Source organism: Streptomyces sp. P6-2-1 (assembly GCF_050613165.1).
Taxonomy (GTDB): domain Bacteria; phylum Actinomycetota; class Actinomycetes; order Streptomycetales; family Streptomycetaceae; genus Streptomyces.
The window spans coordinates 3733991-3791661 of sequence record NZ_CP192513.1 but is presented as its reverse complement, the minus strand read 5'-3'; the positions used below and the strand labels follow the sequence as shown (position 1 = coordinate 3791661).

Annotated in this window: 36 protein-coding genes, 2 tRNA genes, 3 rRNA genes and 1 riboswitch (2 of these 42 running past the window's edge); of the genes, 17 read left to right on the top strand and 24 right to left on the bottom strand. The window is 72.0% G+C overall.

Annotated elements, in window-relative coordinates:
* Both ACQYWQ_RS16305 and ACQYWQ_RS16300 read right to left on the bottom strand, forming a co-directional pair.
* Window positions 1-667 carry the 5' portion of a phosphatase PAP2 family protein gene (locus ACQYWQ_RS16305; protein ID WP_431035409.1) on the bottom strand. The gene continues 62 nt to the left of window position 1, outside the view, so only the first 667 of its 729 coding nucleotides appear in the window; its start codon is at window positions 665-667; its stop codon lies off the left edge, out of view.
* A gap of 461 nt (window positions 668-1128) precedes the next feature.
* On the bottom strand, window positions 1129-2445 hold the full coding sequence (locus ACQYWQ_RS16300) for an NlpC/P60 family protein (protein WP_431035408.1): 1317 nt from the start codon (window positions 2443-2445) through the stop codon (window positions 1129-1131).
* Window positions 2446-2885: 440 nt separating this feature from the next.
* Between ACQYWQ_RS16300 and ACQYWQ_RS16295 the strand changes: the two genes are divergently transcribed.
* From ACQYWQ_RS16295 to ACQYWQ_RS16270, 6 genes are all read left to right on the top strand, one after another.
* Window positions 2886-3194: a hypothetical protein gene (locus ACQYWQ_RS16295; RefSeq protein ID WP_008746622.1), complete on the top strand. Its 309-nt coding sequence runs from the start codon at window positions 2886-2888 to the stop codon at window positions 3192-3194.
* Window positions 3195-3439: 245 nt separating this feature from the next.
* A complete protein-coding gene (locus ACQYWQ_RS16290) occupies window positions 3440-4291 on the top strand; it encodes a hypothetical protein (protein ID WP_431035407.1) in 852 nt (283 codons plus the stop codon).
* Entirely contained in the window at window positions 4281-5561 is a 1281-nt protein-coding gene (locus tag ACQYWQ_RS16285; protein ID WP_431035406.1) for a hypothetical protein, read from the top strand. Before ACQYWQ_RS16290 ends, ACQYWQ_RS16285 begins: the two co-directional genes overlap by 11 nt.
* Entirely contained in the window at window positions 5558-7111 is a 1554-nt protein-coding gene (locus ACQYWQ_RS16280) for an SCO6880 family protein (protein WP_431035405.1), read from the top strand. The genes ACQYWQ_RS16285 and ACQYWQ_RS16280 overlap by 4 nt, the downstream gene beginning before the upstream one ends.
* A gap of 233 nt (window positions 7112-7344) precedes the next feature.
* Window positions 7345-8736 (top strand): ATP-binding protein, encoded by a 1392-nt coding sequence (locus ACQYWQ_RS16275; RefSeq protein WP_431035403.1) that lies wholly within the window; start codon window positions 7345-7347, stop codon window positions 8734-8736.
* 85 nt (window positions 8737-8821) lie between these two features.
* Window positions 8822-10375, top strand: coding sequence for a type VI secretion protein (locus ACQYWQ_RS16270; protein ID WP_431035402.1), 1554 nt, complete (start codon window positions 8822-8824; stop codon window positions 10373-10375).
* Between the two features lie 23 nt (window positions 10376-10398).
* Here ACQYWQ_RS16270 and ACQYWQ_RS16265 read toward each other — a convergent pair whose 3' ends face one another.
* The 5 genes from ACQYWQ_RS16265 to ACQYWQ_RS16245 all read right to left on the bottom strand — a co-directional run bounded on the left by ACQYWQ_RS16265 (window position 10399) and on the right by ACQYWQ_RS16245 (window position 17561).
* On the bottom strand, window positions 10399-10947 hold the full coding sequence (locus tag ACQYWQ_RS16265) for a GNAT family N-acetyltransferase (protein ID WP_431035400.1): 549 nt from the start codon (window positions 10945-10947) through the stop codon (window positions 10399-10401).
* 73 nt (window positions 10948-11020) lie between these two features.
* Window positions 11021-11137 (bottom strand): 5S ribosomal RNA (gene rrf / locus ACQYWQ_RS16260).
* Between the two features lie 132 nt (window positions 11138-11269).
* Window positions 11270-14392: ribosomal RNA gene (locus ACQYWQ_RS16255) — 23S ribosomal RNA — on the bottom strand.
* Window positions 14393-14709: 317 nt separating this feature from the next.
* Window positions 14710-16238, bottom strand: a 16S ribosomal RNA gene (locus tag ACQYWQ_RS16250).
* The 16S, 23S and 5S rRNA genes sit together here, the layout of an rRNA operon.
* A gap of 774 nt (window positions 16239-17012) precedes the next feature.
* Window positions 17013-17561 carry a MarR family winged helix-turn-helix transcriptional regulator gene (locus ACQYWQ_RS16245; protein ID WP_431035399.1) on the bottom strand — a complete coding sequence of 183 codons (549 nt, stop codon included), beginning with the start codon at window positions 17559-17561 and terminating at the stop codon, window positions 17013-17015.
* 116 nt (window positions 17562-17677) lie between these two features.
* On the opposite strand from ACQYWQ_RS16245, the gene ACQYWQ_RS16240 reads away from it, so the two are divergent.
* On the top strand, window positions 17678-19030 hold the full coding sequence (locus ACQYWQ_RS16240) for an MFS transporter (protein ID WP_431039217.1): 1353 nt from the start codon (window positions 17678-17680) through the stop codon (window positions 19028-19030).
* A 73-nt stretch (window positions 19031-19103) separates the two neighbouring features.
* On the opposite strand, the gene ACQYWQ_RS16235 is transcribed toward ACQYWQ_RS16240, so the two are convergent.
* Window positions 19104-20789 carry an ATP-binding SpoIIE family protein phosphatase gene (locus ACQYWQ_RS16235; protein WP_431035397.1) on the bottom strand — a complete coding sequence of 562 codons (1686 nt, stop codon included), beginning with the start codon at window positions 20787-20789 and terminating at the stop codon, window positions 19104-19106.
* A 420-nt stretch (window positions 20790-21209) separates the two neighbouring features.
* The gene (locus ACQYWQ_RS16230) at window positions 21210-22499 is read right to left on the bottom strand and encodes an NAD(P)/FAD-dependent oxidoreductase (RefSeq protein WP_431035396.1); all 1290 of its coding nucleotides are present in this window, start codon (window positions 22497-22499) and stop codon (window positions 21210-21212) included.
* Window positions 22500-22862: 363 nt separating this feature from the next.
* Here ACQYWQ_RS16230 and ACQYWQ_RS16225 point away from each other — a divergent pair, with 363 nt between their 5' ends.
* Complete coding sequence (locus ACQYWQ_RS16225; protein ID WP_431035394.1) at window positions 22863-23681, top strand: TetR/AcrR family transcriptional regulator; 819 nt, start codon at window positions 22863-22865, stop codon at window positions 23679-23681.
* Window positions 23682-23926: 245 nt separating this feature from the next.
* Window positions 23927-25909 (top strand): sigma-70 family RNA polymerase sigma factor, encoded by a 1983-nt coding sequence (locus ACQYWQ_RS16220; protein WP_431035392.1) that lies wholly within the window; start codon window positions 23927-23929, stop codon window positions 25907-25909.
* A gap of 60 nt (window positions 25910-25969) precedes the next feature.
* On the opposite strand, the gene ACQYWQ_RS16215 is transcribed toward ACQYWQ_RS16220, so the two are convergent.
* From ACQYWQ_RS16215 to ACQYWQ_RS16205, 3 genes are all read right to left on the bottom strand, one after another.
* Complete coding sequence (locus ACQYWQ_RS16215; RefSeq protein ID WP_431035391.1) at window positions 25970-29362, bottom strand: ATP-binding protein; 3393 nt, start codon at window positions 29360-29362, stop codon at window positions 25970-25972.
* A gap of 376 nt (window positions 29363-29738) precedes the next feature.
* Window positions 29739-30380, bottom strand: coding sequence for a LysE family translocator (locus ACQYWQ_RS16210; RefSeq protein WP_431035390.1), 642 nt, complete (start codon window positions 30378-30380; stop codon window positions 29739-29741).
* Between the two features lie 62 nt (window positions 30381-30442).
* Window positions 30443-32764 carry an asparagine synthase-related protein gene (locus ACQYWQ_RS16205; RefSeq protein ID WP_431035389.1) on the bottom strand — a complete coding sequence of 774 codons (2322 nt, stop codon included), beginning with the start codon at window positions 32762-32764 and terminating at the stop codon, window positions 30443-30445.
* Window positions 32765-35279: 2515 nt separating this feature from the next.
* On the opposite strand from ACQYWQ_RS16205, the gene ACQYWQ_RS16200 reads away from it, so the two are divergent.
* The 3 genes from ACQYWQ_RS16200 (at window position 35280) to ACQYWQ_RS16190 (ending at window position 39625) form a co-directional block, all read left to right on the top strand.
* The gene (locus ACQYWQ_RS16200) at window positions 35280-36710 is read left to right on the top strand and encodes a hypothetical protein (protein ID WP_037869672.1); all 1431 of its coding nucleotides are present in this window, start codon (window positions 35280-35282) and stop codon (window positions 36708-36710) included.
* 310 nt (window positions 36711-37020) lie between these two features.
* The gene (gene trmB, locus ACQYWQ_RS16195; RefSeq protein ID WP_431035388.1) at window positions 37021-37950 is read left to right on the top strand and encodes a tRNA (guanosine(46)-N7)-methyltransferase TrmB; all 930 of its coding nucleotides are present in this window, start codon (window positions 37021-37023) and stop codon (window positions 37948-37950) included.
* Between the two features lie 220 nt (window positions 37951-38170).
* On the top strand, window positions 38171-39625 hold the full coding sequence (locus tag ACQYWQ_RS16190) for a PrsW family intramembrane metalloprotease (RefSeq protein WP_431039216.1): 1455 nt from the start codon (window positions 38171-38173) through the stop codon (window positions 39623-39625).
* Here the strand turns inward: ACQYWQ_RS16190 and ACQYWQ_RS16185 are convergent.
* The 5 genes from ACQYWQ_RS16185 to ACQYWQ_RS16165 form a co-directional block, all read right to left on the bottom strand.
* The gene (locus tag ACQYWQ_RS16185; protein WP_431035386.1) at window positions 39606-40550 is read right to left on the bottom strand and encodes an aldo/keto reductase; all 945 of its coding nucleotides are present in this window, start codon (window positions 40548-40550) and stop codon (window positions 39606-39608) included. The genes ACQYWQ_RS16190 and ACQYWQ_RS16185 overlap by 20 nt on opposite strands.
* A 188-nt stretch (window positions 40551-40738) precedes the next feature.
* On the bottom strand, window positions 40739-42067 hold the full coding sequence (locus tag ACQYWQ_RS16180) for a M23 family metallopeptidase (RefSeq protein ID WP_431035385.1): 1329 nt from the start codon (window positions 42065-42067) through the stop codon (window positions 40739-40741).
* Window positions 42068-42079: 12 nt separating this feature from the next.
* A riboswitch (cyclic di-AMP (ydaO/yuaA leader) is annotated at window positions 42080-42218 on the bottom strand.
* 185 nt (window positions 42219-42403) lie between these two features.
* Window positions 42404-43609 carry a PP2C family protein-serine/threonine phosphatase gene (locus ACQYWQ_RS16175; RefSeq protein ID WP_431039215.1) on the bottom strand — a complete coding sequence of 402 codons (1206 nt, stop codon included), beginning with the start codon at window positions 43607-43609 and terminating at the stop codon, window positions 42404-42406.
* Window positions 43610-44368: 759 nt separating this feature from the next.
* Window positions 44369-44442 (bottom strand) — tRNA-Met (locus tag ACQYWQ_RS16170).
* A gap of 51 nt (window positions 44443-44493) precedes the next feature.
* A complete protein-coding gene (locus ACQYWQ_RS16165) occupies window positions 44494-46575 on the bottom strand; it encodes an ABC transporter permease (protein WP_431039214.1) in 2082 nt (693 codons plus the stop codon).
* Here ACQYWQ_RS16165 and ACQYWQ_RS16160 point away from each other — a divergent pair.
* On the top strand, window positions 46498-46755 hold the full coding sequence (locus ACQYWQ_RS16160; protein WP_431039418.1) for a hypothetical protein: 258 nt from the start codon (window positions 46498-46500) through the stop codon (window positions 46753-46755). The two genes, ACQYWQ_RS16165 and ACQYWQ_RS16160, sit on opposite strands and share 78 nt — an antisense overlap.
* A gap of 857 nt (window positions 46756-47612) precedes the next feature.
* On the opposite strand, the gene modA is transcribed toward ACQYWQ_RS16160, so the two are convergent.
* The 3 genes from modA to ACQYWQ_RS16145 form a co-directional block, all read right to left on the bottom strand.
* Window positions 47613-48449, bottom strand: coding sequence for a molybdate ABC transporter substrate-binding protein (gene modA / locus ACQYWQ_RS16155; RefSeq protein WP_431035384.1), 837 nt, complete (start codon window positions 48447-48449; stop codon window positions 47613-47615).
* A gap of 141 nt (window positions 48450-48590) precedes the next feature.
* The gene (locus ACQYWQ_RS16150; RefSeq protein ID WP_431035383.1) at window positions 48591-48989 is read right to left on the bottom strand and encodes a TOBE domain-containing protein; all 399 of its coding nucleotides are present in this window, start codon (window positions 48987-48989) and stop codon (window positions 48591-48593) included.
* Between the two features lie 389 nt (window positions 48990-49378).
* On the bottom strand, window positions 49379-50110 hold the full coding sequence (locus tag ACQYWQ_RS16145) for an SDR family oxidoreductase (protein WP_431035381.1): 732 nt from the start codon (window positions 50108-50110) through the stop codon (window positions 49379-49381).
* Window positions 50111-50255: 145 nt separating this feature from the next.
* On the opposite strand from ACQYWQ_RS16145, the gene ACQYWQ_RS16140 reads away from it, so the two are divergent.
* From ACQYWQ_RS16140 to ACQYWQ_RS16125, 4 genes are all read left to right on the top strand, one after another.
* The gene (locus tag ACQYWQ_RS16140; protein WP_431035380.1) at window positions 50256-50885 is read left to right on the top strand and encodes a TetR/AcrR family transcriptional regulator; all 630 of its coding nucleotides are present in this window, start codon (window positions 50256-50258) and stop codon (window positions 50883-50885) included.
* Between the two features lie 419 nt (window positions 50886-51304).
* A complete protein-coding gene (locus ACQYWQ_RS16135) occupies window positions 51305-51889 on the top strand; it encodes a helix-turn-helix domain-containing protein (protein WP_431035378.1) in 585 nt (194 codons plus the stop codon).
* Between the two features lie 394 nt (window positions 51890-52283).
* Window positions 52284-53171, top strand: coding sequence for a class I SAM-dependent methyltransferase (locus ACQYWQ_RS16130; RefSeq protein WP_431035377.1), 888 nt, complete (start codon window positions 52284-52286; stop codon window positions 53169-53171).
* A gap of 101 nt (window positions 53172-53272) precedes the next feature.
* Complete coding sequence (locus tag ACQYWQ_RS16125; RefSeq protein ID WP_431035376.1) at window positions 53273-53638, top strand: hypothetical protein; 366 nt, start codon at window positions 53273-53275, stop codon at window positions 53636-53638.
* Window positions 53639-54365: 727 nt separating this feature from the next.
* On the opposite strand, the gene ACQYWQ_RS16120 is transcribed toward ACQYWQ_RS16125, so the two are convergent.
* The 4 genes from ACQYWQ_RS16120 to ACQYWQ_RS16105 form a co-directional block, all read right to left on the bottom strand.
* Window positions 54366-54731: a hypothetical protein gene (locus ACQYWQ_RS16120; RefSeq protein WP_431035375.1), complete on the bottom strand. Its 366-nt coding sequence runs from the start codon at window positions 54729-54731 to the stop codon at window positions 54366-54368.
* Between the two features lie 325 nt (window positions 54732-55056).
* Window positions 55057-55129, bottom strand: a tRNA-Lys gene (locus ACQYWQ_RS16115).
* Between the two features lie 507 nt (window positions 55130-55636).
* Window positions 55637-57229, bottom strand: a complete 1593-nt coding sequence (locus ACQYWQ_RS16110; protein WP_431035374.1) for an amino acid permease — start codon at window positions 57227-57229, stop codon at window positions 55637-55639.
* A gap of 107 nt (window positions 57230-57336) precedes the next feature.
* On the bottom strand, window positions 57337-57671 hold the final stretch of the coding sequence (locus ACQYWQ_RS16105; RefSeq protein WP_431035373.1) for a DEAD/DEAH box helicase. The gene runs 1930 nt beyond the window's last position; the window shows 335 of its 2265 coding nt (coding positions 1931-2265); the start codon falls outside the window, past its right edge — the gene reads right to left on this strand; the stop codon is at window positions 57337-57339.

The following is a 57671-nucleotide window of genomic DNA, read 5'->3' as shown; positions in this document are numbered from 1 at the left end:
GCGGCTCCCGCTCCCCTGCGGCGCCGCGCCCGTCCCCCGTACCGCCGCCCGCCCACACCAGGCGGCCCGCACGGCTGCGCCCGACCGCGCGCAGCACCGGCGTGAACAGCGCGGTGAAGAGCGGCGAGAGCAGCAGCGCCACGGCGGTGCCGAGCGCGAAGCCACCGACGACGTCCGTCGGGTAGTGCACGCCCATCAGGACCCGGCAGAAGCCCTCCAGCGCCGCGAGCCCGATGCCGACCAGGCCGAGCTTGCGGTGGGCGAGGAAGAGCGAGACGCCGATCGCCATCGTCAGCGTCGAGTGATCACTCACGAAGGAGAAATCGGTCTTGCCCGGCTCCAGGACCTCCAGGCCCTTGTGGTCCACGAAGGGCCGTGGCCGCTCGACGAAACCGCGGATCGGGATGTTCACGCCCACCGCGAGCGCGGCGGCGAGCGGCGCCCAGACCACCGCGGCGACCGAGGAGGCCGCCGCGTCGAGGGAGCCGCGCCGCCTGACACCCCACCAGCACCACAGCACGAGCAGCACGGCGAGCACCGGCAGCCCGTACTCGCCGAGGAAGCGCACGGCCTGATCGCACCAGCCCGGGGTGTGCTCGGTGAGGCCGTTGATGTCGAAGAGCAGGCTGACATCGGGGTTCGACCCGGAAGTGTCGAGTCCAGCCATCGTGCCGCGGCCCCTTGTCTTTCGTACCGGGACGCACACGGCGTACGTCCCTCACCAACCCCCGTGGTCGGCACCGGCCGGCACCGCTCCGCTCGCGCACACACCCGTGGTCCTGAACAGAGAACGCCTGCTCCCTGCCCACGCGTTCCGCGCTCCACCGAATGATCACCCAGACGTTATCGAAGAGAGACGCGTCCACGCAGCTCAGGACCCCCACCGCGAGCGGGCCCGGACCGGGGCGCGCAGGGCGGGGCGGGGCGCGGCAACAGCCGGTCCCGGCGCCGGGACCCCGCCGTCCACGAGTCCACTCCCCGTCAGCCCGTTCCCCTCCAGCCCGCCCCTGTCAGCCCGCCCCTGTCAGCCCGTTCCCGCCAGTCCGTTCCCGCCAGTCCGTTCCCGCCAGTCCGTTCCCGCGAGTCAACCGCCGCCCGCCGCCACGCGCTCCCCGCCAGTCGCTCCCGTCAGTCCGCTCGTCGCGGTCCCTCACCCGCTCCGGCGGCCGGCGCGGAGACCTCGGGCGAGGGGGACGGGCCACCGGTCGGCTCACCGGACACGGCGGCTCCGTCACCCCCCGTCTGGCCTCCCCCCTTCGCCGCGGCGTCCTGCTCCTCGCCCTCGCCCTTGTCCTCGCCTCCGCCCCCGCCCCCGCCTTCGCCCTTCGCGTCAACGGCGGCCTCGTCCGCCGTCCCGCTCCCCGTCTCCGCCTCCCCCGCCCCGCCCGTCTCCTGGGCCTTCTCCGCCGCACGATCCTCGTCGACGGGCCGCAAGGACTTGCTCGCACCCGGTTCGGGGAGCGCGGCAGCGGCGGCCTGCGTGACACGGGTCGCACCGAAGTAGTCGGGGGTGTCGATCGGGTCGAAACGGATGACGGCGCCGGTACGCGGAGCGTCGATCATGTAGCCGCCACCGACGTAGATCCCCACGTGCCGGATGGCGCGCGAATCGCTCAGATCGTCGGAGAAGAAGACGAGATCACCGGGGAGCAGTTCGTCCCGCCCCGGGTGCGGTCCCGCGTTGTACTGATCGTTCGCGACGCGCGGCAGATCGATACCGACATTCTCGTACGCGGCCTGAGTGAGCCCCGAGCAGTCGAAGCGCCCGCGCTGCGCCGCCGTCCCCGTACCGCCCCAGAGGTACGGCGTGCCGAGCTTGCCCTGCGCGTAGGAGATCGCGGCCGCCGCCTGTTCGGAGGGCTGGAGCCGTCCGACCGGCGCGGAGAAACTCTCCTCCAGGCCGCGGATCGTCTTCACGTAGTTCCGCGTCTCGCTGTACGGCGGCACCCCGCCGTAGCGGATGACGGCGTCGGGCCCCGCGTTGTAGGCGGCGAGCATGTTGGCCGACTGATCGCCCGGCACATTCTTGACATACGAGGCGAGTTCGCAGTCGTACGAGGCGGCCGAGGGAATCGCGTCGGCCGGGTTCCACACGTCCCGTACGCCGTCCTTGTCGCCGTCGACGCCGTGCGCGGCCCACGTGCTCGGAATGAACTGCGCGATGCCCTCGGCCGCGGCCGCGCTGCGGGCGCGGGGGTTGAAACCGGACTCCTGGTAGAGCTGCGAGGCGAGCAGCGCGGGGCTGAGGGCGGGGCAGAGGTTCCCCCACTTCTGCACGAGCGCCTGGTACGCGGCGGGCACCGAGCCCTTCGCGAGCCCGGCCGTGCGCCCCGCGCCACCGCCGGTGAGGTTCCCCGCGACGACGAAGACACCGACGACGAGGAGCGCCACGAACCCCGTCCCGAGGGCGGCGAGCAGCGAGCCGATGAGCCAGAACTTGCGCACGCGTCAACTCTCCCCCATGAAGAAGCGCTTCGCCACGGTGTACGGGAGCACGGGGTGCGCGTACCAGCCATATGACCCGTTCATCGGAGCACGCGGGAGCGAACGAATGACCGGGGGCCCCGCGTCCCTGATGTCAGATCAGCTGACTGAGCGTCAAACGATCCGCACCCGCGTTCGCCTCCCCTTCACCCGTTGGGGCGACCCGCCGTGGACACGCCCACTTCGTTGCCCGCAGTCACATCGCATGATACACAGAGTAATCACGCGGGCGGCCGCGTCCCCTTCCACCCCTTCGGTCCGGTTCCGGCGGGTGGAAAGAAGGCAAAACTCGGCCAGGTTTGACGCCAAGTCGACATGCACAAGCGCCGGAGTCAGCGACAATGAGCGAGACCTCTGTGTCGAGCAGAGGACGGAACAACCCGTTAGGGGCGGTGAGTTACATGCTTATGGCGGCCGACAAGGGCGACATCAACACGATCATCGGCGGGATCGCCCCGGACTGGGGCCCCTTCGGGAGCCTCGGCAGCGAGGCCCGCGTCATGATCCAGGTGGTCATGGCCTTCGCGATCATCCTCTGCCTCGCCATCGCGATCTGGGGCGCGGCCAAGCAGCGCATCGGTGCCACGGCGCTGCGCGACACCTTCAGCGCCGAGCAGGGCAAGGGCCTCATCATCGCCGGACTCAGCGGAGTCTTCATCATCGGCTCTCTCGGCACCGTCTTCACGATCGTGTACGGCATGGCCGTCTAGCGACGCACACGGCTGCGCCGTCCAGTCGCGGGGCGGCACGACCGGGGCCACGGGGGTGCCCCGCACGCCACCCGCGTCACCCCTGTCCCCCGTGCCACCGGCTGAGGTTGCGTCCCCCTGATGTCCCTGATGTCCAGTCACCACACCCCGAGCGAACGGCCGTCCACCGGGCTACCTTCGTACTACGCGCACCGCACCGCGGGCCGCGTGAGGGTCCACCCAACGGCCGAGGGGGCGCAGGCGGCATGAGCACGGGCGACGACCACCGGTACGGGGTGCCCCCGCTCCCCGACGACTACGGCGGCACCGGGCAGACCCGCACCCGCCTCCCCGACCGCGCGGGCCCCCCGCACCCGCCCGCACCCCGCCGCCCCTCGCGCGGCCTCGTCGTCATCGGCGCCGTCGTCGCCCTCCTCATCGCGGCGATCGCCTTCGCGAACCAGAACTCCGACGACTCCCCCACCCGCCCCGACACCCCCACCCCCGCCAAGGCCGCCCCGGCCCCGGCCCCCACCACCCCCACCGGCACCAAACCCACCCAATCCCCAGGCCCCACCGGCATCCCAACGGGCTACCCCCGTACCCAGGACGGCGCTCAGAGCGCGGGCGCCAACTACGCCGTGGCACTCGCCTCCGAGGCCATGCTCACCAAGGACGCCCGCGAGCAGCTGCTCGGCCAGCTCCTCGTCGCGGACCAGCTCTCCCCCCTCGAAGAGCGCTTCGACTCCGTCTACTCGGCCGACTTCCTCGCGAAAATCGGTCTCGACCCGAAGGGCAGCCCCGTGGACGGCGGCACCTACGTGTCCCGCGCGATGCCGATCGGCACGAAGGCGACGGCCTACACCGACACCGAGGCCAAGGTCGAGGTCTGGTGCACAGGGCTCTCCGGCACCGCGTCGAAGTCGACCACGCACCCGGTCACGACCACCTGGTACACCACGGTCCTGACCCTGCGCTGGGAGAGAGACGACTGGCGGATCGCCGCCTTCACGCAGAAGGACGGGCCCACCCCCGTCAACGGGGACGGCACCGTGTCGACCTCCGAGGAGATCGAGAAGGCCGTCGAGGAGTACGGAGGGTTCACCTATGCCCGGTAACCGGCGCACGCTCGCCCGGGGTACCGCACTACTGCTCACGGCGACCCCAGCAACGGTCCTGCTGTGGGCCGGCCAGGCTCAGGCCGATCCTGACGAGCCCTGCGACATCGTCCCTGGCCCGGTCAAGTCGGCCTGTGAAGGCGACAGCGGCCCGAGCGGCCCCAAGGTCCCCGACGCCCTCGACCCCCTCGCCTCCCTCGCCAACGGCTGTGCCGACGCCGCCTCCTGGACCGTCGACAAACTCTCCGAGGCCGTCAAAAGCACCGCCAACGTCGACTTCACCAACCCCAAGTTCCTCCAGCAGTACGCCGTCGTCTTCGCCGCCTCCACCATCCTCACCCTCCTCCTCTGGCTCCTCGCCGTAGCCAAACGAGCCGTCCGCGGCGTCCCGATCACCACCGCCATCAGCGAAGCTGTCGGCTTCCTCTGGCTCACCGTCCTCGCCTCCGCCTTCACCCCCCTCATCCTCTACACCGTCGTCTCCGCCACCGACGGCATCACCGCGGTCCTCTCCCGCACCACCGGCAGCCAGACCGACGTCTTCTTCGGCTCCTTCTCCAAAGCCCTCGACAAGGGCGACGACATCGGCGGGGGCCCCATCATGCTCGTCGTCGTCTCCCTCGTCTCGATCCTCGCCGCCGGCGTCCTCTGGCTCGAACTCGTCATCCGCGCCGCCCTCCTCTACGTCGGCGCCCTCCTCGGCACCGTCGTCTACGCCGGACTCGTCGACAAGAACATGTGGGGTCACGTCCGCCGCTGGGCCGGCGTCATGATCGCGGTCATCCTCGTGAAACCCGTCATCGTCATCGTCCTCGGCCTCGCCGGCGCCCTCGCCGGCGACGAAGGCCCCTCCGCCTTCTCCGCCGTCGTCTCCGGCCTCGCGATCATCCTGCTCGCCATCTTCGCGAGCGCCATGATCTACCGCTTCGTCCCCGGCTTCGGCGACGAACTCGTCGCCTCCCGCTCCAACCGCATCCAGCAGGGCGCCGAGTCCCGCGCCGCCGCCGTCCTCTCCTCCCCCGCCTCCTTCGTCGCCCAGGGCATCAAGACCCACAGCACCCGCAACGACGGCGGCGGCAACTCCGGCGGCGGCCAGAACCAGGGCGGCTCCAAGGCCCCCCACTCGGTCGGCGAAGGCATCGCCGCCCACGGCACCCGCGGCGGCGGCGCCCAGCAGGCAGCGGCCCCCGCCCCCCGCTCCGCCACTCAGACCCCGCACGCGTCCAACCGAGGCACGAGCACCAACAGCACGGGAGGTGAAGGGCGTTGACGACCCCGCCACAGACCTACGCGCCCCGCCGCACCTATCTCATCGGCCGCGCACGGCCCAACGCCGTCATCGGCCGCAACCGCGAGAGCGGCGAACTCGCCCTCATCATCGCCGGGGCCTTCCTCGGCATGATGTGCGGCCTCCTCGTCCCCTTCCTCGCCCTGCGCCTCGTCCTCCTCATGGGCTTCCCGCTGATCGCCCTCGCCGCCGTCTACGTCCCGTACAAGCGCCGCACCTTCTACAAGTGGTACGAGATCAACCGCAGCTTCAAGCGGCTCAACCGCAGCGGCCAGGCCGCCTACCGCTCCGGCGCCGCCGAGGCCGGCACCCGTATCGACGGCCGCGAGATCGAAGTGGGCCCGCCCCCCGGCATCGGCCGTATCTCCTGGCTCTCCGCCCCCTTCGGCCCCGATGAGATCGCCGTCCTCCTCCACGCCGACCGCCGCACCGTCACCGCCGCCATCGAGATCGAGGGCCCCGGCGTCGGCCTGCGCGACTCCGAGGACCAGGAAGCCCTCGTCGACCGCTTCGGCACCCTCCTCAAGCACGTCGCCAACGGCGACGGCTTCGTCACCCGCCTGCAAATGCTCGCCCGCACCCTCCCCGCCGACCCCGACGCCCACGCCAAGGACGTCAGCCAGCGCGGCGACCAGCGCGCCCCGCTCTGGCTCCAGGACAGCTACGAGCAGCTCCTGTCGATGGTCTCCACCTCCAGCGAGCAGCACCGCGCCTACCTCGTCGCCTGCATGGACTACGGGCGCGAGCTGGCCGCCGAGGCGAACGCGATGGCCAAGGCCGCGCGCCCCAAGGGCGGCCGCAAACTCGACCGCGACGCGGGCCTCGCCATCGTCATGGCCCGCGAGCTGACGGATATCTGCTCCCGCCTCCAGGAAGCCGACATCCGCGTCCGCCAGCCCCTCGGCCAGGGCCGCCTCGCCTCCCTCATCCACTCCATGTACGACCCCGACCACCCCATCGACCACCTCCAGGCCATGACCCGCCGCAACGCCTGGCCCGCCGAGCTGGACGCCACCGAGCCCACCTACCTCCAGGCCAAGACCCGCGAGTCCGCGACCCGCGAGCCCTGGTGCCACGCCACCGCCTGGGTCAAGGAATGGCCCATGACCCCCGTGGGCGTGAACTTCCTCGCCCCGCTCCTCGTCCACACCCCCGATGTCATCCGCACCGTCGCCGTCACGATGGACCTCGAACCCACCGAGATCGCCATCGAGCGGATGCTCACCGAGAAGACCAACGACGCCGCCGACGCCAGCCGCGCCGCCAAACTCAACCGCACCGTCGACCCCCGCGACATGGCCGCGTCCGGCCGTATCGACCAGCGAGGCGACGACCTCGCGAGCGGCGCCGCCGGAGTCAACCTCGTCGGCTGGATCACCGTCTCGTCCCGCAACCCCGAAGCACTCGCCCGCGACAAGCGCACCATCCGCGCCTCCGCGGGCAAGTCCTACCTCAAGCTCGAATGGTGCGACCGCGAACACCACCGCGCCTTCGTCAACACCCTGCCCTTCGCCACCGGCATCCGCCGCTGACCGCCCCCGCTCGCCGACGACGCCCGCACCTGCACTCGCCGACCACCTGCCGCCCCCGCCCTCATCCGCTGCTGACCATCATCCACCGGCCACCCCCGCCCAGGCGTCCCCCGCCCGACGGATTTCTCTTCCTCCCTCTCACGAACGACGCCACGCCGCACCCTCCGTCCCACGACTGATTCGCCGCTCCAGCGGCATCCATCGCACGACCCGCCACCGCCCGGGAGCCAGAGATGAAGGACCCGCTGACCCTCCTCACCGACGCCTTCGCCGCATTCCTCTTCGGAAAGGTCGAGACCACCCGTCTCCCGGTCCGTACCTCGACAGGGCAGGCCCAGGCCGTCTACCTCCCGACCGCCGCCCCGGGCCTCGGCGACTCCGGTGTCATCATCGGCCGCGAGGTCTACAGCGGGAAGGGCTACATCTACGACCCCTTCCAGCTCTACGGTCAGCAGCTCCCCGCCCCGCACTGGCTCGTCCTCGGTGAGTCCGGCAACGGCAAATCGGCGCTGGAGAAGACGTACGTGATGCGCCAGCTGCGCTTCCGCGACCGCCAGGTCGTCGTCCTCGACGCGCAGGGCGAGGACGGCGTCGGCGAGTGGAACCTCATCGCCTCGCAGCTCGGCATAACCCCCATCCGCCTGGACCCGACCGCGGCCCTCGACATGGGCATCCGCCTCAACCCGCTCGACCCCGCGATCACCACGACGGGCCAGCTCGCCCTGCTCCGCACGATCATCGAAGTGGCGATGGGCCACAGCCTCGACGAGCGCTCCGGCTTCGCCCTCAAGGTCGCGCACTCCTACGTCAACGAGACAGTGACGGGCCGTCAACCCGTCCTGACCGACATCGTCGAACAGCTCCGTCACCCCGAGCAGAAATCCGCCGAGGCGATGAACGTCGCCCTGGAGGACGTCCGCGCCTGGGGCCTCGACGTCGCGCTCGTCCTCGACCGCCTCGTCGACGGCGACCTGCGGGGCATGTTCGACGGCCCCACCACGGTCGGCATCGATCTCGACGCGCCCCTCATCGTCTTCGACCTGTCCCACATCGACCGCAACTCGATCGCGATGCCGATCCTCATGGCAATCGTCGGTGTCTGGCTCGAACACACCTGGATCAGGCCCGATCGCAAAAAGCGCATCTTCCTCGTCGAAGAGGCCTGGCACATCATCAACAGCCCCTTCGTCGCGCAGCTCTTCCAGCGCCTCCTGAAGTTCGGCCGCCGCCTCGGTCTCTCCTTCGTCGCCGTCGTCCACCACCTCTCCGACGTCGTCGACGGCGCCGCGGCGAAGGAAGCCGCCGCGATCCTCAAAATGGCCTCGACACGCACGATCTACGCCCAGAAGGCCGACGAGGCCCGCGCCACGGGGGCCGTCCTCGGCCTCCCCCGCTGGGCCCAGGAGATCATCCCGACACTGACCCCGGGCATCGCCGTATGGGACGTCAACGGCAACGTGCAGGTCGTCAAACACCTCGTCACCGAGGCCGAACGCCCCCTCGTCTTCACCGACCGCGCCATGACGGAATCGTCCGAGCCCTACCCCGAGGAACTCCTCGCCGCGGAGCAGGAGACCGCCGAACGCGCGGCCCTCATGGAACAGCGCCACTCCGGAGTCGCCTGATCATGCGCGAGCGGCACGGAACCGGCCCGTACCCGCGTCAGTGGTACGGGAGACGGAGCGACACCGTACGAGAGGACGAGCCCCGATGAGCCCCCGCAGGCAGCCCACCCCGGGCCGCCCGGGCGGCGTCCCGGACGGCGTGCTCCTCGGCGTCCTCGTCCTGGCCCTCGGCATCACGCTGCTTCTGTGGCTCGCGAGCGGCCTCGCCGCCCTCCTCTCGCACGGCCACTGGCCCGCGGCGGTCAGCCTCCGCCACACGCCGCTCGCCCTGCGCTCGCTGCTCACCGACCCGAAGGACCTGCACGCCGCGTGGCCCGAAGCACCGGCCACGGCGCTCTCCGGCTACGGCCTCTTCTGGGGCCTCTTCTTCGGCCTCGCGATGGTCCTCGTCGCCCTCGTCCTCTTCGCCCTCTCCGCCTTCGCCCGCCGCAGCGCCCTCCGCGCAGCCCGCAAGAACCCGCCCCCGCCCGAGCCGACTCCCGGGCCCGCGCTCCTCCCCGGGGAGGAGTCCGTACGGATAAGGGAAGAAGCCCTGCGCCGCCGCGAGGCCGCCCTCCGCCGCGAGGAGGAGGAACTCGCCCGCCGGGAGGAGGAAGCCCTCAGCCGACGCGAGAAGGCCCTCGAAGACCGCCGCGAAGCCCTCGACCTGAGCAAGCGCGAAGATCCCCGCACGCCCCCGCCGGTCCTGGCCGCTCCGGCTGTCCCCGCCCCGCGCCGTCCCGCGCTCCGCCTCGCCGACGCCCCGGCCCGTCTCACCGAGGCGATCGAGGCGGTACGGGAAGCGGCAGGACCCGTCCTCGTCGTCACCTCCCAGCCCGCGCTGTGGCAGGAGACGAAGGACGCCCGCGCCAAGCTCGGCCCCGTCCTGGTCCACGACCCGCTGCTGCGCTGCGAGACCCCGGACCGCCTCCACTGGTCCCCGACCACCGGCTGCGCCGACCCGAAGACCGCGGCGGTACGTGCCGGAGCGCTCCTCGCCCCGGTCCGTCCCGCGTCCCGGCTCGACGCAGCGACCGCCGACACCGCCGAGACGCTCCTGCGCTGCTTCCTGCACGCCGCCGACACGGACGGCCGTCCGGTCTCCCACGTCCACCGCTGGGCCCAGGGCACGCGCGTCCACGAAGCGGTCCGCATCCTCCGTACCCACCCCACCGCGGCTCCCGGCGCCGCGGGCGAACTGGAGGCAGCACTCACCGCGTATCCGGAACGCCGGGACATGGCCCAGGAGCTGACGGCCCGGGCCCTCTCAGGACTCGCCGAGGTCCACCTGCGCGAGTCCTGCACCCCGCACCGCACCGACACAGCCCGGCTGGATTCCTTCCTCGCGGAGGAGGGAACGCTCTACCTCGTGGGTGTCTCCGTCGAGGACCCCAAGGCGCACCCCGGCGCCCTGCCCTTCACGACGGCGCTCGCCTCCGACGTGGTCGAGCACGGCCGCCGCGAGGCCGCGAGGTCTCCCGCCGGCCGGCTCGACCCACCACTGACGCTCGTCCTGGAGGACGTCGCCGCGGTGGCCCCCCTCCCCGAGCTTCCAGCCCTCCTCGCGACGGGCCAGGCCACCGGCCTGCACCCCTTGGCGCTCCTGCGCTCCCAGGAGCAGGCCCGCACCAGGTGGCCGGACACCGACCTCGTGGGCTGAGCCCCGACCCGTCCGCGGACACGCTACGGCGCCAGGGGCCCGTTCCACACGTATTCCAGTTCCTCACCCGTTCCCGCCTGGTCCGGAACCCGGTGCCCGGTGGCCACGAAGCCGAGCCTCTCGTACGCCGCGACCGCCCGACCGTTCTCGGCGTGCACGAACAGCCGCAGCCGCCCGGCCCCGACCTCACCGGCCCATTCGCGCACCGCCGCGACGAGCGGCCCCAGCACGCGCCCGCCTCCACGCTCTTCGGGCCGTACGTAGACCCCGACGAGCTGGGCCTGCCGCTCGTCGATGGGCAACCCGAAGTGGTCCTGCGCCCCGGGCTCCTCGACGATCCCCGCCGCCGACCCGATCCACCTGCCGTCCGGCGCGACAGCGGCGAACTGCCGACTCCTCACCCCGGCCCCGGAGTTCGCGGCCTGTTCCTTCCACAGCACGTCCGGCTTCCCCACCGCGTTCTCGTACGTGTCCAGAAAGGCCAGGTGCGCCACGGGGTCGCGCAGAGCGGCGAGCCGCAATTCCTTCGCCTGCGGCCAGTCGTCGGCAGTCACCACTCGTATGACGTTCATGCGGTCGAAGATACCTGTGAACGCAGAAAAGCCCCGCACCAAATGAATGGTGCGGGGCAATCCCACAATAATTGTTCGGCGGCGTCCTACTCTCCCACAAGGTCCCCCTTGCAGTACCATCGGCGCTTTGAGGCTTAGCTTCCGGGTTCGGAATGGGACCGGGCGTTTCCCTCACGCTATGACCACCGAAACCCTTTCAGACCCCCCGCACAAAGTACGGAGCTGAACAGGGTCAGCGAACAAGCACACTTTTCAATTAAGTGGTGTTCAAACCGACAACGCTGTTCGTTGTCTGGGAACAACACAGTGGACGCGAGCAACTGAGGACAAGCCCTCGGCCTATTAGTACCGGTCAACTCCACCCCTCACAGGGCTTCCATATCCGGCCTATCAACCCAGTCGTCTACTGGGAGCCTTACCCTCTCAAAGGAGGTGGGAACACTCATCTCGAAGCAGGCTTCCCGCTTAGATGCTTTCAGCGGTTATCCCTCCCGAACGTAGCCAACCAGCCATGCCCTTGGCAGAACAACTGGCACACCAGAGGTTCGTCCGTCCCGGTCCTCTCGTACTAGGGACAGCCCTTCTCAATATTCCTACGCGCACAGCGGATAGGGACCGAACTGTCTCACGACGTTCTAAACCCAGCTCGCGTACCGCTTTAATGGGCGAACAGCCCAACCCTTGGGACCGACTCCAGCCCCAGGATGCGACGAGCCGACATCGAGGTGCCAAACCATCCCGTCGATATGGACTCTTGGGGAAGATCAGCCTGTTATCCCCGGGGTACCTTTTATCCGTTGAGCGACGGCGCTTCCACAAGCCACCGCCGGATCACTAGTCCCGACTTTCGTCCCTGCTCGACCCGTCGGTCTCACAGTCAAGCTCCCTTGTGCACTTACACTCACCACCTGATTACCAACCAGGCTGAGGGAACCTTTGGGCGCCTCCGTTACTCTTTAGGAGGCAACCGCCCCAGTTAAACTACCCATCAGACACTGTCCCCGATCCGGATCACGGACCCGGGTTAGACATCCAGCACGACCAGAGTGGTATTTCAACAACGACTCCACAACCACTGGCGTGGCCGCTTCACAGTCTCCCACCTATCCTACACAAGCCGAACCGAACACCAATATCAAACTGTAGTAAAGGTCCCGGGGTCTTTCCGTCCTGCTGCGCGAAACGAGCATCTTTACTCGTAATGCAATTTCACCGGGCCTATGGTTGAGACAGTCGAGAAGTCGTTACGCCATTCGTGCAGGTCGGAACTTACCCGACAAGGAATTTCGCTACCTTAGGATGGTTATAGTTACCACCGCCGTTTACTGGCGCTTAAGTTCTCAGCTTCGCCAACCCGAAAGTCAGCTAACCGGTCCCCTTAACGTTCCAGCACCGGGCAGGCGTCAGTCCGTATACATCGCCTTACGGCTTCGCACGGACCTGTGTTTTTAGTAAACAGTCGCTTCTCGCTGGTCTCTGCGGCCACCCCCAGCTCACCGAGTAAATCGGATCACCAAGTGTGGCCCCCCTTCTCCCGAAGTTACGGGGGCATTTTGCCGAGTTCCTTAACCATAGTTCACCCGAACGCCTCGGTATTCTCTACCAGACCACCTGAGTCGGTTTAGGGTACGGGCCGCCATGAAACTCGCTAGAGGCTTTTCTCGACAGCATAGGATCATCCACTTCACCACAATCGGCTCGGCATCAGGTCTCAGGCACAAGCTACGCGGATTTACCTACGCAACGCCCTACACCCTTACCCCGGGACAACCACCGCCCGGGATGGACTACCTTCCTGCGTCACCCCATCACTCACCTACTACCAGCCTGGGTCACCGGCTCCACCACTCCCCTCAACTCCGAAGAGATCAGGGCGGCTTCACGGGCTTAGCATCACTGGATTCAATGTTTGACGCTTCACAGCGGGTACCGGAATATCAACCGGTTATCCATCGACTACGCCTGTCGGCCTCGCCTTAGGTCCCGACTTACCCTGGGCAGATCAGCTTGACCCAGGAACCCTTAGTCAATCGGCGCACACGTTTCTCACGTGTGAATCGCTACTCATGCCTGCATTCTCACTCGTGAACCGTCCACCACTCGCTTACACGGCAGCTTCACCCGGCACACGACGCTCCCCTACCCATCACAACACCCGTTAGGGCTTAACGCTGCAATGACACGACTTCGGCGGTACGCTTGAGCCCCGCTACATTGTCGGCGCGGAATCACTAGACCAGTGAGCTATTACGCACTCTTTCAAGGGTGGCTGCTTCTAAGCCAACCTCCTGGTTGTCTCTGCGACTCCACATCCTTTCCCACTTAGCGTACGCTTAGGGGCCTTAGTCGATGCTCTGGGCTGTTTCCCTCTCGACCATGGAGCTTATCCCCCACAGTCTCACTGCCGTGCTCTCACTTACCGGCATTCGGAGTTTGGCTAAGGTCAGTAACCCGGTAAGGCCCATCGCCTATCCAGTGCTCTACCTCCGGCAAGAAACACACGACGCTGCACCTAAATGCATTTCGGGGAGAACCAGCTATCACGGAGTTTGATTGGCCTTTCACCCCTAACCACAGGTCATCCCCCAGGTTTTCAACCCTGGTGGGTTCGGTCCTCCACGACCTCTTACAGCCGCTTCAACCTGCCCATGGCTAGATCACTCCGCTTCGGGTCTTGAGCGTGCTACTCAACCGCCCTATTCGGACTCGCTTTCGCTACGGCTTCCCCACACGGGTTAACCTCGCAACACACCGCAAACTCGCAGGCTCATTCTTCAAAAGGCACGCAGTCACGAGACACCAGCAAGCTGATGTCCGACGCTCCCACGGCTTGTAGGCACACGGTTTCAGGTACTATTTCACTCCGCTCCCGCGGTACTTTTCACCATTCCCTCACGGTACTATCCGCTATCGGTCACCAGGGAATATTTAGGCTTAGCGGGTGGTCCCGCCAGATTCACACAGGATTTCTCGGGCCCCGTGCTACTTGGGAATAATTCAAGTGAGCCGCCAGTGTTTCAGCTACGGGGGTCTTACCCTCTACGCCGGACCTTTCGCATGTCCTTCGCCTACACCAACGGTTTCTGACTCACCTCACGGCCGGCAGACCGCAAAAGAACAATCCCACAACCCCGCACATGCAACCCCTGCCGGGTATCACACACATACGGTTTGGCCTCATCCGGTTTCGCTCGCCACTACTCCCGGAATCACGGTTGTTTTCTCTTCCTGCGGGTACTGAGATGTTTCACTTCCCCGCGTTCCCTCCACACTGCCTATACATTCAGCAGCGGGTGACAGCCCATGACGACTGCCGGGTTTCCCCATTCGGACACCCCCGGATCAAAGCTCGGTTGACAGCTCCCCGGGGCCTATCGCGGCCTCCCACGTCCTTCATCGGTTCCTGGTACCAAGGCATCCACCGTGCGCCCTTAAAAACTTGGCCACAGATGCTCGCGTCCACTGTGCAGTTCTCAAACAACGACCAACCACCCATCACCCCGAGACCAAAAGCCTCAAGTTCACTGGGGTCGGCATGAGGAACAACCAAACGGCCGTACCCTCAGACACCCAACAACGTGCCCGACACCAGACCGGTGAGAAATCCCCGCGTTCCACGCCGAAGCAGTACTAGCAGTCCCTCACACACTCTGGTGCCGAATAGTCAACGTTCCACCCATGAGCAACCAGCATCGAACACTCGCCGATGTACTGGCCCCTTGACCCTCACTCCGAAGAGATCAGGTAAGAAGTGCTCCTTAGAAAGGAGGTGATCCAGCCGCACCTTCCGGTACGGCTACCTTGTTACGACTTCGTCCCAATCGCTGGTCCCACCTTCGACAGCTCCCTCCCACAAGGGGTTGGGCCACCGGCTTCGGGTGTTACCGACTTTCGTGACGTGACGGGCGGTGTGTACAAGGCCCGGGAACGTATTCACCGCAGCAATGCTGATCTGCGATTACTAGCAACTCCGACTTCATGGGGTCGAGTTGCAGACCCCAATCCGAACTGAGACCGGCTTTTTGAGATTCGCTCCACCTCGCGGTATCGCAGCTCATTGTACCGGCCATTGTAGCACGTGTGCAGCCCAAGACATAAGGGGCATGATGACTTGACGTCGTCCCCACCTTCCTCCGAGTTGACCCCGGCGGTCTCCCGTGAGTCCCCAACACCCCGAAGGGCTTGCTGGCAACACGGGACAAGGGTTGCGCTCGTTGCGGGACTTAACCCAACATCTCACGACACGAGCTGACGACAGCCATGCACCACCTGTACACCGACCACAAGGGGGCGACCATCTCTGGCCGTTTCCGGTGTATGTCAAGCCTTGGTAAGGTTCTTCGCGTTGCGTCGAATTAAGCCACATGCTCCGCTGCTTGTGCGGGCCCCCGTCAATTCCTTTGAGTTTTAGCCTTGCGGCCGTACTCCCCAGGCGGGGCACTTAATGCGTTAGCTGCGGCACGGACAACGTGGAATGTTGCCCACACCTAGTGCCCACCGTTTACGGCGTGGACTACCAGGGTATCTAATCCTGTTCGCTCCCCACGCTTTCGCTCCTCAGCGTCAGTATCGGCCCAGAGATCCGCCTTCGCCACCGGTGTTCCTCCTGATATCTGCGCATTTCACCGCTACACCAGGAATTCCGATCTCCCCTACCGAACTCTAGCCTGCCCGTATCGACTGCAGACCCGGGGTTAAGCCCCGGGCTTTCACAACCGACGTGACAAGCCGCCTACGAGCTCTTTACGCCCAATAATTCCGGACAACGCTTGCGCCCTACGTATTACCGCGGCTGCTGGCACGTAGTTAGCCGGCGCTTCTTCTGCAGGTACCGTCACTCTCGCTTCTTCCCTGCTGAAAGAGGTTTACAACCCGAAGGCCGTCATCCCTCACGCGGCGTCGCTGCATCAGGCTTTCGCCCATTGTGCAATATTCCCCACTGCTGCCTCCCGTAGGAGTCTGGGCCGTGTCTCAGTCCCAGTGTGGCCGGTCGCCCTCTCAGGCCGGCTACCCGTCGTCGCCTTGGTGAGCCATTACCTCACCAACTAGCTGATAGGCCGCGGGCTCATCCTGCACCGCCGGAGCTTTCCACCACCCTGGATGCCCAAGGCAGTGAGTATCCGGTATTAGACCCCGTTTCCAGGGCTTGTCCCAGAGTGCAGGGCAGATTGCCCACGTGTTACTCACCCGTTCGCCACTAATCCCCGCCCGAAAGCGGTTCATCGTTCGACTTGCATGTGTTAAGCACGCCGCCAGCGTTCGTCCTGAGCCAGGATCAAACTCTCCGTGAATGTTTTCCCGTAATCGGGATACCACCACGAGAGCGGAACCGGGAGAGGAATAATCCCCCAGGTTCACAGCGTCCTCGCTGTGTGTGTTTCAAAGGAACCTCAACCTCAGGCCGTAATGGCCATCGGTCGGGGTATCAACATATCTGGCGTTGACTTTTGGCACGCTGTTGAGTTCTCAAGGAACGGACGCTTCCTTCGTACTCACCCTCTCGGGCTTTCCTCCGGGCGTTTTCCCTTCGGTATTTCGTGTTTCCGACTCTATCAGACTCTCTCGGGCCCGATTTCCTCGGTGCTTTCCGGTTCCCGGACCGGCCTCTCGGCCTTTCCGTTTCCCTTTCGGCGTTTCCGACTCTATCAGATCCTCGCGGTTCTGATTCCCTGTCAGTTGGGGTTGTCTTCCCGGCCGTTTCCGGTCCGTTCCGACGTCCTGAACAGTAGTGGATTCTCGCCCGGACTCATAATCGAGCCGGTTCGGAAACGAATTCGGGCAGCGCGAAAAGAGACAACGCAGCCCGAAGACTTTCCCGCACGGGAAGTCGTACTGATCGAAGAGGGGGTGCCGCTCACGCGGCCAGATCGCCGTCACAGAGCTGTTACAACTCCGCGGCAACTCGTGGAACCTTACGGACCCGATCGGCCGATGTCAAACGTGAGCCGGGCCACAGGGACGGGCCCGGCGGAAGACACGTACCCCTGTCTGCGTTGGGCATGCCGTGCGAGAGATGGCGCGGAAGGGCGGCCGGGACAGGGCGCGGTTCGCGGGCACGCGACCGCTCAGTCGAGGTCGCTGAGCCGGCCGCCTGCGTCCGGCTGGGTCTCCTCGACCCTGCGCAGGAGCCGGGTCAGCATGCTGCCGAGGATGCTCCGCTCGCCGGAAGACAGGTCCTGGAGCAGGTCTTCCTCGAAGGCGGAGGCGAGGCTCATGGAGCGGAGCCACTTCTGCCGGCCCTCGTCGGTCAGCTCGACGATGACCCGCACCCTGTTCTGCTCGTCGCGGTCCCGGGTGACCAGACCCTCAGCGACCATCCGGTCGATGCGGTGGGTCATCGCGGCGGGAGTGAGGCCGAGCCGCTTCGCGAGATCCCCCGGGCCGAGCTGGTAGGGCGGCCCCGACAGGACGAGGGCCTTCACGACCTCCCAGTCCGCGTTGCTCATGTTCAGCTGCGCGCTCTGCCGCCCGTAGGCGACGTTCATGCGGCGGTTGAGGCGGCCGAGCGCCGAGACGATCTGCTCCACCTGCGGGTCGAGATCGCTGTACTCGCGCTGGTACGCGGCGATCTGCTCTTCGAGTGTCGGCTCCGGGGGGCCGGTCGTATCGCCCATGCCGCCGAGTATCGCATGCCCCGGCTTGGCATTGAAGTCCTTGAAGATGTACTCTTCAACACGAAACTTTAGCTTCGAAGTATTGAGACCTAAGGCAGGTGAAGGTGACCAGGGCAATGGGCATGGCCATGCGCAGGATTCAGGTGGGCAACGCGCTCAGCGCGTTCGGCATCGGGTTCACTGTCCCGTTCCTCTACGTCTACGTGGCGCAGACACGGGATCTCGGTGCCGGGGCAGCGGGGCTCGTGCTCGCCGTGTTCGCCGTAGCCGCGTTGGTCGTGCTGCCGTTCGTGGGCCGGGCCATCGACCGGCGCGGACCGCTTCCCGTACTCGTCGTCGCCTCGCTGCTCTCGGCCGCGGGCGCGATGGCGCTCGGCTTCTCCACGAACGAGGCCGCCGCGCTCGCCTCGGCCGCGCTGCTCGGTGCGGGTACGGCCGTGATGGCCCCCGCGCTCGCGACGATGGTCGTGTGGTGCTCGACGCCGCAGACCAGGACGCGCTCCTTCGCGACGCAGTTCTTCCTCCAGAACCTGGGCCTGGGCATAGGCGGGCTCGCCGGCGGCCAGCTCGTCGACGAGCACGACCCGTCCAGCTTCGTGCTGCTCTTCTCGATCGAGGCGGCCATGTTCCTCGTGCTCGCCGCGATCGCGGCGAGCACGCGCCTGCCGCGTGCGGTCGGGTTGAGCGAGAGCGTCCCCGCCGGTGACGGTGCCAAGCGCGGGATGCGGTCGCTGCTCAAGGACCGGGCGATGGTGCAGCTGTCCGTCCTCGGCTTCGTGATCTTCTTCGCCTGCTACGGGCAGTTCGACTCCGGCCTGGCGGCGTACGGCGTGGAGGCGGCCGGGGTCTCGGCATCGACCCTCGGTGTGGCGCTCGCGGCGAACACCGCGGTGATCGTCGTGGCGCAGTTCGCCGTGCTGAAGCTCGTGGAGCGGCGACGGCGCAGCCGTGTCATCGCGCTCGTGGGGCTCATCTGGGCCTTCGCCTGGGCCGTCGCCGGCTTCGCCGGCCTCGGCCACGGCAGTCAGGCGATGGCGACGGCGGCGTTCATCTCCACGTACGGACTCTTCGGGCTCGGCGAGTCGATGCTCTCGCCCACCGTGGCGCCGCTCGTCGCCGACCTCGCGCCCGGGGGCATGGTCGGTCAGTACAACTCGGCGTTCGCGCTGGTCAAACAGCTCGCGCTGGCCGTGGGCCCGGCGATCGGAGGTCCGATGGCGGCGTCCCTGCACACCCCGTACATCCTGACCTTCCTGTTGTTCTCGCTGGTCATCACGGTGCTCGCGCTGCGGATGGGGGCGCGGCTCACGGCGGTGCAGGACCGTCCGTACGGGGCGAAGTCGCGGGTTGTCGCGGTGAGCCCCGCGGCGGAGGGCGGACTGATACCCGCCGCCGAGGAGGCGCCGCTGCCACTCGACGCGCGCGAGTCCAGCACGACGGGCGAGAACCCCGCCCCCGCCGGGATCTGACGCACACCGGACGCGTCAGGACCCGAGAGAACGCGGTCGGGCCGGGACCGGAGCGGCCCCGGTTCCTGAGGGTTCAGGAACCGGGCGGCGTGCGCTTCGCCGGGAGGGCGAACTCGCACCAGACCGCCTTGCCGCCGCCGGGGATGCGGCGACAGCCCCAGGCCGAGGAGACGTGGGCGACGATCGCGATGCCGCGGCCCGCCTCGTCGACGGGTTCGGCGCGACGGCGGCGCGGGAGGTGGTCGTCCCCGTCGGTGACTTCGACGATGAGGCGGCGGTCGGTACGGCGCAGACGGAGGCGCATGGGCGGGGCACCGTGCTGGAGGGAGTTCGCGACGAGTTCGCTCGCGGCGAGGACACCCATGTCGTGAAGTTCCGGCGGGCAGCGCCAGCTGCTGAGGACGCCGGTGGCGAAGGCGCGGGCGCGCGGCGTGGCCTCGACGCCTCCGAGGAGTTCGAGAGTCGCGTTGCGGAAGAGGTCGGCGTCCGCGCCGTCGCGCGCCGGGTGCTCGACGACGAGGACGGCGACGTCGTCGTCGTGCGCGGCGGTGACGCCGAGGGCGCGCAGGAGGCGGTCGCAGATGACCTGGGGGGTGCCGCTCGCGCCGGCGAGGGCGTCGGCGAGTGCTGAGACGCCTTGGTCGATGTCCTGGTCACGGCGTTCGACGAGGCCGTCGGTGTAGAGCACGGCGGTGGAGCCGGGGGTGAGGGGTACGGAGCCTGAGGCGTGCAGCCAGCCGCCGGTGCCGAGCGGGGGTCCGGTGGGTTCCTCGGCCCGGTGGATGACGCCGTTCTCGTCGCGGACGAGGATCGGGAGGTGTCCGGCGGAGGCGTAGACGAGGCGCCCCTCGTTGGGGTCGTGGACGGCGTAGACGCACGTGGCGATCTGGGTCGCGTCGATCTCTGCCGCGAGTCCGTCGAGGAGTTGCAGGACCTCGTGCGGGGGCAGGTCGAGGCGGGCGTAGGCGCGGACGGCGGTGCGGAGCTGTCCCATGACGGCGGCGGCACGTACGCCGCGGCCCATCACGTCGCCGATGACGAGGGCGGTGCGGCCGCCACCGAGGGTGATCACGTCGTACCAGTCGCCGCCGACCGCGGCCTCGGTGCCGCCGGGCTGGTACGTCGCCGCGATGCGCAGGTCGTCGGGTTGTTCCAGCTCCTGCGGGAGCAGGGAGCGCTGGAGCGTGACGGCGGTCTCGCGCTGGCTGCGTTCGCTGGCGCGCAGGCGTTCGGCGGCCTCGGCGTGGTCGGTGACATCGGTGGCGAAGACGAGGATCGCGGTGTCCGGGGGACCGTTCGGGTCTTCGGACGGTACGGAGACGGGGGCGCACGTGAAGGTGTAGCTGTGGCCGTCGGGGGCCTTGCGGGACTTGACCGTGCGGGGGCGGCCCGAGCGGTGGACCTGGTCGAGCAGCGGGAGCAGGCCGAGGGCGGCGAGTTCGGGGAGTGCCTCCTGCGCCGGGGTGCCGGTGGCCTCGTCAGGGGGCGCGCCGAAGGCGGTGCGGTACGCCTCGTTGACGTGGAGGAGGCGGTGGTCCGCGCCGTGCAGGAGGGCGGTGAGGGCGGGGGCGTGCTCCAGGAGTTCGCGGGCGGGCAGCCGGTCGACGGTGGGGGCCGGGGATACCGGCTCCGGGGCGCTGTCGGCCGGGCTTTCGCCGTGCTCCCGCGCGCGGGCTGCGGGGACGGCGCCCCGGTCGGTCCGTGCGGCGGCGCGACGCTGCGTGCCGGGAAGCCGGGCGCTCCAGCGCGTGAAGTTCACCGAGTCTCGCCTCGTGGTGTCGGGGTCGTCGTACATCGTGCGGGTGCGGTGGGCGGCGGCCGTCGCCCCGGGTACGGGCGGCGGTACCGGTCCGGTGCGGGGCCGGTGGTGTCCGGAGCCTGTGAAGGTACCGAACGCCGGGGAGGGTGGGCAGGGCGCGGCGCGGGGAGCCGGGCGGGTCGGGCCTCCTCCGTCACCCCTCAGACGGACGGCGCTCGCGGGGAGTTCCGGTCTGGCGGGGTGGCGCCGCTTTCGGGTTGCGCGGGGCGCTCGGGGGGTGGTGCGTGACGCGGCGTGCGCGGGGGTGGCGCGCTTGTGCCGGGACGGTTTCGGACCGGTCGTGCCTCGTGGGCAACGGATGGCGTCCGGTTGGTGCGGGCGGTTCGTGGCAGGTCTGCCGTGCCGTGGTGGGCCCGGGGATCAGGGCGGTTCGCCCGGGTCGGCCTCGGGGGCTCCGAGGGCGACGGGCTCGCGCGGGAAGAGTGTGGTGAAGGCCCACTCGGTGAGGACGCGGCCCTTGCGCCGGGCGGTGGGCAACCGGCTGAGGTGGTGGGCGCGGAGCAGGATTGCGGCGGGGCGCCCGGTGAGGGTGCGGCCGTGGAGGCGGGCGAGGCCGTCGTGCGGGCCGAGTGCCACGTACGGGCCCTCGTTCTTCTCCTCGTACGGGCGTGTCGGCTCGCCGCGCAGGGTGGCGAGGAGATTGCCGGCGAGGGTGTGGGCCTGGCCGTGGGCGTGTCCGGCGTGCGGGGCACAGGTGGCGCCCGGGGTTCCGGGGTCGGGGACGGCCGCGGTGTCTCCCGCGGCCCAGGTGTGCGGGGTGCCGGTGACGGCGAGATCGGGGGCGCAGCGCAGGCGCCCTTCGGGGGTGAGTGGGAGCGCGGGGGTGGTGAGGAGGGGATGGGATGGTGCGCCGGGAGCGCGGAGGGCGCTCGGTGTGTGCGCGAGGGTGCGGGTGGCGAGGGAGTCGCCGTCGCCGAGGACGAGGAGCCCGGGGCGGTACGTACGGAGCGCGGTGCCGAGCCGGATCTCGGCGCCGGCGCGGCGCAGGGCGCGCGACGCGTACGTAGCGATGTCCGCAGGGGCCTCGGGAAGCAGCCGTTCGCCGGGCTCGGCGAGGACCCAGCGCAGGTCTGCCGGGCGCAGTCCCGGGTAGTGCGTGAGGGCGCGCTCGGCCATGTCGCGGAGCGCGGTGAGCGCGTCGACGCCCGCGTACCCGCCGCCGAGGAAGACGAAGCAGAGCGCGGCCTCGCGCACGGCCGGGTCGCGGGTCGACGAGGCGAGGTCGAGCTGGGCGAGGACGTGGGAGCGCAGCGCGAGGGCGTCGGCCAGGCTGTGCAGCGGGAGGGCGTGGGGCGGCGGTGGCGCGGGAGCGGTGCCGGGGGTGAGGACGAGTTCGTCGTACGGGACCGGCGCCGCCTCGGGTCCGGCCGGTGTACGTATGTACACCGTACGCGCGGCGAGGTCGAGGGATACGGCCTCGCCGAGGAGCAGCCGGGTCGTGCGCAGGACGCGGCGGAGCGGGACGAGGACGTGGCGCGGGGAGAGGGTGCCGGCCGCCGCGGCGGCGAGCAGGGGGCGGTAGGTGAGGTAGGGCTCGGGGGTGACGAGCCGGACCTCGGCGCGGGGCGCCCCGGCGGCGCGCAGCAGGCGCTCCAGGCGCAGCGCGGTGTACGTACCGGCGTGACCGCCACCGATCACGAGAATGCGCACGGGTTCCTTCACCACCCCATGAGGCAACGGCACTTCGGGTTTGTCCACAGGCCCCGCAATTCATATGACTGGCAATCAGAAGACTTATGAGCGGGGCGAAGAGCGGGGAAAAACGGTGTTCCCGCAGGTCGGCACGGGTGGTACGGGTGAGGTGGACAGGGGTGCGGGGTGGGGGGCCAGCAGGTGTGTGCCGTGGGGTGTTTTCTGTCCGGAACGGGACCCTTCTGAATTGCCCGGCACTCAACTATGTTCGTAAGTCGCCGGAGCGGCGTGGGTGCGCTCCCGGGGAAACGGACCGTTCCTCACGTTCCGGCCGCAGCTGAGGGAGTCTCCGGGGGGAGACCCCACGACCGGGGGAACAGCATGGAGATACGGGATGCGCAATGGCCGGCGGCACGGATCACTCCGGGGGCGGTGACGGCGGGAACGCCGGCGGGTTTCCGGGGCGGGCCACAGCCGCCGCGCGGGGTGCGGGCGGCTTCACGGACGGCACCGCTGCGCGTGGACGCGCAACGAAATCTGGAGCACGTGCTGCGCGCGGCGCGTGAGGTGTTCGGCGAGTCGGGCTACGGCGCGCCGATGGAGGACGTGGCCCGGCGCGCGCGGGTGGGTGTCGGGACGGTGTACCGGCGTTTCCCCAGCAAGGACGTGCTGGTGCGGCGAATCGCCGAGGAGGAGACGGCGCGGCTCACGGAGCAGGCGCGTTCCGCGCTCGGTCAGGAGGAGGAGCCGTGGTCGGCCCTCTCGCGGTTCCTGCGCATGTCGGTGGCCTCGGGCGCGGGGCGGCTGCTGCCGCCGCAGGTGCTGCGGGTCGTTCCGGCGACCGGCGCGGGGGCCTCGGCTGGTCTGGGTGCGGGTCCTGGGCCGGGCGGCGTTCCCGGTGGCGGTGGGGCGGCGGAGGCGCAGCGGGTGCCGCCGCAGCGCGGGGCGCTCGCCGACGGGGCGGCGACGGCGGGTGCCGCCGAGGAATCCGGGGCCGCCGTGCTGCTCGACGTCGTGGGCCGGCTCGTCGAACGGGCGCGCAAGGCAGGCGAGTTGCGCGAGGACGTGACGGTCTCGGACATCCTCCTCGTGATCGCCACGGCCGCGCCCGCGCTGCCCGATCCGGAGCAGCAGGCGGCCGCGTCGACACGGCTGCTCGACATCCTGCTCGAAGGACTGCGGAGCCGGCCGCTGGAGTGAAGGCGCCTCGCGCGACGGCGCGGTGAGCCCTGGGGCGGCTCGTACCGCCTCAAGAGTCACCGCGCCGCTTTGCGCGTTCATCCGTTCGGGTGAGAATTGCGGGGCGATGCGCATCGGTGTTCCCGCAGTTCAGACGCGACACGGGCCCGCCCGGAGGCCACTTCTGCGCCGCCCCGCGCCGTCGCCGACCGTGCGACTCTGTACCGAAGTCTGGATCTTCGCGTCGGTACGGGGGCGTTTTCGCGGTGAGCAAGAAGGACCGGTCCGAGCCACGGACCGGTGCGGGGGACGCGGGGACCGGCACGGGGGGCGTCGGGGGCCCGGCGCGCGAGACCGTGCCGGGGCAGGGGCGTGGGGGCCGCGAGAGCAGCAGCGGTACGGGGCAGGACGGAGTGCGGGCGCACGTGCCGCGGCAGGGCGGACACCCGGCGGTCGGGGACGGCGACCTGTTGCAACGGGCGCGCGGCGGGGACGAGGCGGCATACGGGGAGCTGTACCAGCGGCACGCGGAGGGGGTACGGCGTTACGCCCGTACCTGCTGCCGGGACAGGGACACGGCCGATGACCTGACGGCCGAGGTCTTCGCGCGCACGCTCGCTGCGCTGCGGCGGGGCGCGGGCCCCGAGTACGCGATGCGCGCGTACCTGCTGACGACGGTGCGCCGGGTCGCCGCCGACTGGACGAAGACGGCCAGGCGTGAGCACCTGGTCGACGACTTCGCGGTGTTCGCCGCGCAGGCGGCGCGCACCGCGAGCGCGGACGAGGACACCCTCGACCTCGGCGCCGACGTGCTCGCGATGCACGAGGCCGAGCAGTCGATGGCGGTCCGTGCCTTTCGCAGCCTGCCCGAGCGCTGGCAGGCGGTGCTGTGGCACACGGAGGTCGAGGACGAGTCTCCGAGCGAGGTCGCCGTGCTCTTCGGGCTCGACGCGAACGGCACCCGTGTGCTCGCGAGCCGGGCGCGCGAGGGCCTCAAGCAGGCGTACCTCCAGGCGCACGTGAGCGCGACGCGGACGGCGAGCGAGGGCTGCGCGGCATACGCGGACCGGCTCGGCGCCTACGCGCGAGGGGGCCTGCGCAGCCGCGCCGAGCGGGGGCTGCGCAAGCACCTGGAGGAGTGCGCGGAGTGCCGGCTCGCGGCCTCGCAGGTCAAAGAGGTCGCGAGGGGCATCCCCGGGCTCGTGCCTGTCGCGGTCATCGGCTGGTTCGGTGCGGCGGGGTACGGGAAGGCGCTCGCGCTCATCGGGGGAGCGGCGGGGGCCGGGGCGGCCGGTTCGGCGGCCGCCGCAGGTGGGGGCGGCGCGGCCTCGGAGGGAGTGGGCGCGCCGGTGAAGGCGGGGATCGCGGCGGGCGTGGTCGCCACGGCAGCGGTCGCGCTCGTACTCGTACTCACCGCGCAGGAACAGGACCGGAAACACCCCGAGCGGCCGCCCGTCCCCGACGCGAACCCACCGGCGGTGCAGCCGCTCGTGCCGAGCCCCACGCCGCCGTACCACCCGGCTCCCGTCGCTGCCGAGCCGAGTCCACCGCGGGTCTCCGCACCGCCGCGCGCCCCGGAACCGGCTCCCCCGACGCCCCGGCCCGCCCCCGCATCGCCGACCCCGACGCCACCGTCCCGGCCCTCCCCCAGCCCGGCACCCGCCTCGCCTACCCCGACGCCGCCGACGCCTCCGACGCCTCCCGTCGAGCCGGTCGAGTACCGGTGGAGCACGTTGCCGTACGGGCTCACGGGGGACGGCACGGGGCCGGAGATGCGGCTCAGCGGGAGTCCGGTGTGGCAGCGGCCCGACGGGATGTCGATCGGGGGGACGCGGTACGGGCACGGGGTGAGTGTGCGGGTCCCTTCCGAAACGACGATCGACCTCAACCGCACGTGCACGCGCTACGAGGCGTACGCGGGACTGGACGATATGACCCTGGGCATCGGCGCGGCCCGCTTCGCCGTCTGGGCCGACGGGGTCCGGCTGTGGCGCTCGGGCGTGCTGCGGGGCGGCGAGCCCGCGGTTCCCGTACGCGTGGGTATCGAGGGACGGCGAACGGTGCGGCTCGTCGTGGAGGCCGTCGACCCGGCCGAGGGGGGCTCGGCCGCGGGGCTCGCGGCTGGGGACGGCGAGGACGGCGGGGACGGCGGGGACGGCCCAGGGATCGGGGCCGCGCGCGAGACCTTGGGGCACTTGGGACGGCTGGGTGTGGCGGACTGGGCGGGGTCCCGGTTCGCCTGCGAGTGAGCGGGCGAGGGGCGAGGGTACGCGGCAGGGTGCGGGCGCCGCCGCCGGGCGAGGCGCGGGTCAGGCGATGAGGTCGGCCGGCGTGAGGGAGGTGGTCCCGCTGACGGCTGCGGCGTGGGCGTCGGGGCCGAGTGCGGTGCGGGTGGCCGTGGTGACGCGAGTGGCGAGGGCCGCTTCGTGGGGGCCGCGGGCGTGGGGGCCGCGTAGGCGGGTGGCGAGAGTGAGGGCGTGGACGGCGCGGGTGTGGTCGCCGGTGTCGGTAAGGAGGAGGGCGCCGGTTTCGAGGAGCGAGGCGGTGATGCTGCCGGAGAGGTGCGCGGAGACGGCGGCTGCAAGGGCTTCGCGCCACTGCGGGAGTGCCGCCGCGGGGCCGTCGAGCGCGGCCCGTACCCGTATCCGTGTGTCGGCGAAGGCGGCCATCCAGGTGGGCGGGCCGCCTGCCGTGCCGCCCACGGCCCGTAGTTCCTCGCACAGGGCCTCGGCCTCGTGTGGATTGCCGTCCTCCAGGGCCAGGCGGGCGCGGAGCAGGATGAGGAAGGCGTGCGCGTCGAGTGCGGCGGTCTCCTCGGCGACGGCGGCGGCGCGCGCCATGTGTTCCTCGGCGCGCGGGCGGTCGCCGGCGTGGTGGGCTATCTCGGCGAGGCGGGCGAGGAGGAAGGGGGTCTCGGCGAAGGCGCCGACCTCCTGGGCGAGGTGCAAGGCCTCCTCGCACTCGGCGCGCGCGTCCTCGTAGCGCCCCTGGGCCATCGCCAGCTCCGCGCGGGCGCTGGCGACCTGCGCGCCCAGCCAGCGGTCGCCGGTCCGGACGCAGAGGGACTGGAGTTCGGTCAGGTCGTCCTCGGCGTCGGCGTTCTCGCGCGGGGCGTCGACAGTGATGTGCGCGCGGAACATGAGGGCGACGGCCAGTTCCCAGTCGGCGCCGAGGCGACGGCAGCGGTCCACGGCCGCGTCGATGAGCGGGTAGGCGTCCTCGCTCGTGTCGAGGAAGAAGGGGGCGAAGGCCGCGAGCAGGCCCGGGAAGACGGTGGCCTCCGGCGCGTCGGCCTCGGCGAAGACGCCGCGCAGCTCGGTCACGTAAGCACGGGCCGACGGGCTGAGGCGCTCGTGCTCCTGGTCGGTCTCGGAGGCGAGGAAGAGGTGGAGCATGCGCAGGTGGAGTCGCGGCCAGTAACGCGGGTCGTCCGGAGGGACGCCGGGTCGCGCCCCGGTCGGGGCCGTCCGGCCCGTACCGTCTTCGGTGCGTCTGTGGCGGACGCGCAGTTCGGCGACGGCGGCGGGGACGCCACCGGCGACCACCATCGCGCGCTCGGCCCACTCGGCTCCCTCGATGCGGTGGTTGCGCAGCCACCAGAACCAGCCGCAGCCGAGCACGAGGGCGGCCGCGTCCTCCTCGTCGCCTGCGGCGAGGGTGCGGGCGAGAGCGGCACGAATGTTGTCGAGTTCGGTCTCCAGGCGTGCGATCCAGGGCAGTTGTTCACCCGAACGAATGAGGGGTTCGGCGGTGGTGACGAGCGCGCGGTAGTACGCGGTGTGGCGGCGCCCGGCCGCGGCGGCGCGGTCCGTGTCCTCGGCGGCGCGCTCGACCGCGTACTCGTGGATCGTCTCCAGCATGCGGAAGCGCATGCCCGTGCCGTCCGGCTCCGGACTCGCGACGACGAGTGACTTGTCGACGAGCGCGCCGACGAGGAGATCGGCGGGGCCCGTACAAACGGCCTCGGCGGCGGAGAGGTCCCAGCCCCCGGCGAAGACGGACAGTTCGCGCAGGGCGTCGTGCTCCTCCTCGTCGAGGAGTTCCCAGGACCAGTCGACGACGGCGCGCAGGGTCTGCTGGCGGGGCAGCACCGTGCGGCTGCCGCCGGTCAGGAGCCGGAAACGGTCGTCGAGCCGCTCGGCGAGCTGGCGGGGGCCGAGGAGGCGCAGGCGCGCGGCGGCGAGTTCGATCGCGAGCGGCAGCCCGTCGAGGCGGCGGCAGATCTCGGCGACCGCGTCGGGGTCCTCGGCGACGGTGAAGCCGGGGCGCACGGCGGCGCCGCGTTCACCGAAGAGCCGGACCGCTTCGGCGGCGGGCAGCGGGTCGACGGGCCGAACGGCCTCGCCGGGTACGCCGAGGGGTTCGCGGCTCGTGGCGAGCACGGTGAGTCCCGGGCAGCGCGTGAGGAGGGTCTCGGCGAGGCGCGCGGCGGCCTCGATGACGTGCTCGCAGTTGTCCAGGACGAGCAGCACTTCGCGGCCCGCGCAGTACTCGACGAGCAGCTCGACGGGATCGGCGGTGGCCACGGGCCGCTCGGGGGCGGTGCGCAGCACCGTCTCGCGCACACCGAGCGCGCTGACGACGGCGGCGGGGACGTCCTCGGGGCGGTCGAGGGGGGCGAGTTCCGCCATGCGGATGTGGGGGTGGGGGTGGGCGTGGGGGTGGGCGTGGGGTGCGGTGGCGCGCCGGGGGACGCCTGCGGGGGCGGGCCGTGGGGGTTCGCCGGGCGTGGGCCGAGACGGGTCGCCCGTGGTGGGCACATTTTCGGACGGGTAGCCGAGGGCGGCCTCTTCGGCGAGGCGGGTCTTCCCCGAGCCACCGGGACCCGTGAGCGTGACGAGCCGGGATGCGCGCAGTGCGGCGCGGATGCTCTCGATCTCTCGCGCGCGGCCGACGAAGGAGGTGAGCCTGCGGCGGATGCCGGTGGTGGGGACGGGGCTCTCGACGGGCGGGGGCGCGACGGGCGCCGGGTCGGGGGCTGTCGTCTCGCGGAGGAGTTCCGCGTGGAGGGTGCGGAGTTCGTGGCCGGGGTCGGTGCCGAGGTGTTCGGCGAGGGTGCGGCGGAGGTCTTCGTACGCGGCGAGGGCGTCGGCGGGCCGGCCGTCCGCGCGCAGGGCGCGGAGCAGGAGACCGTGGAGGCGTTCGTCGTACGGGTGGGCGGCGGTCAGCCCGCGCAGCTCGGGTACGAGCGCGGCGGCGCGCCCCGCGCCGAGGTCGGCCTCGACCCGACGGCGTACTGCGGTGTGCCGCAGGTCCTCCGCGTGCCGGGCCTCCGCCGCGGCCTCGGGCAAGTCCGCGAGGGCGGGGCCGCGCCACAGTCCGAGCGCCGCACGCAGGATCTCGGCCGCTTTCTCGTAGGAGTGCGCGTCGAGCGCGGCGGAGCCCTCGCCGAGCAGGTCGTCGAATCGGTACAGGTCGATGTCGCTCCGCTCAGCGACGAGCCGGTAGCCGCCTGGTCCCGAGACGAGTGCCTCGTGCCCGAGGACCCTGCGCAACCGGCCGACGAGCGCCTGGAGCGCGGCCCCCGCGTCACGTGGCGGCTCGCCGCCCCACACCTCGTCCATGAGCGTCCCCGCGGCCACTTCGCGTCCAGGTCGCAGCGCGAGCGCGGCGAGCAGCGCGCGCAGCCTGGCACCGCCGAGCGGCACGGGGGTGCCGTCGGGGGTGCGGGCCTCGGTGGCTCCGAGGATGTGGTATCTCACCCGGCCATTGTCCATGAGGGGTGGGGGATGGGAACGAATGTTCAGGTGGTGGGGGTGGGGAGGGCGGGGGGCTGTTGCGGGTGGGTCAGGGCATGCCCCCACCCACCCGGGGGGGCTCCCCTGCATCCATTCTTTCGCGCCCGCCGCCCTGCCCCCCGCCATCCGCCCACATCTGTGGATAACTCCGCCCGAAAAAATAATCGTCTCACTCCTCCGAGTGAGGAGCTGTGCAGCACGCAGCAGGCGCCACGGACATGTGCCTATGCTGCGGGCACCGGAGCGTCCGAGGCCGCTCCGGGTCTCCCGGGCCACTCGTGTGCCCGGAGGCCGTCCGCTGTTACGGGCCCGAAGTCGGGGGCCCCATCCGCGGGCGAGCTCAGTCGCTCATCGCCAGCCGGACCGCCAGGGCTGCGATGAGACCTCCTGTCGCCCTGTCCAAGAGCGCGCGTGCCCTGGGCCGACGGAGGTGGGCGCCGAGTACACCGGCGCAGCCGACCAGCGTGGCGGACCACACGAGTCCGAGCGTGATGTGCACACACGTGAGGGTCACGCCCATCGCGAGATGCGGCATTTCCTCCGGTATGAACTGGGGAAGGATGGCGACGTAGAACACGCCCATCTTGGGGTTGAGGAGGTTGGTCAGCAAGCCCTGGCGCCAGCCGGCGGCAAGGGAATCCTTCCCTGCCGGGGCCGTCTCGGGACCGGCCTCCTCATCCCCGCGCTTCGTGCGCGAGGTCGCGACGATCATCCGCGCGGCCATCCACAGCAGATACGCGGCGCCTGCCCAGCGCAGGATGTCGTAGGCGAGACGGGAGGCGGTGAGAAGGGCCGTAAGGCCCGCCGAGGTGAGTGTGCCCCACAGCAGGGTGCCGGTCTGGATTCCGAGCACCGTGCCCCAGGCGCGGGTGCGGTGACCAAGAAGGGCGGTACGGAGGATGAGGGCCGTGTCCAGGCCTGGAGTGAGGGTGAGGAGCCCGACGACGAGGGCGAATGACCACACAGCGGCAGTAAGTTCCACGGACCTCCATCCTAGGGCGTGCGCACCTCAGCCAGCCGGTGCCCCCTGAGCCCCGGGCGCACTCAGCCGCTGACAGCCCCGCGGCCCGCCCCCAGCGCGCCTGCCGCGCCTCGCGCAGGCGCCACCGAGCCGGTGGGTACCGCGCGCTGGCGTGTGGGGGTGCCTGTCCATGAGGTGCCCCGCCGTTCCAGAAGGCGGTGCAGCCACAGCTCGGTCGCGACGAGTTCGGCGAGGCCGTCGAGCGGTACGGGCGCGCCCTCGGCCGCCTGCCGCAGTGCTTTGCGCACCACGCGGGCCTCGATGAGGCCTGCCTCGGCGAGGAGCGGGGTGCGGAAGACGTCGAGGAGGGCGTCCAGGTGGTTGCGGAGGCCGATACGGAGGGGTGCGTACGGGTCCGCGGTCGACGGAGTACCCCAGCCAGAGGGCAGTTCGTGGACGCCGGCGCCTTCCAGGACAGCGCGCAACACTCCGGCCCGCGCACCGGGTCGTACGCGCAGCGCTTCGGGCAGTGCGCGGCAGGCCCGTACGACTTGGTTGTCGAGGAAGGGAGCGTGGAGGCGCTGGAAGCGGATCTCGGCGGCCTGTTCGAGTACGCGCAGGTCGGCGGCGTGCCGGGCGAGAGCGGCGCGGGCGCGGAAGTCGCCGGGCCGGCGGCCTGAGCCTGGGCCAGGGCGAGCGGCCGCCTCGTGGAGGCGAACCGATACTTCGGCGAGTGCCTCACCGGTGAGCCAACGCGCGGCGGGTCCCGGGCGGGCCCAGGCGAGCGCGGCGAGCGAGGCGCCTACGGCGCCGTCTGCCGTCTCGGGGAAGCGGCGGCGCAGCAGGAGGTTCGCTGCGTCCTCCAGCCCTTCGCGGTACGGGGTACGGGCGAGGCGGCGGGCTGCGCCGTAGACCTTGCCGGGGACCATGACGGAGCCCTCGGCCTTGGTGAGCGCGGCGACCGGCCGGACGAGGTGGCGTCTGCGCCGGTCCATGAGGAGGTCGGCGAGCCGGGCGGGGTGGGCATCGAGCACTTGGCGGGCGCCGTGCCCGGTGAAGTGGTCGGCGCTGCCCGCGAGGAGCCGGGCGCGATGGCGGCCTGCGGCGATGAGGGCGGGACCCGGTTCGTCGGTGAGCGGGACGCGGAGTTCGGCGAAGGGCAGGGTGTCGGGACCGCCCGCGACCACGACGTGGTGCAGGCGTGGGTTGGCGGCGAGGGCGGCGGCGCGTTCGGTCTCGGGTTCACGGCCAGGGACGACGAGGTCGTTGAAGGTGACGGCGACGAGGCGTTCACCCGCGCCCGTGCCCTGCCCGAGCAGTGTGCCGGGCATCCCCGGCAGGCCTGCGGCGAGGAGTGCGAGAGTGGCGGAGCCGCTGCCGCCGGAGAGGTCGGCGCCGATGCCGGGCTGCGGCATGCCGCGCGCGGCGCGGCGCTCGGCGGGGCCCATGCCGGGGACGGGACCCTGGTCGGTCTCGGTGCCGGGAACGTGGCGGGGGGCGGCGAGGCGGACCCGTACCGCCTCGACGAGTGCTTCGCGCACGGCCTCGACGGCGCTGTCGGCAGCGACGGGCGCGGCGGAGACGGCGAGCGAGGTCATTTGCTCGTAGCCGGCGATCTCGGGGACGCCCGCACGCATGATCAGCGCGTGTCCCGGGGGGACGCGGTGGACCCCGGCGTACGGGGTGGCGTCCTGGAGGGCCTCGGGGACGTCGGGGGCGGCGAGGAGCGCCGCGAGGTAGCCGATGTCGAGGTTGGCCTCGATGAGGTCGGCGAGCGGGAGTGCCGCGGTGGCGAAGGCGGTGCCACCGGCCCACGGGGTGTGGAAGACGGGCCGGGCGCCCGCGAGGTCGCCGACGACCATCGTGCGACGGCCGACCTGGACGACCGCCGTATAGCTGCCGGCCCAGGCGGTGAGGTGGCGCAACGCACCACCCTTCGCGGAGTAGAGCGCGGCGCGCAGTTGGGCGTCGGTGGCGGCGCAGGTGCCGAGGACGGCGATACGGGTCTCGGAGTCGGCACGTACGACGCGGAGTTCATCGGGGCGCCAGTCGCCGACGGCCCACAGCGGGTCGGGGTCGCCCCACAGGAGCTGGGCGCCGACGGGCTGGATGGTGTCCTCGGCGTAGTCGTCGGCGTGCCCGCCGCCGTAGCCGCTGGTGGAGGAGGTGTTGTAGGCGGGGGGTGGGTCCTGGGCACGGCCCTGGCCGTGCTCGGCGGCGCCGCCGCGGCTGCCGTACTGGTCGAAGCCGTAGGGGTCGCCGTAGCCGTGCTCAGGCCCCGTGGTGCCGAAGGCGGTGTCGTGCGCGGCGACGGAACCGGTGGGCGGGCTCGGTGGTGCGTACGCGGCAGGGCCGGTCGAGCGGCGCCGGGCCGCGGTGCTGCTCCACCCCACCAACCACCGCATCGCCGCCTCCACAGCCTGTGGACAACCCAGTCGCGCAGGGGAGTTCCGCCGGAAAGTCCCACCGCTTCCGCCCATGCTGCCACGAAGAAGCGGTACTCAGGGGGGTACGGGGCGCGCGTCGCGGCGGCCCTGCTCCTGCTGGACGGAGGTGGTGTGCACACCTGCGAAGGGGCACATGCGCCGGGTGAATGCGCCCCCGGCACACGCCACTTGGCCGCACGCCGACCCCAGGCCCGGAGCGCGTCCGGCGAACCGGCCTGCCGTGCCGATGAGTTCTGGCCAGGACTTGGGGCCCGGCTCCCCTCCGTGACCGGGCGCGTCGCCGGTTCGGCCACCGGAGCGGAGGCGTTGCCACAGGGATGCGGGGCGGTCGACGGGGCTTCCCACCCAGGCTGAGGGGTACGGGGCGGAGAACGCCCCGGTGGGCATCGTGCGCCACGGCGGGCGCGCGCGTCCCGCCCTTCACCCGTCGGCGGCAGGCCGGAGGGAGCGGACACGCTTCGGGGACCGAAGGAATCCGGCCAATTCCGAGGCGGGGCACGGCGGGTGCGGGGTGGGCGTGGCGCCTTCCCGCGAGGGCCTCCGGGCGGTCGTCGGGAGGGTCGGAACAGGGCACGTACTCCCTCTTCGTGCCTCTTCGTACGGCGTGGGGCGCGCCTTCTCCGGGGCGCGAGTGGCCCTCCTTCGGGGTCCCCCGCACCTGGGCGGCCACCGGAACCGGCCGTCACCGCACGCCCTCGCACGCGCCCGCCGCACGCCCCGAGGCGCCTGCGAGCCCTGGCGCTCCGCATCCGCCGCCCACCTGTCACCAAGCGGTCACCAGCCGGGGTAGGGAGGTTTCGGCGCGGGCCACCGGGCCGTCGCGAACCGCAAGCGGAATCCCCGCCTTCGGCCCGTAAGGACTCGGCCGGAATGCGGGCTTGGCGGATTCCTGGGTGAAGTTGGCGCCGGGAAGGCGAGGTTGGGGGAAGTTGGCGCGTTGCTGGCGAGTTGGTCGCGAGGGGGCGCGGGCCGGGCCGGGGAGGAGTTACGGCGCAGCGGGGGGTACGGCGTACCGCAGAGAGGGGAGGCGGGGTACGTCGGGCAGCGGGCGGGCGACCCCGAGCTGAGCGTTGCGCCGGGGGCGGGAACCGGTCGTCGGGGGCAGGCCAGAGGCATGTGCCGGTCCTGTCGCGAAGGCGGTACGGCGTCCGACGGCGCGAAGGCGGTACGGGGTGCGGCGTCGTCGGCGTGGGAACGGGGCAAGAGGCCGCGTCGCCCGGCGTGCGTCCCCGTCCCCTCCGCTCCGCGCGGCCCGCCCCGGCCGGCTCCGCGCGCCCCCGTTCCATGCGGCGCCGCTCCGCGCGACCGTCGCGGCGCGGCGACCACGGACTCGCGGGCCCGGGCCGTCACGGCCGCGCGCCCCTCATGCCGACCCGGGCTTCGCCGGGGCGAGGGCGCGGCCCCGTACCCCCGGGAACGCGCGCGGTCCGGGAGGCGCCGTTCGCCTCCCGGACCGGTCCGCCGTCCGCGGGGATGAGGACGGCGGTCTCCCCCGGCCCACTGCGTCACTTTCAGCGGGCCGACCCACGCCCCACCAATAAAGCCGCTGGTACGGGCCGCGTGGAGAGCGCACGGCCGGGCGCACGGTGCCATGCGCGGAGCGTGCGGGGCGGGGGCGGAGGCAGGGGGCGTCCGGCGAGCCGCCCCACGCCGGACGCCCCGCCCCTACCGCCAAAGGCCCGCCGAACCGACCCCGCCCCTGCGGACGGCCAGGCCCCGGCGGACGGAGGACCTACCCCGCGTGGAGGGCGGCTCCGCCCCGTACGGAGGGCTGCCCAGCCCCGTAGCGCGCCTCGGCCCCGTACCGGAGCCCTTCCCTCCCCCCCTCTGCAACCCGGCACTCGCGAACCGCCCGCCTCATGGATCGCTCCCCACTCGTCTCCGCCATCCGGCCCCGAACGCCCCGACCGCCCCGTCCCACCCCCACGTCTCGCCCCCATCTCCCCTCGCGCCATGCCCGCACGCCCCACTCCCGCGTTCCCCTCCTCCGCGGCAGGCCCCCGCCGCCTCCGGCTGGCGACCAACTCCGCCTCTGTGCCGCCAACCCGGCGCCACCCCGGGGCGAAGCCTCGCGTGGCGTGCGGCGGGGGCGCGGGGGATCGCCCTCCGGATGCGGCGGCGGGCGTCCGGGGGCAGGGCGTGGGCACGGCGACAGTGTCAACAGTCCGTGACCGCTATCGAACCGGTTCGCGAGGCATGGCGGTCGCGAGGGCGGGGCCCGACGCACTGACCGGAGTCCTGGGAAAGGCGCTGTCCGGCGCTTCCCACGACGTCGTGCGGGCCGCTTCGCCGGGCGGGTCGCGCGGGCGTCGCCGTACTCCGGCGGCGGGGCGCGCCCGGCCACAGGGAGCGGCAACAATCTCGCCATCCGGAACCGCCGCCCTTAACGCTTGGGATGCGGGGAACTACGCTGGGTTTACCAATGCCGCACGGTTATGCCGGAGCGGCGGGCGTCTGTGTCGAGGGGTGGCGCATGTCCAGGGAGCAACGCGGACCGAACGAGAAACTCGGTGCCGTCCTCGCCCTCGCGGGCATCAGCAACGCGGGGCTTGCGCGGCGTGTGAACGACCTCGGTCAGCAGCGGGGGCTGACCCTGCGTTATGACAAGACCTCGGTGGCGCGCTGGGTGTCGAAGGGGATGGTGCCGCAGGGCGCCGCCCCGCACCTCATCGCGGCGGCCATCGGGCAGAAGCTGGGCCGACCGGTCCCGCTGCACGAGATCGGCCTCGCCGACGCCGACCCGACGCCGGAGGTGGGCCTCACCTTCCCGCGCGACGTCGGCCGGGCCGTGAAATCGGCGACCGAGCTGTACCGGCTCGACCTCGCCGGGCGCCGCGCCGGGGGAGGCATCTGGCAGTCGCTCGCCGGGTCCTTCTCGGTGAGCGCCTACGCCACGCCGGCCTCGCGCTGGCTGATATCCCCGGCGGACGGTTCGGTGGCGCGCGAGCCCGCCGCGGCCGGGCCGGGAGAGGGAGGTGGCACGCCGTTCCGGGTCGGCCACAGCGATGTGCGCAAGCTGCGCGAGGCCGCGGAGGACGCGCGGCGCTGGGACTCCAAGTACGGGGGCGGCGACTGGCGGTCCTCGATGGTGCCCGAGTGCCTGCGGGTCGAGGCGGCACCACTCCTGCTCGGTGCGTACTCCGACGACGTCGGGCGCGCGCTCTTCGGCGCGACCGCGGAGCTGACGCGGCTCGCGGGCTGGATGGCCTTCGACACGGGGCAGCAGGAGGCGGCGCAGCGCTACTACATCCAGGCACTGCGGCTCGCACGCGCCGCGGCGGATGTGCCGCTGGGCGGGTACGTGCTCGCCACGATGTCGCTCCAGGCGACGTACCGGGGCTTCGGGGACGAGGGCGTCGACCTCGCACAGGCCGCCGCCGAGCGGAACCGGGGCCTGGCGACCGCGCGCACGATGAGCTTCTTCCGGCTCGTCGAGGCGCGGGCGCACGCGCGGGCCAAGGACGCCCCGGCGGCCTCGGCGGCGCTGCGGGCAGCGGAGAGCTGGCTGGAGCGGGCGCGGCCAGGGGACGAGGACCCGGCCTGGCTCGGCTTCTACGGCGAGGACCGTTTCGCCGCGGACGCCGCGGAGTGCTACCGCGACCTCAAGCACCCGCGCCAGGTGCGCCGCTTCACCGAGCAGGCGCTGTCGCGGCCGACGGAGGAGTACGTGCGCTCGCACGGCCTGCGGCTCGTGGTCTCGGCGGTCGCGGAGCTGGAGTCCGGGAATCTCGACGCGGCGTGCGAGCAGGGCTCGCGGGCGGTCGAGGTCGCCGGGCGGATCTCCTCGGCGCGGACGAAGGAGTACGTGAAGGACCTGCTGCGGAAGCTGGAGCCGTACGGGGACGAGCCGCGCGTCGCGGAACTGCGGGAGCGTGCGAAGCCGCTCCTTGTGGCGCCGGCGTAGAGGGGGCAGGGGGCAGGCGCGGCCACCCGTCCCGTAGGGACCCCGTACGGGACCTCCGTAGGGGACCTCCGTACCGGACGGGCGGCCGCGCGGCCGCGAGCGGAGCCACCGTTGTGTGGTCGGACCATTCCCCCGTACGGGCGCAAGCCGCCTGGAGTGCGGGAGGGATACTCGGCGTGTCGTTGTCCACAGCCTGTGGACAACGACACGCCCCTTTGCCGCTCACCCCTTCCGCCGCCTCGCTCGCCCCGCCCCGGCCCCCTCCGCCCGCCGTCATCCGCCGCCCCGGTTCCGTAGAATCGACGGCATTGTGTCCGAGCACCCCACCTCTCCCGCGCCGACCGCGAGCCCTACGGCCGCCGAGTCCGCCGCCCCCGCGTCCGCTCCCGTGAATCCCGCCGCCGTGAGTCCCGCCGCCGCGCGCCCCGAGCCGGAGGCGCTGCCGCCGCGCACCCGGGCGCAGGGACGGATGTTCGTCGAGGGAGTGGGCCCCGCCGCCGACCCCTCGCGGGCCCTCAACGAGCGACGCATCAAGAGCTTCACCCCGCGCCGCAGTCGCGTCACGACCGCGCAGGCCGAACACCTGCGGCAGCACTGGTCGCGCTGGGGCCTGGACGTGGACGGGCGCGAGATTCTCGACGTCAAGGCCCTCTTCGGCGGGCTTCCCGTGGTCCTGGAGATCGGTTTCGGCATGGGCGAGACGACCGCCAAGATGGCGGCCGCCGATCCCGCGACGGGCATCCTCGCCGTCGACGTGCACACTCCGGGACAGGGGCAACTGCTCGGTCTCACTGCGGGGGCAGGCCTGGAGAACGTACGGGTCGCGAACGGCGACGCGGTGGTCCTGCTCCGTGACATGCTGCCCGCTGCCTCGCTCGCCGGGATACGCGTCTACTTCCCCGACCCGTGGCCCAAGACCCGGCACCACAAGCGCCGCATCATCCAGCCGCACTTCCTCGACCTGGCCGCGAGCCGCATGGCAGAGGGCGCGGTGTTGCACTGCGCGACCGACTGGGAGCCGTACGCGGAGCACATGCTGGAGGTGCTGAGCGCGCACCCCGCCTTCGACAACACCGCCCCGGGTGGCGGCTTCGCCGCGCGCCCCGCCTTCCGGCCCGAGACGCGTTTCGAGGGTCAGGGGCTGCGGAAGGGGCACGTCGTGCACGATCTCCTCTTCCGCCGCAACGCGTACGAGGTGGCGGAGCCCGACCGGGTGGGGGCGGGGCCAGCGGTGAGGTGAACCTCGGCGCGGGGTGATCCCGAGGTTCGCCCAAGGGCAGCGGACCCGGACCCACTGCCCCCGGGCCGCCGAACAGGCGTTCCGGGTCCGGCTGTCGGTGCGAGTCGTTAAGGTCGGAGGCGTGAACTCTCCGCCTGCCCCGGCCGCACCGCAGGGGTTTCTGACGCCGCGACGGCCGCGCTGGTGGCGACGCCGTGGTGTCCGTCTCACCGGCCTCGCCGTGCTGCTCGCGCTGTGCGGCCTCGTGATGCTGGGGCTGGTACGGGAGGAGACCGGGACCGAGGCGTTCTTCGTGGGCCTCGGCCTCGCGGTACTGCCCGCGCCCGCGGTGGTGCTCGCCTTCCGCTGGCTGGGCCGCGCACATCCCCTCCCCTGGCGCACGCACGCCTTCGTCCTCGCCTGGGGTGCCTGCGCGGGGGCCCTCATCGCGCTCGTGACGAACAGCTTCGCGGCCGTGTGGCTCGCGGACATCTGGTCACGCCCGGTCGACCCGAACACCGTCGCCGCGCTCGCCGTCGCACCCGTCGTCGAAGAGAGCGTGAAGGCCACCGCGCTGCTGCTCGTCCTGGTCTTCCGCGGCCGCCTGATACGCGGGCCCGTCGACGCGGTGGTCCTCACGGGCCTCACGGCGACGGGCTTCGCCTTCACCGAGAACATCCTCTACCTCGCCAAAGCCTTCGGCTCGGACCGCGACGAGGGCACAGGCGCCGCCGTCACCGTCGCCACCTTCTTCGTCCGCGCGGTCTTCTCGCCCTTCGCGCACCCGCTCTTCACCTGCATGACAGGGCTCGGCGCGGGCCTCGCGCTGCTGAGCAGGCGCCGCGTGGGCCGTGTGCTGCTGCCGGTCGCGGGCCTGCTGCTCGCGATGGCCATGCACGCGGCGTGGAACGGCTCGACGGTCTTCGGCCCGCTCGGTTTCCTGGTCGTGTACGTGACGCTCATGATCCCGGCGCTCGGGTTCACCGTGTGGCTCGTGCTGTGGCACCGGCAGCGCGAACTGCGCACGGTGCGCGAGACACTGCCCCGGTACGCGCTCGCGGGCTGGCTCTCGCCGTACGAACCCCTCGCGCTCGGCTCGCTGCGTTCCCGCCGCGTCGCCGCCGAGTTCGCCTCGTACCACGGGGTACGTGCCGACGCGCGGCGCCTGCGTACGTACGCGGCCGCCGCGACGCGCCTCGCGCTGCTGCGCTCCGACGCCGAACGCGGCCGTCGTACGCCGGACTTCGCGCGCCGCGAGCGCGCACTCCTCGACCATCTGTGGCAGGACCGCGCGCTCGCCCGCCCGGCCTTCGCCCACTCCTGGCGGCTCGTCCCGCCCCGCGCCCCGCACCTCCTCCCCGCGCAACCTGCCCGCGCGGCGGCCCCCGGCGGCTGGTACGCGCCTCCGCAGTGGTGGCCGCGGACACCACCACCCGGGCAGGGCCACGGGTACGGGCAGGGAGCCGGACACGGGGCACCACCACCGTATGGTCGGACCTTTCCGCCGTACGGCCACAGCACGGCCACGTACGGTCCGACCGGCCCCATGTCTCACCCGCACGCCACCGCCCCCGCCGGGACTCCGACGGGGGCGGGAGGGACGGGGCAGCCCTCCGGGGGCGGCACATACCGCGACCCCTGGGTGCCACCACCGGCCCAGAGGCGGCAAGAGCCGCTCAGGCGGAGGCAGTGGTGAGCTTGTCCAGCTCGGCCTGGGTGAGGGTCAGGTCGGCGAGGGCGACGAGGGCCTTGAGCTGCTCGGGGGTACGGGCGCTGGCGATCGGCGCGACGACGGTCGGCCGTGAGGCGAGCCAGGCGAGCGCGACGGTGGCGATTTCAGCGCCGTGCGCCTCGGCGACCTCGTCGAGCGCCGCGAGCACCTTGCGGCCCCGCTCCGTTTCGAGGTGCTTGCCCGCGCCTTCGGCGCGGACGCTGTCGACGGTGGTGCCCGGACGGTACTTGCCCGTCAGGAAGCCCGCCGCCAGGCCGTAGTACGGCACTGCCGCGAGACCACCGCGGCCGGCGATGTCCTGGAGGGAGCCCTCGTAGGTGTCGCGCGAGACGAGGTTGTACTGCGGCTGAAGCGCGACGTACTTCGCGACGCCCTCGCGGTCGGAGAAGTCGAGCGCCTCCTGAAGCCGCTCCGGGGAGATGTTCGACGCGGCGATGGCCCGGATCTTGCCCGCCCGCACCAGCTCGTCGAGCGCCGTCAGGAACTCCCCGACCTCGACCGACTCGTCGTCGTAGTGCGTGTAGTAGAGGTCGATGTAGTCGCTCTGGAGGCGGCGCAGGGAGTCCTCCACGGCGGCCTTGACCGTCGCGGCACGCAGCCCCTTGTGCGCGGGCAGCGCGCCGCCCTTCGTCGCGATGACGACCTCGGAGCGGTTGCCGCGCGCCTTCATCCACTCGCCGATGATGCGCTCGGACTCGCCGCCCTCGTTGCCCGGCACCCAGTGGCTGTAGGCATCGGCGGTGTCGACGAAGTTGCCGCCGGCCTGCGTGTAGCCGTCGAGGACGGCGAAGGAGGTGTCACGGTCGGCCGACCAGCCGAAGACGTTGCCACCGAGGGAGAGGGGGAAGACCTCGATGTCGGAAGCACCGAGGGAGCGGAGAGAAGTCATGAGGCCATTCAACGCCTGAAGGCGCCAGGAAATTCCCGGCGCGACGGACGGTGCCCGCCGCGCCGGGAAATGTCAGCGAACTGCCGGTCGAGCGTCAGGGAACTGCCGGTCAGGCGGCAGTGAACTGCCATTCCCCTGCCAAGGAACTGCCAGTCGTACGTCAGGGGACTGCCGAGCGCCCTCGCGGCTCAGGGCTGCTGGCCGTGGTCCTGGAGCCACGGCAGCGGGTCGACCGCCGCGCCTCCCGCCGGGTGGACCTCCAGGTGGAGGTGGGGCCCTGTCACGTTGCCGGTCGCTCCGACGCGGCCGATGACCTCACCCGTCGTCACCTTCTGACCGACACTGACCGAGATCGACGACTGGTGGCAGTACCACAGCTCCGTACCGTCGTCGAGGACGAGCACGGTGCGGTAGCCGTACGCGCCCGACCAGCCCGCCTCCTGGACGGTCGCCGTGTGGATCGCCTTGAGCGGCGTACCGGTCGGCGCGGCGAAGTCGAGCCCCGTGTGGTGCCCGGACGACCACATCGAGCCGCCGTCGCCGAAGTGCGAGGTGAGGGTGTAGGAGGCGACCGGGAGGGTGTAGCTGCGGGCGAGTTCCGCGAGGCGCTCCGCCTCGGCCTTCGCCTTCGCCTCGGCCTTCGCCTCGGCCTCCGCCTTGGCCTTCGCCGCCGCTTCCTTCTTCGCCTGCTCGTCGGCTGCCTTCTTCTGTGCCTGCGCGGCGTTGTCGGCCGCGGTCTGCGCCGCGACCGCCTCGGCCTGCTCGCGGGCGGCACGGTCCGCGCTGTCGGCCTGGTTCTCGGCCTGCGCGAGGATACGGGCGCGCAGTGCCTCGCCCGCGTCGGTCGTGCCCTGCTCGCGGTCGGTGTCGGTGAGCCCGGCGTTGGTGAGTGGCGCCGCGGCCGGGTTCGCGGCGAGCTGCTCGGGGGTGTCGCCCTTGGCGTCCGCGACGAGCGAGCCGATTCCCGGAAGTGACTCGGCGTCGGGCAGAACCTGCTTGAGCTGCCCGGTCACCTCCGTGACCTTGTCCGGCAGCGAGAGCTTGACCGGCGGCTTCTCCTGCGCCGATGCGATACCCCCCGCGCCGACCGCGGCAAGCACACCGACCCCGAGGACCGTCGAGCTGCGGGCGAGTCCGCCCCGCTGCTTGGCGACACGGTGCCGACCACGCACGGACCCGAGTGAGTCCTCGGTCGGGTTCCACTCGCCGACCGGTTCCTCAGCACCCTCGCCGTACCCGCCGAAACCGGCCGAGCCCGGGTAGACGTCCGCCGGGGCGGGGTGGCCCGCGGGGTGCGCGTACGCGGCAGGGGCGGGGGCGGCGTCGGTCCCGTACGACGGAGCGGGAGCGGACCCGTACGACTGCGGGGGGACGGACCCGTACGACGGAGTGGGGACGGCGGCCCCGTACGGCGCGCCGGAAGTGTGTGCCGGGGGCTGGGCCGGCAGGGAACCGCCGGGAGTGAGCGTGCCGGTGGGGAAGGCGCTGGGGCCGGGGGCAGGCGGGTTGGACGCCACGAAGGCGACTCTCCTTTCCTTCCTTCTCGCCTACCGGGTTAGCTGACGGGTTCGGAGCAGGAAGGTCTCCTACGGGCACCCGAGCGGGCACCCGATTCACCCCGGAGGAGTGGTTCCCCGGTTCCCTCGCGGGATTCGGCGCACGCGCGCGGAGCCGACGCTCTCGCCGACTGGGACGACCGCGCTGCGTTATCGAACGTTAATAGACCGGCGGGGGTGATTCCAAGCCGTTCCCGATGATCCTTTACGGTCACCACCAGCGGCTAAACGGACATGTAGCGAGCGATCCGGACGAGTTGACCCGCTCATCCTCCAGGCTGTGAACCTGATGGTGCGTCAGTTGTTATCGAATGACTCACGCGGGGTGACAGGCCCCTGCCCCCCGCTCGCACCGCCCACTCCGCCCACTCCGCCCACTCCGCCCGCTCCGCCCGCGTCGCTCGCACTGGTCGCCCCGGCCGCGTCCGCCGCGCCAGGGGTCTGGGCCTCGGCCTCGGGGCGGCGGACGGCGAGCAGGGCCATGTCGTCCGTCGTGGCGCCACCGGTGTACCGCCTGACCTCCTCCGTGAGTGTGGTCAGGAGGGCGCGCGGGTGCGGGAAGACGCGGCCGCTGAGGCGCGCGACGGGGTCGTAGAAGCGACCGCGCGCGTCGCGGGCCTCGGAGAGACCATCGGTGTAGAGGAGGAGGGTCGCGCCGGGCGGGAAGTCGATGATCTCGGCGCGGTCGGGCCAGGCGCCGAGTTCGCCCATGCCGAGCGGGAGGGCGTGCTCGCCGGGGGTCAGGACGTGGAGCCGGCCGTCGCGTTCGAGGAGCAACGGTTCGGTGTGGCCGCGGTTGACGAGCCGCAGTTCGGCGGCGCCGCGCGGGACCTCGGCGAGTACGGCGGTCGTGAAGCCCTCGAAGGCGTCGAGCGCGCGGCGCCGCAGACCCTCGCGGGCGAGCGCGCGTTCGAGCCGCTGCGCGACGCCCTCGACCGTCGGCTCCTGCTCCGCGGCCTCGCGAAAGGCCCCGATGACGACGGAGACCGCCTCGACCGCGCCGAGCCCCTTGCCGCGCACGTCCCCGAGCACCATCCGGACGCCGTACGGGGTGTCCTGCACCGCGTAGAGGTCGCCGCCGATGAAGGCGTCGGCCTCGGCGGCCTCGTACTGCGCGGCGACGTCGAGCCCGCCGATCCGCTCGGCCGGGACGGGCAGCACGGCGCGTTGCGCGACGGCTGCGACGTTCTGCATCGAGGCGAGGCGACGGTCGCCGCGGCGGATGAGGGCATTGATCAGCACGGCGAGCGCGGCGACAGTGAGCACCGTGGTCAGCTCGATGAGGAAGGCCCCGGTGGGCAACCGGCCCCGAATGACCTCCAAGAGGATCTCCCCGAGCGCCGCGAGCCCGCCGACCCCCGCGGTGACCCGCGACGAGGCGAAGGGTGCGGCGACGAGCGGCCCGGCGGCGAAGAACGGCGCCCCGGTGAACGTCGCGGGCGCGAACAACCCGAAGACGAATCCGGAAGCCACCAGCACCAGCGGCAACACCCGTACCACCACGCGCACCCAGGCCTCCCGCCGCGCCCACGCGGCGGCGAGCTGAGCATGCTGCCGCGGACGACGCCGGGGCGGCGGCGGAACGGGCTTGTAGTCCTGGCGGGGCGGGGTGTCCCAGGAGGTGGGCGAGGTGGCGGGCGTGGGGTCGGTGGGGTCGGTGGGAGCTGGGGCTCCGGGGGGCGCGGGGTCGGCATCGGCGTCGGGAGAGGCATCGGGGGACGGCTGGGTGTCGGCGGCGTCGGCGGGGGCCGGCACGTCGGTGGGCGAGGGCCCGGGGCCGCGTGGTGCGGAGGGAGGCGAGTCGGAGCCGGTACGGGCGGGAGGCGCCCCCTCCGTACCGGTACGGGGCGAGGCCGCCGCCTTCGGGTCCGGGCGAGCGGGGTCCGTCCCCGGAGCCGTCTCGTCAGGCCCCGCGTGCTCCTGGGCGGTCCCGCCGGGGTCCGCGTGCTCCTGGGCGGTTCCGCCGGGCCCGGGCCCGGTGCGCTCCGGCGTACTCGGCTGGGGGCGGGCCGTCTGGGGCGAGCCAGGCGTGGGGTGTTCGGGGCGTGGCGGATTGTCGCCCTCGGCCGGCCCCGTTCCTCGCTGCCCCAAGGCTCGCCTCCCGCTGGCCGTGCGCGCGCCCGCGCCCCTTGTACGTACGTACTGCTTCCAGGGTCGCGCCGGGCGGGAGGTGCCGCGACTCGGGGACGGCCGGGCGGGGCGTCGTCCTACGGCATGCCGAAGGCCCCGGCGCCTTGGGGGCGCCGGGGCCTTCGTGCTGAGTAGCGGGGACAGGATTTGAACCTGCGACCTCTGGGTTATGAGCCCAGCGAGCTACCGAGCTGCTCCACCCCGCGTCGGTAAACACAACTCTACACCCTTCCCGGGGTGCTCCGCGCCACCGTTGTTCACAGGGGCACGAGGGTGATGTCCGTGGCCTTCACGCTCGCCCAGACGGGGGTCCCCTCGCGAAGGCCGAGGTCGGCGGCGGCCTCGGGGGTGATCTCGGCGATGAGCGCGGGGCAGTCGGGGCCGGAGAGCAGGACGCGGAGACGGCTGCCGAGGGCGGTGATCTCTGTGACGGCGCAGGCATAGGTATTACGGGGGCTGCCGGCCGGGCGGCTCGGGTGAAGGGCCACGGACTCGGGGGCGATGACGGCGAGCGCGGGGGTGCCGGGCGGTGGCGCCGGGGCGTCGACCGGGGGTGCGACGACGAGGTGGCCGCCGGCTTCGGGGGCGAGTCCGTCGGGGGTGAGGGTGCCGGGCCAGGCGTTGCGGCCGAGCATGCGGGCGACCCAGGCGGAACGGGGGCGGCGCGCGACCTCGGCGGGCGGCGCGTCCTGCACCGTACGGCCCGCGTCGAGCACGAGAACGCGATCGGCGAGCGAGACCGCCTCGACGGGATCGTGCGTGACGAGCAGGCAGACGCCGCCGAACCCGTCGAGGTGGCGGCGCAGCGCGTGCCGTACCTGCGCGCGGGTGGTCTGGTCGAGCGCGGCGAGGGGCTCGTCGAGGAGGAGCAGGCGGGGGCGGACGGCGAGGGCGCGCGCGAGCGCGACGCGTTGCGCCTGGCCGCCGGAGAGCTGGGCGGGGCGGCGGTGGGCGAGGTGCCCGACGCCGAGCCTGTCGAGGTGCGCGCGAGCCGTGCGGCGGGCCTCTGCGCGAGGGACACCGTGGGCGCGGAGTCCGTAGGCGGTGTTGGCGAGCGCGCTGAGGTGAGGGAAGAGCGCCCCGTCCTGCGGCACCCAGGCGACGCCGCGCCGGTGCGGGGGCAGGGCCGTGACGTCGTCGGCGCCGAGGCGGAGTTCGGCGTGGGCGCGCGGGGTGAGGCCGAGGAGGGCCCGTAGGAGCGTCGTCTTGCCGGCTCCGTTGCGGCCCACGACAGCGACGGTGGTCCCGGGGTCCGCGTCGAGGTCGAGGTTCGTGTAGCCGCTCAGGGTCGCGTGCAGCGCGTAAGTGGGGGTGGGGTCATGGGCCTCCTCTGTGGTGTCGCGGGCCTCGTCGGGTGCGAGGTCCTCGTCGTACGTGGGGGAAGCGGGTCCCTCGCCGGGCCGGGGGCGCGGCTGCTCGGCAAGGGATCGCTTGCCGGCACCTTTCCCACTGAGATCTCCCCGACCCCTTTCAGGCGTTTCTTCACTCCTACGGGTGAAGTCGCCGCTTTGTTCGGCTTTGCGGGCACCCAGGGAGGGGTCCGGGACGTCTTCTTCTGCGACGGCGGCGGAACGGGAGCGGGTGGTGCGGGTGTCGGGGGCGGCTCCGGTCCAGCGCCCGCGCAGGCCGACGAGGACGGCCATCGCGATGGCGAGGAGCAACAAGGAGACGGAGGTGGCGGCTTCCGGGGAGTCCTGGAGGAGGAGGTAGACCTGGAGCGGGAGCGTTTGGGTGGTGCCGGGGAGGTTTCCGGCGAAGGTGATGGTGGCGCCGAACTCGCCGAGGGCGCGGGCCCAGGTGAGGGCGGCTCCGGCGGCGAGGCCGGGAGCGACGAGGGGGAGGGTGACGGTACGGAAGACGCGCAGCGGGGAGGCGCCGAGCGAGGCGGCGGTCTCCTCGTAGCCGGGGCGGAGTCCGGCGAGGGTGCCTTCCAGGCTGATGACGAGGAAGGGCATGGAGACGAAGGCGGCGGCGAGCACGGCGCCGGAGGTGTGGAAGGGCAGGACGATCCCGAAGGTGTCCTCCAGCCACGGCCCGAGCAGCCCGCGCCGCCCGAAGCCGAGCAGCAGCGCGACACCGCCGACGGTGGGGGGCAGCACCATCGGCAGCAGCACGAGAGAGCGGACGAGCGCCTTGCCGGGGAAGTCGGTGCGGGCGAGGAGCCAGGCGAGGGGCACACCGAAGAGAAGGGAGAGTCCGAGGGCACCGAGCGAGACGAGGAGCGAGAGGCGGAGGGCGGTGAGCGTCTCGGGGCTGGTGAGGTGGGTACCGAGCTGACTCCACGACGTGCGGGCCAGCACGCCGAGGAGTGGGATCAGAAGGAGGGCGACACCAAGCAGAGCGGGTACGACGAGGGCGAGCGGGGCACGGCGACGAGGGTGCGCCAGGCGACGGCGGGGGTACGGGGCAAGGCCGTGCGGGGCGCGGGGGTGCGGGGCACGGCGACCGGGGCGCGGCGCGCGACCGGCGGGACGCGGGGCGGAGGTGAGGCGGGGGCGCGGGGGCGGAGTTCGGGGTGAGTCCTCGGAGGCGTCAGGGGCGTCGGTGGCGCCAGGGGCTGGGGACGCGATCGGGTCGCTGGGCGTGCTGGAGCCACTGGACGCGCCCGCACCGCCGGGCGCACCGGAGTAGGCGGGCGCGGCGGCGCTCCTGGCCTCGGCGTGCTCTCCGAAGGCGTCAGGGAGCCGGCACTCGGCTGGGGCACCGGAGCCACTGGCGCTCGGCCTGTCGGGGTCGGCGGAGCCGGGCCTGTCGGGGTCGGCGGAGCCGGGCCTGTCGGGGTCGGCGGAGCCGGGCTTGCCGAGGCGGCCGGACGTGCCGGAGTCCGTCCGAGCACCGGAGTCCGTCCGGGCGCCGGAGTTTCCGGCGGGCTGGGGGTCGGAGGGTTCCCGGTCGGCGGGGTTCCTGGGCGTTCCGGAGTCCCCCGGTACCCCGGGCCGCGCAGGCGCTGCTGGACCTTCCGACGCCCTCGGCGTCTCCGGCCCCCCAGAGCCTCCCGGCACCTCCTCCGGGCGTCCCTGCTGCCCGGGGCCACCCCCGTCTTCGCGGCCTCCAGCACCCCCCGCGCCCCCCAGACCCCCCAGACCTCCGGACAGCTTGGACGCTCCCGTCGAAGACTCCGGCTCCACCGCTCCGGTCGCGCCCGCCGGACCCGCCGCCTCGGCCGTGCCCACAGCCTCGGACGTACCGTCCCCGGGGGCCGTACCTTCCCCGGGGGCCGTACCCTCCCCGGCCTCTGAACCCGCTGCTCCCGCCGTCCCGGACCCGTCTGCGGGGCGGCCCGGCTCCGCGCGGTCGGCAGCAGGGTTTCCGGGCGCCTGGGCCGGGCGGCGGGGTGGGGTGGGTTCGTTCTGGCTGGGGTGGGAGGCGGGGGTTGTCACGGCTGCTGGAAGCCCGCCTTCTGGAGGATGTCCTGGGCCTCACTGCCGGAGAGCCAGGTGAGGAAGTCGGCGGTGGCCTCGGCGTGCTTGGAGCCCTTGAGGGCGGCGGCGGGGTAGGAGGCGACGGCGTTCTGGGCGTCGGGGATGTCGATGGCGTCGACCTTGTCGGGGACGGTCGCGGCGTCGGTCTTGTAGACGATGCCGGCGTCGGCCTCGCCGAGCTGGACCTTGCTCAGGACGGCGCGGACGTTCGGCTCCTCGGAGACGGCATTGACCTTGAGGTGCTGCTTGTCGAGGACCTGGCGGGAGTAGTTGCCCACCGGTACCTCCTTCGCTGCGAGCACGACCTTGAGCTTGGGGTCGGTGAGGTCCTTGAGGTTCTCGACCTTCTCCGGGTTGCCGTCGCCGACGGCAATGACGAGGCGGTTCTTGGCGATGACGGCGGGGGTGTCCGTCTCGCCCTTGAGGCCGTCCATCGTCTTGGTGTCGGCGGTGACGATGGCGTCGGCGGGAGCGCCCTGGCGGACCTGGGCGGCGAGTTCCTGGGACCCGGCGAAGGAGAACTTCAGGGTGATGCCGGGGTGTTCCTTCTCGTACGTCTTCTTCGCCTCGCCGAAGACGTCGGTGAGCGAGGAGGCGGCGAGGACGGTGAGGTCGGCCTTCTCGGACTCCTTGACGTCCTTGGCGCTGGAGGAGCTGGTGGAGCCGGGGTCGCGCTTCTCCGCGGTCTCGTGGTCGTCACCGCAGGCGGCGAGGGCGCCGACGAGGAGGGCGGAGGCGAAGACCCCGGTCGTGGCGCGCCGCAGGGTACGGGCGGTGGGCAGCGAGGACATGGCGATGGGCTCCTGACGGTGGGGGCGGAAGGGAGGGACGGAGGAAGGGAGGGAACGGGTGGTCCCTGGGCCGGGTCGCCCCGGCCCGGCCCAGGTGGGTCGGGTCAGGTCGGGCAACCGGATGGGCCGGATCGATCGGGGTCAGTGGCGGTCCACGTGCACGTTCGTGGACTTGACGCGCGCGGTGGCTTCCATGCCGACCTCCAGTCCCAGCTCCTCGACGGCCTCGCGGGTCAGCAGGGAGACCAGGCGGTGCGGTCCGGCCTGGATCTCGACCTGGGCGGCGACGTCCCCGAGGCGGACGGCGGTGACGATGCCGGGGAAGGCGTTGCGCACGGAGGTGTACGGTTCCTCGTCCTCCCCACCTCCTCCGCTCTGGCCGACCTCGACGCACAGTGCGGCGAGGTCCCGCCCCGCGATGAGCCGACGGCCGGAGTCGTCCCTGTGGGTGGCGACCCGCCCGGCATCGGCCCAGCGTCGTGCGGTGTCGGGGCTGACCCCGAGCAGCCGCGCCGCGCGGCCAATTGTGTAGGACTGCATGTGCGGAAAACTAGGGTGCCTGGGCTCGCAAGTGCAAGATCGAAGGGATTATCCCCTTGCACCTGCGGTTCTACGGGGCGAGACGGCGAGCGAGCCCCCAGCGGGCCGCGCGCCACGGCGGGGCCGCGCGCCACGGCGGGGCCGCGCGCCCGGCGGGGCCGCGAACCGCTGAGCCCCGGAGGACCAAGCGCACCCCCGACGGCCCACCCCCTGGGCAGCCCCGGCACCCCCACGGCGCAGCCCCCACCAGTCAGCGCCCCACGCGGCCGCACCCCCTACCGCCGCACCCCCACCCCCGCACCACCCCGCGCCTCGCACCCGCGTCCAGCCCGCCGCTCTCGCCCGCGTCCAGCCCCGCCCCCGCCCACACCCGCACCCAAGGCCCGCCCTCACCCCTGCACAGTCGGCCGGAGGGTGATGCTGCCGATTTCGGTGTCCTGGGGCTGTTCGACGGCGAAGGCGATGGCACGGGCCACCGCTTCGGGGTCGAGGGCGAAGGGGGGCATGGACGCGTGGGGGTCGTCGGTACCGGACGGGGGGCCGGTGAGTTCGGTGCGGACGTAGCCGGGGGAGATCGTGGTGGTGCGCAGAGTCCCGTCCGTGGATTCCTGGCGGAGGGCCTCCATGAAGGTGCGGACGGCGTTCTTGGTGGCGGCGTATACGGCCTGACCAGGAACGATCTTGAGTCCGGAGGTGGAGACGGTCGCGACGACGTGGCCTTCGCCCTGGGCGCGGAAGACGGGGAGGGCGGCGGCCACGCCGTGCAGGACGCCGCGCAGGTTGACGTCGATCATCGCGGTCCAGGCGGCCAGGTCGAGCGCGGCGACGGGGCTCACGGTCGCGACTCCGGCATTGGCGACGAGGACGTCGAGCCGCCCGTACTCCTCGACCGCGCGCGCCACCATCGCCTCCTGGTCGCCCGGCACGGTGACGTCGGTCGGCAGCGCGAGCGCGCGGCCACCCTCGGCGCGGATCTCGGCGGCGAGGGCGTCGAGGCGGTCGGCGCGGCGGGCGGCGAGGACGACGGCGGCTCCGCGCGCGGCGAGCAGCCGCGCCGTGGCCTCGCCGATACCGCTGCTCGCGCCGGTGAGGGCGACGACTTTCCCTGTGATGCCTGACATGGGGCAGCTCACTCTCGTACGGTGGGAACGAAACCAGAGACGGACACGTGTCCGCTTACCTTCGGACCGTACCGGACACGTGTCCGTTTGTCGACGAGCGCCCCTGCGCGCGTACGAGGGTGAGCGCGCCACGGACAGGAGCACCATGCCGAGCACCCCCGAACCCCCCGCCCAGCCCGCGCACCCCACGCGCCCCGCGTCTCCCGCCGACGACCTCCCCGCCGACCGCCGCCGCGCCGACGCCGTGCGCAATCGCGCGCGGATCGTGGCGGCAGCGCGGGACGCGCTGGCGGGGGCCGCGCCGGGCGAGGAGTTGCGGCTCAACGCGGTGGCCAAGGCGGCGGGGGTCGGTCAGGGCACGCTGTACCGGCACTTCGCGACGCGCGAGGAGCTGCTTGCCGAGGTGCACCGGCAGGATGTCGCCGAACTGGTCGACGAGGCGGACGCGTTGCTCGCGGCGCACCCGCCCGTGGAGGCGCTGGGCCGGTGGTTCGACCGGCTGACCGCGTACGCGCGGGTGAAACGCGGAGTGCTCGCCGCACTGGAGCCACGCGCGTGGAACGCCCTCACGGCGCGCAGCCACGGCACCCTGACCGAGGCGATCGAGCGCCTGCTCGCGGCGGGGCGAGCGGACGGCAGCATCCGCGCGGACGTGGACGCGCGCGACGTCATGATCCTCATCGCCTACCTCTCGCGCCTGGAGGAGTCGGAGTGGCCCACGCGGGCACGCCACCTCCTGGACGTGCTCCTGAACGGACTGCGTACGCGCCCGTAGCCACCCCGGCCCCGCACACGGCACCCCGAGGGCCCCCGCCCGGCCACTTCACAGGCCCCGCGCACCGCACGACAGCTGTACGTGACCGACGGCACCCCGGCGTCCGTACGGCACCACCCTCAGGCCCCGGTACGGCGGTGGGCGGACGGATAACCCGGGCACCGGGCACCGGGAAGCACTGAAAGCCGGGAACGGAACGGACGGCGCCAATACGGCCGCCACCGGAAAGCGGAACCGGCACCAGGCAGTGACAGGCAGTGGCAGGCAGTGGCAGGCAGTGGCAGGCAGTGGCAGGCAGTGGCAGGCAGTGGCAGGCAGTGGCAGGCAGTGGCAGGCAGTGGCAGGCAGTGGCAGGCAGTGGCAGACGCTGCCAGGCAGCGACAGGCAGTCCCATGCCCGGCACGCATACCCTCTCGCCCATGACGCAAGACGATGACGACCTGGACAGCCTCGTGCGCAAGCGGGTGCGCGCCCTGCGCGTGGCCCAGGGCTGGTCGCTCGACGATTTGGCCCGCCGTGCGAACCTCAGCCAGTCCACGCTGAGCCGGATCGAGAACGGTCAGCGGCGCCTCGCGCTCGACAGCCTCGTGGCGCTCGCCCACGCGCTCGACACGAGCCTCGACCAGCTCGTCGAGACCGCCTCGGACGACGTCGTGACCAGCCCGATGATCGACGGCGCGCGCGGTCAACTGCGCTGGCCTGTCAAGGCTGACCCGGGACTGACCGTCGTACGGCAGCGCATGACGGAACCGCCGCCGGACAAACCCTCCGGATTGCGCGCCCACCCGGGCCGCGAGTGGCTCGTCGTCCTCTCCGGCACGGCGACGCTGCTCCTGGGCCACCGCCGCTTCCGCGTCGAGACGAACCAGTCCGCCGAGTTCCCGACGATGCTCCCGCACGCGATCGGCGCGGAGTCGGGCCCGTGCGAGATCCTCGGCATCTTCGACCGCGACGCCCGCAGGGGCCACCAGCGGGGCGACGGCGGGAGTGGCGGGGGCGGCTAGACCCGTCTGACCATTCCCGCCTGCCGGCAATTCCCGTCTGCCGCGCGGTGCCGTGCGCGCCCTCTCGGCGCACCGCCCCCAGACCCCGGTACGCCCAATACGGGGCCTGCGGGCGGCACGCCGAGTGGGGGCACCCCCGGCCGAAGACTGAGGGACGCGCGTAACACCGCGCGACCGCCCTCCGGGCGACGACGGGCATTGTCGGACACGCCCCAGGGCGGCGGACGATGCGGCACCGAGCGGGGACCGGCCACCGCGCGGCCCCGCGCGCACGTGTCGGCTGCGGCACCGGTGACCGCATCGGCCTTGCGCGTACGGCGCCTGAGCGCCCCATCTTCTTGCGCGAGAGGCAAGGTGCCCGGCGTCGGGCGCATACCACCCGTACCGTAGCCCCATGTCGCACCCGCACCACGCCCACGAGCCCCACACCCACGACCCCGGACACGGCCACGCCCACTCCCCCACGGCCGCCGCCTCCGAGCCCCACCACGAGCCGTCCGCCGACCAGGCCGAGATCCTCGATCTCGACGCCGAGGTCCTCGCCTCGCACATCGCCTCGCTCACGGAGTGGCTGCCGCTCGCGGCGACGCCCCGCCACATCGTCGACCTCGGCTCCGGCACCGGCGCGGGGACCTTCGCGCTCCTCGACCGTTTCCCCGAGGCGCACGTCACAGCCGTCGATTCCTCTGCGCCGCACCTCCTGCGGCTGCGCGAGAAGGCGTGCGCGGCGGGCCTGGACCGGCGCGTACGGACCGTGCGGGCCGACCTCGACGCGGCCGGCTGGCCCGAGCTGGGCGACCCCGATCTGGTGTGGGCATCGGCCTCGTTGCACCACCTGGCCGACCCGGATCGTGCCCTGCGCCAGGTCCGCGAACTCCTCGCTCCTGACGGGATGTTCGCCCTCATCGAACTCTCCGGCTTCCCCCGTTTCATGCCTGCGGGGGATGAGGCCGCGCTCGAAGAGCGCGCGCACGCCGCGAGCGAGCGTTTCCACGCCGATCACGTGCCGCACCGGGGTGCCGACTGGGGTCCGAAACTGACGGCGGCGGGCTTCACGATCGCGGGCGAACGCACCCTGAACGTACGGATCGAGGCCCCCGGGAACCCGGCAGTCGCCCGCTACGCCCTGTCCGGCCTGACCCGGCTGCGCACAACGGTCGCCGAGGCCCTCCCCTCCGAGGACCTGAAGGCCCTGGACAGCCTCATCGCGCCCGAGAACCTCACCCCGCGCAGGGACTTGACCGTCCGCACCACACGTCGGATCTGGGCCGCCCGCCCCTGATACCGCAAACGCCGGGTCGCACGAGCCCTGCCGCAACGCCAGGCCCCCTGCCTCGTTGACCCCGTTGACCTCAACGGCCGACCGAGACAGGGGACTTGCTCATGCGACCGGAACAATTCCTGACATTCCTCAAGGAACTGCTCCCCGCCGCCCGCACCTTCGCGGAGACGGGCGAGAAGAAGTACCCCTTCGGCCTGGTGATCCCCCGCCCGTCGGGTGAGGACCGCTGGCACGTGATCGGCCAGCTCTCCCCCACCGAGAAACACGACGCCCCGGCCCCCGCCACGACGGGCACCCCCACCGAGGGCCCACCCCCGCCCGACACCGCCACGGGCACCGCTTGGCTCGCCGCCACGCTCACGGCGGCGGCCCATCCCGAGATCGCCACGGTCACCCCCTGGCCCACGACCCCCGGCCTGACGATCGACTACCACAACGGCGCGAAGACCTTCGTCCGCGCCCTCTGACCGGAGCCGCCCTGCCAGCCGACCTGACAGCCCTGCCACCGACCACCCGGCAGCCCTGCCAACCCGGCCACCCACCCCGGCAGCCCTGCCAGCCTGCCACCGACCACCTGACAGCACCGCCATTTCGCCTGCCACCCCTGCCATCCGGCCCGACAGCTCCGCCACGCCATCTGACAGCCCTGACACTCCACCTGATAGACCGCCACCAAGCACCTCGCAGCACCACCCCGCACCTGCCAGCCCTGCCACCCACCCCGGCAGCCCTGCCAGCCCCGCCAACAACCACCCGACAACACCGCCATCTCGCCTGCCACCCCTGCCATCCGGCCCGACAGCTCCGCCAGCCTGCCACCGACCACCTGACAACCCCGCCATCTCATCTGCCACCCCTGCCATCCGGCCCGACAGCTCCGCCACGCCATCTGACAGCCCTGACGGCCCACCTGACAGACCGCCACCAAGCACCTCGCAGCACCACCCCGCACCTGCCAGCCCTGCCACCCACCCCGGCAGCCCTGCCAGCCCCGCCAACAACCACCCGACAACACCGCCATCTCACCTGCCACCCCTGCCATCCGGCCCGACAGCTCCGCCACGCCATCTGACAGCCCTGACAGTCCACCCGGCAGCCCTGCCAACGGCCCCCGACAGTCCCGCCACCACCCACCCGTCAGCCCTGCCACCCCACCGTCAGCCCCCACCGCCCCCCGGCAGGCAGTGCCCGCAGTCAGTGCCCGCCGTCCCCCGGCAGGCACGGCCCGTCGTTCGTCCGACCTGCCACCTCCGCGTCGACGCGTCCCTCACGGTCGACCGAGCCGTTGACGCACACCAAGCCCCCGCCGCCCCCGACCGCGACACCCCGCAAGGGCGCGAATTCCGTCCCCTTCACCTCGACTTGGTCAGGCTCCAGCCCCAACACCCGGCCCACCGCGCCCCGTAGCCCTTCCTCGGTCGTCCCGTTCCGTACCAGCCGCCGCAACTCCACGGCCAGCGCCTCCGCCCGGGGCTCCGCCTCGTGCCGCTGCTCGGCGCTGATGGCCCTCGGCTGCCGGTAGGCGTGGTTCTCGCGCACCCGCGCCTCCCAGTCCGGCATGGCACACGCGGCCCCGCAGCCCGCCTCACCCACCCCGCCCGCCGAAGCCGAAGCCGAAGCCGAGGCAGAGGCCGACGCCGACGCCGCGACCCCCGTCTCGGGATACCCCCGTGGCGCCGCGCACCCCGCCGCCGCCCCGCAGACCACCAGGACGAGCCCCCACGCACCCGCGCCCCGCACCGACATCCCGGCCTCCCCCTGTCCCACCCGCTCCACCGCACGACGACGTGCCATCCGCAACGGCGTGCCACCGCCTTGGCGAGCGGTCCCCAAAACACCGCACGCCCCAGGCCGGGGAGAGTCCCTGACCTGGGGCGTATGCGCGTAGACCGTGTGGGACTCGAACCCACAACCAATGGATTAAAAGTCCACTGCTCTGCCAATTGAGCTAACGGTCCCAGTGGTGCTCCCCCGAGCATAGCCCCCCGGCCGCGCGAGGCCGATTCGGTACGCGGTTCGGGCTCGCCGGGTCCGCCCGGCAGAGCGCACCCGCCACAGCACACCCCGCACGGCGCACCCCACAGCGCACCCGCCGCCAGGGCGCACCCCACACAGCGCACCCCGCACCCCGCACCCCGCACGGCACACGGCACACGGCACACGGCACACGGCACACGGCACACGGCACACGGCGCACCCCACGCAGCGCACCCGCCAGGGCGCACGGCGCACCCCGCACGGCGCACCCCACAGCGCACCCGCCGCCAGGGCGCACCCCACACAGCGCACCCCGCACCCCGCACCCCGCACGGCGCACCCGGCAGGACGCACCCCACACCCCGCACGGCACACGGCGCACCCCACACGGCGCACCCGCCAGGGCGCACCCCACACGGCGCACCCGCCAGGGCGCCCCCCACACCCCCCACACCCCCCGCCCCCCGGCGCACCCGCCCCCTCCCGGGTCAGTCCTCCGCCGTCGGCCCCTTGCCCCGCAGGAACCACTTCCGCGCCGAGGCGAACCACCACGTCGCGGCGAAGCCCAGGACCACCAGGACCGCGACCGGCGCGTAGTTGAAGGTCTCGACCGTCACCGGGGACACCTGCGGGAGCATGAACAGGACCGTGATCACGAGGACCCACGTGACCGCCGCGATGCCGATCGGCCGGGACCAGCGGCCCAGGTGCCAGGGGCCGCGCCGGAAGGTGTCGCCCCTGCGCAGGCGGAGCAGGGTCGGGACGACGTAGGCGATGTAGAGGCCGATCACGGCGATCGAGGTCACGGCCGCGTACGCGGTCTCGTTGATCAGGTACGGGAGGCCGAGCACGAGCGCGCCGAGCGCCGCGAGCCAGACGGCCGCCACGGGCGTACGGGTGCGGGGGCTGACCGTGCGCCACAGGCGCGAGAACGGGAGCGCGTTGTCGCGCGAGAAGGCGTAGATCATGCGGCTGTTGGCGGTCACGGAGGCCATGCCGCAGAAGAGCTGCGCGCCGATCACGACGAGGAGCAGGAGCTTGCCGCCCGTCGCGCCGACCGCGTCGAGGAGGATCTGCGCGGGCGGTGCCCCGGTCGGCGAGTTCCTGGCGGCCTCGTACGACTGGATCGCGTACGTGAAGCCGAGGAGGAGCACGAAACCGGCGATCCACGAGGTCCAGATCGACCGCACGATGCCCTTCGGGCCCGCCGTCGCCGCGTCGTGCGTCTCCTCGGTCATGTGCGCGGAGGCGTCGTAGCCCGTGAAGGTGTACTGCGCCATGAGCAGCCCGATCAGGACAACGTACGCGCCGCTGCCGAAGCCCGTGTGGTTCTCGAAGTGCGTGAACACGTACGTCGTCGACTGATGGTGGTCGGGTACGAGCGCGAGCGCCCCGACGATGACGGCGACGCCCGCGACGTGCCACCACACGCTGATGTTGTTGAGCAGGCCGACGATGCGGACGCCGAAGGTGTTGAGGAGGCCGTGCAGGACGAGGATCGCCGCGAAGAGGAGGATCGTCCGGCCGGGGGTGACCCCGAAGCCGAACTCCAGGTTCAGGTACGCGGCCAGGAAGTTCGCCGCGCCGAAGTCGATGCCCGCGGTCACGGCGACCTGCCCGAGCACGTTGAACCAGCCCGTGAACCACGCCCAGGCGGCCGCCGAGCGCTCGGGGGCGAGCCGGTGCGCCCAGAAGTACAGCCCGGCCGATGTCGGGTACGCCGAACAGATCTCCGCCATCGCGAGCCCGACGAGCAGCGTCATCGCGCCGACGGCGACCCAGCCCCACGTGATGAGCGCGGGCCCGCCCGTGTTCATGCCGAAGAGGTAGAGGGTCAGGCAGCCGGAGAGTACGGAGATGATCGTGAAGGAGACCGCGTAGTTCGAGAAGGCGGACATGCGGCGCGCGAGGACCTGCGTGTAGCCGAGTTCGGCGAGGCGCGCCTCGTCGGACGTCGTACCGGAGGGGCCGGAGGGGCCGGAGGGGCCGGAGGGGCCGGAGGGGCCGGAGGGGCCGGAGGGGCCGGAGGGGCCGGAGGGCTCCGGGGGCGGTTTCTCGCCACTCGCTGCTGTATTTGTCATGTGCGCAGCGATGCCCCCCGCGAGCCCCGGTCAACCCCCCTGCGGGGGCCGGGAATTGCCGAGGGCCCGTACGGAAGTTCCGTACGGGCCCTCGGTCATGGGGTCACTCAGCCGTTGCGCTTCCAGCGCGGCTTGTCGTCGCGGCGCGGCGCGAAGGACGAACCGGCGCCACGGTCGTCACGACGCCCGTAGGGGCGGTCGCCCGAGCCGCGGTGGTCGCGGTTGAACGGGCGGTCGCCGCCACCGCGGTGCTGCGGGCGCCCGGCGTCGCGCTGGCCGCCGCGGTCGCGGTCGAAGCCGCGCCCGCCCCGGTCGTCACGGCGCTCGAAGCCACGGCCGCCACGGTCGTCACGACGGTCGTTGTCCCGGCGGAAACCGGGGCGGTCGTCGCGGCGGAACGCGGGACGGTCGCCGTCGCGGCGGTCGTCACGGCGGTCGCGGT

What these genes read in the sequence shown, in the direction of transcription:
- ACQYWQ_RS16135 (WP_431035378.1), top strand. Translation starts at nt 51,305, where the DNA reads ATGACGCAAGACGATGACGACCTGGACAGCCTCGTGCGCAAGCGGGTG.
- ACQYWQ_RS16225 (WP_431035394.1), top strand. Translation starts at nt 22,863, where the DNA reads ATGGAGATACGGGATGCGCAATGGCCGGCGGCACGGATCACTCCGGGG.
- ACQYWQ_RS16130 (WP_431035377.1), top strand. Translation starts at nt 52,284, where the DNA reads ATGTCGCACCCGCACCACGCCCACGAGCCCCACACCCACGACCCCGGA.
- modA (WP_431035384.1), bottom strand. Translation starts at nt 48,449, where the DNA reads ATGTCCTCGCTGCCCACCGCCCGTACCCTGCGGCGCGCCACGACCGGG.
- ACQYWQ_RS16290 (WP_431035407.1), top strand. Translation starts at nt 3,440, where the DNA reads ATGAGCACGGGCGACGACCACCGGTACGGGGTGCCCCCGCTCCCCGAC.
- ACQYWQ_RS16140 (WP_431035380.1), top strand. Translation starts at nt 50,256, where the DNA reads ATGCCGAGCACCCCCGAACCCCCCGCCCAGCCCGCGCACCCCACGCGC.
- ACQYWQ_RS16245 (WP_431035399.1), bottom strand. Translation starts at nt 17,561, where the DNA reads ATGGGCGATACGACCGGCCCCCCGGAGCCGACACTCGAAGAGCAGATC.
- ACQYWQ_RS16270 (WP_431035402.1), top strand. Translation starts at nt 8,822, where the DNA reads ATGAGCCCCCGCAGGCAGCCCACCCCGGGCCGCCCGGGCGGCGTCCCG.
- ACQYWQ_RS16205 (WP_431035389.1), bottom strand. Translation starts at nt 32,764, where the DNA reads ATGCGGTGGTTGGTGGGGTGGAGCAGCACCGCGGCCCGGCGCCGCTCG.
- ACQYWQ_RS16240 (WP_431039217.1), top strand. Translation starts at nt 17,678, where the DNA reads ATGGGCATGGCCATGCGCAGGATTCAGGTGGGCAACGCGCTCAGCGCG.
- ACQYWQ_RS16185 (WP_431035386.1), bottom strand. Translation starts at nt 40,550, where the DNA reads ATGACTTCTCTCCGCTCCCTCGGTGCTTCCGACATCGAGGTCTTCCCC.
- ACQYWQ_RS16295 (WP_008746622.1), top strand. Translation starts at nt 2,886, where the DNA reads ATGCTTATGGCGGCCGACAAGGGCGACATCAACACGATCATCGGCGGG.
- ACQYWQ_RS16110 (WP_431035374.1), bottom strand. Translation starts at nt 57,229, where the DNA reads ATGACAAATACAGCAGCGAGTGGCGAGAAACCGCCCCCGGAGCCCTCC.
- ACQYWQ_RS16120 (WP_431035375.1), bottom strand. Translation starts at nt 54,731, where the DNA reads ATGCCGGACTGGGAGGCGCGGGTGCGCGAGAACCACGCCTACCGGCAG.
- ACQYWQ_RS16275 (WP_431035403.1), top strand. Translation starts at nt 7,345, where the DNA reads ATGAAGGACCCGCTGACCCTCCTCACCGACGCCTTCGCCGCATTCCTC.
- ACQYWQ_RS16265 (WP_431035400.1), bottom strand. Translation starts at nt 10,947, where the DNA reads ATGAACGTCATACGAGTGGTGACTGCCGACGACTGGCCGCAGGCGAAG.
- ACQYWQ_RS16150 (WP_431035383.1), bottom strand. Translation starts at nt 48,989, where the DNA reads ATGCAGTCCTACACAATTGGCCGCGCGGCGCGGCTGCTCGGGGTCAGC.
- ACQYWQ_RS16145 (WP_431035381.1), bottom strand. Translation starts at nt 50,110, where the DNA reads ATGTCAGGCATCACAGGGAAAGTCGTCGCCCTCACCGGCGCGAGCAGC.
- ACQYWQ_RS16285 (WP_431035406.1), top strand. Translation starts at nt 4,281, where the DNA reads ATGCCCGGTAACCGGCGCACGCTCGCCCGGGGTACCGCACTACTGCTC.
- ACQYWQ_RS16200 (WP_037869672.1), top strand. Translation starts at nt 35,280, where the DNA reads ATGTCCAGGGAGCAACGCGGACCGAACGAGAAACTCGGTGCCGTCCTC.
- ACQYWQ_RS16125 (WP_431035376.1), top strand. Translation starts at nt 53,273, where the DNA reads ATGCGACCGGAACAATTCCTGACATTCCTCAAGGAACTGCTCCCCGCC.